Source organism: Yeguia hominis (assembly GCF_014384705.1).
GTDB classification, from domain to species: domain Bacteria; phylum Bacillota; class Clostridia; order Oscillospirales; family Acutalibacteraceae; genus Yeguia; species Yeguia hominis.
Window position 1 is genome coordinate 1 of sequence record NZ_JACRSN010000018.1, and the last position, 57,671, is coordinate 57,671.

Below are 57,671 nucleotides of genomic sequence, written 5' to 3' on the forward strand. Positions count from 1 at the left end.
TCGTGGTCCTTTTCGGGCTTATAGGGGACGGCCTTGATTTCCCCGCCGACCCGAAAGAAGCGCTCCGGATTCTGGAACTGCTTCGTGTAGCGTTCCAGCTGCTCCTTGTTGAGGGAGCCGAAGTACGGCGTGCTGCAATCGCAGATGAAAAAGGGGCCGAAGATAATGTCCATCATCTCCCTGTCTTCTCCGTAGATGGCGCGGCAGGGCCGCATGCCGTTGTACTTGCCCTCGTCGTTGCAGACGATGCAGACCTGCTCTTCAAAGGGATAATAGGGCTCAATCAGCCCGCCGACCACCCTCTGCAAATCGGAAAGCTCCGTCCCGATCTCTGCCACTCTGGCAACCTTGCCCGGCTCACAGAGCACCACTTTGATTTTCTTCTCTTTCAGGGGCTCGGTCATATCCGGGTCAAAATCCACTTCCCGAAAGCCGATACTGTCGCAGAAATGGAAGGTGGATTTTTCCTCACCTACGACCTCAACCACATCCGAAACGGAAAGGGACCTGCCCCGGTATCCGTCCGGATGGTCAAGGTTGAACATCTGGTACACCTCCTCCAGTGTGCCGCAGTCCACCTTGCCCTCGAACACCTTGTCGTAGACCTCGCTGCGAAGCGCGGCAGAGCCCTGAAAGCGCTCCAGATTTTCGTAGTTCAAGAAGGCCACATTGTTCTCGTCCCGGTCCGGGTTGATCTGATAAATTGCAATGTTCATGTGCGTTCCCGCTCCTTTCTTTCTCTCATAAGTCCTACACGGATTTTCAGCTCGTCATTCACATCTTTCCCACGGGAGGGCGGCTCGTCATAGACCTGATACCTTCCTTGCAGTCCGCCAACAATTCCTTTCACAGCGCCTCGACCGACGGCATCGTTATCCAGATGCAGATGGATTTTGCGGACGGATGGGTGCTCGTCAAGAAATCTGCTCAAGGCCACCGGCACAACATTCTCTCGTTTAGTCTGAAACACACCGGCTAAAGACAAATAGGTTTCACTTTTCCAGTCGCGCCCGGCCAGCAGCGTCAAGGTTGCAAAGCTCAGCAGGTCAATGGCGGATTCAAATACATGAATGTGCTCCGCATTCGGCTTTCCCTCCAAGAAAAAAGAGAAGTGCTTATCGCTGCCGGTCAGTTCCCCTTTGTAGCTGCTGACAGTGCTGCGCAGAGCGCCATATCTCGCTTTGCCGTCCTTGTCGTACCCTACGAACATCGCATTGTGGTAATCTGCAGACTCAAAGAGCAACTTGTTATCCAGGCAATAACGGATAATAACCGGGTGAATTCCTCGGCCTTGCAGGTATTTCTCCACGCGGTCCGTTGTTTCGGACAGCTCCGGCATCAGCAGTTCCGTGTGTTTTCGTTCCTTCTGGCGATAGAAAACGGGAGGCTTTTCTGCCTCCCGTCCGAGAATGATCTCTGCTGCCTGCGTGAAAGGGATGCCCTTCACCTTGATGAGATAGTCCAGCGCCGATCTGCCGCCAATGCCCTGTGAGAACCAGCACCACTTGCCATTGCTGATTCGCAGGGAGTCGTGCTCTCTGGTGCAGTAAGTGTTTCCGGATACATGGACGAGCTCTTGGGGTTCATAATTGCGGAGGTAAGTCAAAAGATCCATTTCCTTGGCCTTGGCAACATCCTCCGCAGCAATATAGCTCATAGGGCATCACCTCGCTTCACGCCGGTCTCTCAGGAAATCGGCCCGGATGACCGCATTGGCTCGGCACTCGATGGTGTCACGGATGTTGTCCATGTGGTCGGTCTCCCGCTTTTCGAAGTCCTTGAACACATCCGCAAGGGGACTGGGCGACTTCAGGAGTGCCTTGCACTGCTTATTGGATAGGTCGTATTCCTCCAGTGCCAGCACGATGTCCTCCCGTACCGTGTACTCGTAGCAGTGGTTCAGGATTTCATTGGGCGGCTGGGAAAGCAGCCACTCCTGATACTTCTCCTGTTCTGCGAACACCTTCTTATATAAAGCGGTGTTCAGTTCTTCGTTTGTCATTTTGCTTTCCTCCTATTATGTTTTATGAACAACACGCTTGAATTTCAGCGGACTGTTTTCGATATATTCCGTGATCAGGCGTGATTGTGCTTTGGTTTCCGGGTATGCAGTTATGGAGATGGTTTTCTTGCTCCAGTCCAAGGTATAGGTATCGGCAGCCACATTTGTTATGTGATGGGTGGCCAGAAAGTCCCGGAAATTTTGCATAGCTCTGAGATTGTCCGACATGATCACATTTACATAGGTTCTGTCCTTTGACAACTTCTCGCTGAACAGGCAGGCCAGTGCACAGCCCACGCCGCCAGCAAGAGAGACGATGAGAATCGCCCAATTGTTGTCACCTGAAACAATTCTCTTTGTCAGCCAGAAATAGATAAAGTCGGACAGTACCACCGCAATCCCGGCAAGTAGCCACCGACTTCTTTGAATCAGTATTGTCTTTGTTGTGCTGAGTGCATTGTCAAGCACCTTTGCAATGAATAGTGCACCATAGTAGATTAGGCTTCCCATATCATAAAATCACCCCTTCAATAGAAAAAGCCGCCTGATTTCTCTTGGAAACCATGCGGCTGCGTAAAGATTATTTGGTTTTGGGTCGAAATCAGATCATCCACACGGAGACAATGTATGTATCAAATACCCGCTCAAAGAGCGTCGGGATTTTCTTCATGATACCTTGCATCTCCTTCTATAATCTCATCCAGTGTTCTCGGCGTATAGTCCATATACGGCATCATGCAACCGACATTGATGAAGTTCCCGTTCGGTGTGCCGTAACCGGTAGCGTTTGCCTTTACCTCACGCCGGAGCTTTGCGATATACTCGTATTCAATCGTCTGATGGACATGACCGTAGAGCATGAACGCAGTTGGGGCAAAACCTGCACGGAAGAATGGGATTGGATAATGACACATCACAACATGCTTGCCGCTGTCCTTGATTTCCTTCAAATCCGTGATTTCCTGAAACATGCGCCTTGTGGCGGCGCTGAATTGCTTGGGATCGTGATTGCCCCGTATCAGCACCTTATTGCCAGCAAGTGAACCGACAATGGATGGCCACTCACTTTCCTTTGCCCAGATGAAATCGCCAAGGATGTATACTGTGTCATCGCTGCGTACTCTGGCGTTCCAATTCTCTATGAGCTTGTTATTCATCTCATTGACATCCGCAAAGGGGCGGTTATCAAACCGCAGAATATTTTCATGCCCGATATGCAGATCGGAAATATAAAAGTTTGCCAAACGCGCTCCTCCTCATTTCATCACCTTGATAATCAACTCGTTCACATCCTCTGTTGGCTTTCCGGCAGAAAGTAGCTTGTTGCGAAAAGCAAGAAGCGCTTCCCGCAACAGCCGCGCCTCGTCAGGGGACAGCTCAACAATTCGTTTCTCAGCTTTACGGCGAAGCATTTGCAGCACCTCCATTCCTTTCTGCCCCCATTGTATCCGCAAATGCGCATCATGGCAAATGTGCGAATGAAAATCTTCTGAAAAGCGAATACGGCAGCCTGTTGAAAGGCTGCCGTGGATCGACAAACAGGAAGTTAACGATTTCTTTTTCCTGTATTTTCTGTCCCTCGGATTTCCTCATGATAGAAATAATCCACGATCACCGGATGTCCCTGCGGGACTCTTCCATAAGGCATTTCATTATCCGCAAAGGGACAATCATACTTCTTAGCCATTTCCTCAGCTTTTACTTCAAGTGCTTCAAAGTAGCTGCGGTTATGCTTGTTATAGATCTCATCGTAAAGCGGTACAAGGTCAGGATATTTTCCGGCGATATACTCCATGATCGTCTTTTTGAAGCCGCCCCGAAGATTGAGGTTTTCGAGCCAGAACAGATCGCACTGATCCTTTACCCGCTCAAAGATGGCTTCAAAGTCCGTGATCCCAGGGAATACCGGAGATACGAAACAGACTGTACGGATACCTGCATCATATACTTGCTTCATAGCAGCGATGCGCCGCTCAATGCTCGAAGCAGAGTCCATATCGTTCTTGAAATTTTCATCCAGTGTGTTGATCGACCATGAAACGGTCACTCGTCCAAGCTTCTTCAGCAGATCAATATCCCTTACCACAAGATCAGACTTTGTGCAGATCAGAATATCTGCGTCACTGCCGATCAGCTGCTCCAGAAGTTTTCTGGTATTCCCGAATTGCTCCTCCTGTGGATTGTAGCCATCCGTCACAGAACCAATGACCACCCGCTGTCCGGAATATTTCTTCGGATTTTTAATTTCCGGCCAATGCTTCACATCAAGGAAAGTACCCCATTCCTCCGTGTGTCCGGTAAAGCGCTTCATAAAAGAAGCATAGCAATACTTGCAGGCATGTGTACAGCCTACATAGGGATTGACCGAGTAACCACCTACCGGCAGACTGGACTTGGTCATGATGTTCTTTGTTTCCACCTCACGAATGAGGATTCCGTCGATTACTTCTGCCATGATCTCTGTACCTCTAACACTTTATTAAATTCTTCCGGCATTTCTTGAATCATATTTTCATCCCCTATGATAGGGACAAGGTCTTCCTTCATAAACACCGGAATGCCGAGTGCGTGTGCCTGATCCGTCAGAGACCATGCCCACTCTGGCTCCGTATGAACCTTCCTGCTCTGAACCCCGGTCATAGTGCCGACAACAATCCAGTTGATTCCGGAAAGGTCAACTGTACCGGGATCGTCGAATAACGGTTCAAAGGTAACATGGTAATGCTTTGCTCTGATGTTTTTCCGAAGGGCGTCGATACGCCACAGTTCGGCTTTCCTCGTCACCGTAACGCCAAACCATGCGTTTTCCAGATCGGTATCAAAATCCAGCAGATCGGGGCGCTTGGTAAGGAACAGGAACTGATGCTGTGGATTTTCACGGATCTTTGCAAATACCTCGCCTCTCCATTCCGGCTTCCATCCGGAGAGATCGCTCATGCCGGTAAGAAGAAAGTTCTGCGGACGTTTCTTTTCCATCATCCTGAGCTTGCCCGGAAAGAACTCAGGATCAGCAAAGTCATCGATCATATGCCAGCGTTTCACGTTGTTGCGGGCATAGCAATATGTACACCCCACTGTGCAGCCGATGACGAGATTCATGTTCTGAATCTGATCTTTGATACAAATACTCATGACTTCTGCCACTCCTCAAGATTCTTTCTGATGCGGTTGAGGCATTCCTCAAACCGGGTAATTTCTTCCTCTGAAAAACCCTTGTAGTAAATGCTGCCCATCTCATCAGATACAGAATCGTACTCGCCCTTTAAGGCATGTGCTTTCTCAGTCAGAAACAGGAGTGTTTTCCTTTTGTCCGTTTCAGACTGAACACGGCTTATCAGTCCTTGATTTTCCATTCTTTCCAGCATCGTCGTAAGAGATGTTATCGCTAATCCGCATTTGACCGAGAGTGACCTGATCGAGATTCCATCCTCCTGCCACAGCACATAAAGAATACGCCCCTGGGCTCCATTAAACGCATCGATATTTTTTTCGCTGAGAATCTTCTCAAAAATCCGGTCACCAAGCTGTTTTATTTTGGTGACAAGAAATCCACCATTTGTTTTCATGCAAAAGCTCCTATATAGTAGTTTGTAAAATCATACTATATAGGAGCTTTATTGTCAAGAGCTTGTATGATTGAATAGAGGTAAATTCCGATTTGTCAGCCTCATTCTATCGCATACTCGGTACATTTCCCGGCTTGCGTATCACAGCGGTAATGCAGGTATTCCACATTGCCGCTGTGATTTTCTTTTTAGCGTTCTCTGTCTGCGGATGATTTTTGCGGCTCCTCCTCGCCACGCTCACCGTCCACGATCTCGTTCTCTCTTTTGTCGAGATTGAGCATCGCATTCAGTTCATTTAGCCGTGCCGATTTGGTTTTCAGTTCTTCCTCCTGGGGGAATGGCTTCTGTACCTCGGCCTTTGCGTTTTCAAGCTGAACCCGTGTATTCTCCAGCTGCTCGGCACACGCCGCCATTCGTTCCTCAAAAGCGCCGAGGGTGTTATCCAGTCGCTGAATGTTGCCGAAGATGTCCGTTCCCAGCGTGACCGTATGCCGCAGCTGATGAATCAGCGTGATCTTATATTCCCGGCTGAAGGTATCGAAGGACAGCTCCATGTCAAAGCCACGGTACTGACCGATGGAAATCGGCTCTGGGCTTGTCATGGACTTGCAAAGGCCGAGGATGGCATCACCGGCGGCCTTCTTTTCTCTTACCGTGCCACCCGGCATAATCATGGGAGAGAAACCGTCCTCGTTGGGCTCGGTATTTCTTTTTCGCTGGTCAATATCCGCCTGATAGCCCTCAATGCGCTGCTCCAACGACCGAATTCTCTGGGGGAACTCCTTCAGGATTTGATCCTCCAGAGCATAGCGCTGGCTCAGATGGTTGGCCTTGAGCAGCTTCAGGCGAGAAACATCAATATCTAAATCCATCTTCTCCTTGATGTGGGGATTGCCGGCGCACAGCGCCTTGATTTCCGCATAGCTCAGGGCGGTTTCGTCAATGTCCTCCGCAGAGCGCACCGGGGATTTGCTGGTCATGATCTGCCCAATGAACTTCTGCTTGGATTCCACCAACTGATACAGGTAGCTGTCGAAGGTGTTCTCCGTGACATAGGTGTAAATATCGACCTCCTTGTTTTCGTTGCCCTGGCGGATGATTCGTCCTTCCCGCTGCTGCAGGTCAGACGGTCGCCACGGACAATCCAAATGATGAAGTGCCGCAAGCTTCGTCTGCACATTGGTACCGGCTCCCATTTTCTGCGTGGAGCCGATGAGCACACGCACTTGACCGGAGCGCACCTTGCCAAACAGCTCTTTCTTTTGCGCCTCAGAGTTTGCCGTGTGGATATAGGCGATTTCCTCTGCCGGAACGCCCTTGGCAATCAGCTTGTTCCGGAGATCATCGTACACATTGAACTTGCCGTCGCCGTGGGGCGTAGACAGGTCGCAGAATACCATCTGTGTCGATTTCCGGTCGGCGGTGCGCTGCCAGATGTCAAAAACATTCTCCGCACACGCACCCACCTTGCTTGTCTCGCTGTCGGGGAGCATATCGTTCATGAGCCGCTGATCCAAGGCGAGCTTTCTGCCGTCATTGGTGATGAGGAGCATGTTATCCACGCTGGAATCCACCATCTTATTGCGGACACGCTCGGCTCGTTCTGAAAGAGAGGCCACCATTTCCTTTTGCGTTTCCGATGGCTTCAAAACAACGCTGTGGTAATGGGCCTCCGGCACAGGGAGCTTGAGCATATCCGCCGTTTGAATATCTGCGGTCTCCTTGAACATTGCCATGAGCTCCGGCAGATTGTAGAACTTGGCAAACCTCGTTTTGGCGCGGTAGCCCGTGCCCTCCGGGGAGAGCTCGATAGCCGTCACCGTCTCGCCGAAGGTGGAGGCCCAGGCATCGAAGTGGAGAAGGTCATTCCTGCGCAGCGCTCCGTACTGGAGATACTTCTGCATGGTGTACATCTCGACCATGCTGTTGGAGATGGGTGTGCCGGTGGCAAACACAACGCCTCTGCCGCCGCTCAACTCGTCCAGATACCGGCACTTCATATACAGGTCGCTGGACTTCATGGCCTCGGTTTGGCTGATGTTGCCCACATTCCGCATTTTTGTAAATGCGGCGAGGTTTTTATAGTAATGCGCCTCATCGATGAAGATACGGTCAACGCCCAACTCCTCAAAGGTCACAACATCATCCTTGCGGGACTGATCGTTGAGCTTGTCCAGCTTCTGCTTGACCGTTTTCTTGGTTCGCTCCAGCTGCTTGATGGAGAAATTATCCCCACGGTTTTTCTTCAATTCAGAAATGCCGTCCAGCACTTCATCCAGCTGTTGCTGCAGGATGGCACGCTGTCGTTCCAGGGACATGGGGATCTTTTCAAATTGGCTGTGCCCAATGATGACCGCATCGTAGTCGCCGGTGGCAATGCGCCCGCAGAACTTCTTGCGGTTCTTGGTCTCGAAGTCTTTCTTGGTGGCGACAAGAATATTGGCGGAGGGATAGAGCTGGAGGTATTCGCTCGCCCATTGCTCCGTCAGGTGATTGGGAACCACGAACAGGCTTTTCTGGCACAAGCCCAGCCGTTTGCTCTCTTGGGCCGCCGCTACCATCTCGAAGGTCTTCCCAGCCCCAACTACATGCGCAAGCAGGGTGTTGCCGCCGTAGAGGATATGGGCAATGGCGTTGACTTGATGCGGCCTCAGCGTGATCTCCGGATTGATTCCCACGAAATTCAGGTGGCTGCCGTCATACTCACGGGGGCGAATGCTGTTGAACTTCTCGTTATACAGCTTGGTTAGCTGCTCCCGGCGTTCCGGATCGCTCCATATCCAGTCTGCAAAGGCCTGCTTAATAAGCTCCTGCTTGCCCTGTGCGATGGCGGTTTCTTTCTTATTGAGCACAGCCGTTTTCCTGCCGTTTTCGTCCTCGATGTAGTCGAAGATTCTTACATCGCGGAGGTTCAGGGTTTCCTCCATAATCTTATAACCGTTGACTCTACCGGTACCGTAGGTATTGTGAGCTTTCACATTGCTGCGGTCGTAGGATTTTCCCTCCACATTCCATTCACCGGTGTACTGCGCGTAGTGAACATGGATGTTCCACTGGCAGTAGCGAGGGGTGCTGAAAAGCTCAAACATAAACTGCTCCACAATTTCCGGAGGCAGCCATGTTGCGCCCAACCTTACGGAAATCTCACTTGCCGTCAGGTCAACCGGCTGCACCGCCTCAAGAGCACGGACATTCTCTCCGTAATCCTCGGGGTAGAGCTCCGCACTCTGCTTTGCCCAACGGAGCTTTTCACGGACATTGCCGGAGAGATATTCATCGGCAGGGAGATACTTCGGCTTGCCGTCCTCTTCGCTTATGTGCATGGGGTTGAGGAAAATAACACCCTTCAAATCCTCAAACAGCTCCTGCTCGGTTTTACCGGTAAGCTGCGACATATATGGCATGTCGATTCTTGCTTTTTCCGCAAGGGACAGAGCATAGGCCTCGGAAGCCGTGTCAACCGACTGCACCGTTACCTTCTGCTTGATGGTTCGTTTGGAGAACATATCTGCCTTGCGGAGGAAGTTGCCCTCATCATCCAGCACCTCCAGCGAGGCAAGTAGACAGTAGGAGCTGTCGGAATTGAAAGCCGAATTGTTGGCTCTTGCGCTGATAAGCCCATATTTTTTGCTGAAATCATCATAGAGGCGATTGAGTTTTTCCTGCTCTGCCTTGATATCGGCATCGGGATAGTCCTCCGTCTGATACTCGATCAGCGTCCGGACGCAGTCTCGGATGGCAATCATGCCCTTGATACGGCTTTCGGCAGTTGCGGAAACATCCACGGGGTTCATGCGGCTGTTTTCCCGGTAATAGATTTTGCCGTCCACCACCGTGAAGCTGAAATTGCGCACATCAGGGTCAGCAGGGATAGAAAGGTCCTCATCCTCCGCTTCAAGATAGTCGATTTCAAATTCGGTAATCTCGGCATGAATGTTCTGGATGGCATCCCGCAAGAGGTCCCCAAGCTCTGCATTTTCATAAGCAATACAGGCGGACTCCATGCCGTGAGGCCCGCTGACCATCTGCATGTCGCCCAACACCATTTCAGGGTTGTCCACAAAATAGGCGTTCATCCGGATGCCATTGGCGTCGGTGGCCAGATGCACCCAATCGGGCTCAATATCCACCAATCGGTCACGCTTTTGGAGGAAGATAATGTCCGATGTGACCTCTGTGCCGGCAGCGGCCTTGAAGGTATCATTCGGCAGCCGGATAGCGCCGAGGAGGTCCGCTCTCTGCGCGATATACTTTCGGACATTGGGGTTTTCCTTATCCAGCGTACCCTTTGAGGTGATGAAAGCAATCACGCCGCCGGGTCTTACCTTATCCAAAGTGCGAGCGAAGAAATAGTCGTGAATGAGAAAGTTGTGCTTGTCGTAGCGCTTGTCGGGCACCTTGAACTGCCCGAAGGGGACATTACCGATTGCAGCGTCAAAGAAGCTGTCGGGAAGGTTTGTATTCTCAAAGCCCTGCACCGCGATGCTGTTTTTCTGATAAAGCTGCTGCGCAATTCGCCCGGAAATACTGTCCAGCTCCACGCCGTAGAATTTTGCGTCATTCATGCTTTCGGGAACAAGCCCCATAAAGTTGCCGATGCCGCAGGAGGGCTCCAGCACATTGCCGGTCTGAAAGTGCATGTTCTCCAGGGCACTGTACACCGCCTTGATCACCACGGGCGGCGTATAGAAGGCCGTCAGCGTAGATTCTCTTGCCGACGCATATTCCTCATCGGAAAGCACATTCTTCAGCTCGGTATAATGGGGATTGTCCTCCTTGAAGAACTCGGATAGACCGCCCCAGCCCACATAGTCGGCAAGCACACGCTGCTCGGTGGGTGTCGCCAATCGGCTTTCCGCATCCAGCTTGTTCAGGAGCTGAATGGCACGGATATTGTGATAGAACCGTTCCAGCGGCGTGCCAACGCCGATATCATCGCTCTCGATTTGGAAGTTGGTTCGGTACTCGGTGTTGATTTCCGGGTGCAGCACATGAGGCGCGATCTTGGAAGGCCTTTTCACTTGTAGAGGCGGGGCGAGCGCTTCTTCCTGGTCATCCAGCAAGGCCTCCGCATTGGGGTAGGTCACGACCTCGCCGTCTTTGACGGTGCTGATGGGCAGAGCATCCAATTCTTCGTCCGTTAGGCTCTCAATTTCGGAATCGTCTTCTGCCAAATCTTCCGTTCCTCTGAATACCCGTGTGCCGTCCGCACCAAACTCCGCCTCATATCGGTCAGTCTCTCGCGCTGCTTCCCGGTCTGCCTCTAAAGACAGAATATCCTCGTGAATCTTCAGGAGGTTTTCCGGCGTGAACTCGATATAATCGCAGTCCATCTCATAGTCATTTTCAGCTTCCATGAAGAACGGAGTATTGATGTCCGCAAGGAACTGATCCGACATTTCTTCAAGGTCATTTCGGAAGTCGGCGGCGTTTTCCGGATGGCTGGCAATGTCATACTGCTCGACAAGCTCTTCAAAAACGGAGAAATCAAGGTCACCGGAAACATACTGTCCGCCTGCATCTGCATCGGGATTGAAGTAAATCCAGTGAACCTTGTTGCTGCCGGTGTCAAGGGATATTCTCGCCTTCGTATTGTCTGCAACAGGGGGTTCTTCCACGGCTTGCAGCAGCTTGTCATTCAGCGGATTTTCTTTGAGCCGGTTATCGAACTCCTCACGAGACAGCTCTTTGTTAAACAGCGGGAACTGTGTATCAAAGAGGACGACCTTCTTCTCGTCAAAAGACAGCAGCTCGTATTCCTGCGTGCCGATATAGACCGTATCACCGAGATGATAGCGGTATTCCTTCTGGGGCTCCGGCGGAGGGTTCAGCTCATCGAAGGTCGGCTCAAGCGGCTTTGCCACATCACTGTTCAACGCTTCCAGCATGGCTTCGCATCTTGCGGTCAGGTGGGTGTTGTCCGCAATGATCGAATTCATTGCCTCGCGCATCATGGGGAGGATGAAGTCACCCTCCGCAGTCCTGGCGTGCATTTTCTTATCGCCCACGCTGAACGCACTCCAACAGCTCGACAAATAATACAGATTCAGCGCTTTGCTTTCCTCGCCAAGCTGCGCGACAAAGTCATTGTAATCATAGACAATCGACCGGAACTCATCAGAGATTTCACCTCGTTTCCTCCGAGCTTCTGCCTGCTCCCGGTAGGCAGGATAGTTGTCCTTTTCTGCTTGGCTCAGATAGCGGTCGGTGCGAATCAGCTCCCCGATCCGCTTCTCGACCTTGTTCCACCGCAAAAGCAGTTCCGCATCGGGCCGAGAGATTCTGCCTCTGCTGATTTTGATTCCCTTGGCGTCGTGGCTTTCATCGAGATTTCTGCCGGAAACGGCAGGATACGCGCCGCCGATGCCGTATTCGTTTTTCAAAAAGGCGATATTGTTCTCAGAAGAATCCTGTTTGAGAAACTGCTCATAGATGCGGAATTTGCCCTGATGGATGCCGCTGCCCCGTGTCAGAATGGCGTCGATGTCCTCCTGAGAAATAGAAAAAGCGGAGGATTTTTCTTCCTCCGCTTCTGCGATAATTTCCTGCTGCTGTTCAACTGTGGGGAGCGTTACGCGTAGATCAGGTCGTTCAGAATCACTTCCTCCGCCGAGTGGCGAATGGAGTTCATCATCTGCACCCACTGCATCTGATCTTCCGCTTTCAGGCGCTCCGTCACGCCCTGCTTCTCTGCCATCTGTCGGGTCAGGCGTTCCATCATCTCGTTGGCTTGCCGGTCCACTTCCTCCAGATGACTGTTCAGTGTTCCGTTCAGCAGCATCCCGGTGTAGATCCCATCCCGGTGTTTGCGGAGGAATGTCCGCCGCAGCATTCCATACTTCCCAAGCTTCGGGCTCTCCGGCACGGTCAGATCGGGAATCAGATAGTCCCCCTGCATCGTATAGGTCAGTTCCATGTTCGTTGCTCCTTTCCTTGTTTTCTGTTCGGTTCTTATGATACGCAGAAGAACCGGTCTGCGCAAATGTGCGAATCTTCCGCTTTTCCTCCGTCTCCATCTCCTTGACGGTTTCGCCCATTTCCCGGATGACCATCTCAGAAATATCGCTGACTGCGGCACCGAGCACGGAGATTACCTCCACGGTGTTGAAATCAAAGAGATGGCTGAAATCCTCTCGGTCAAAATACCGCCTCGGCTCATAACCTGCACGGGAGAGTGCAATAAAAGCGACGCTGCTTTTCAGCGTGGTTTTCAGCCACGCCTCAAGGCTTGTGTCATCCAGCTCCTCCAGAAAGCTGCCGGCTTTGACAGCGTTCAGCTCCATGAGATAATCTGAAAGATTATCCTCCACGGCATAACCGGAAATATCCATGAGAAGGTGCGGGAAATCTCGCGGCTCCTCCACATCGCCGAAGCTGGCCTGAAGGCTTTCCGATACCGCATATTCGTACTCCGGCTTCATCTGCCAAAGGGTGATGTTCCTTCCGGCACGGCTGTTGGTGTCGGAGATATCAAAGACATGTCTCAGCTTGTAGGGAACATCTCTGTCGATCAGCAGCGCGATGCCTTTCGTGCCCTTGTTTACCCATCTGCCGAGTTTATTCCATGTGTCGATTTCCGCACACGCCGTTGCATCCGGCTTCTGCGCATGGATAAGCAGCTGCTCCTTAAAGCTGTACTTGTAGTTGTTTGCCGCCGTAATCAGAAAATCGGTATATCGGTCGGCATTGGAGGCGATATCCCTGGCAGTCTGGGACGCCATCTCCAAAATGATTCTGTATTTGCTCGGCATGGGAACTCCCTCCTTATCTTACTTTGATCGTGACCTCAACGGTCTGCGCATTCTCTCCGAGGATCGACGCAAATAAAAGCCCGGTCCTGGCGTTGGACACCTTCGTCACAAGCTCATTCAGCCGGCAGACGGTGGTATTGATCTCTTTCTGGTTATCTGCGTAATAGTAGCCCGTTTCATCGCTGCAAACAGGAAAGCCATCCTGTCGTAAGGCGCTGATCTTGCGGCGAATATTTCGTCCGTCAAGCAGAAACAGCTTTTCAAGCTCCTTGCTGTGGATGGCATTTTCTTTGCCAATATGATTTTTACGGAGATACTCGCAGATGGCTTTCTTCTTATCCATAGCTTCTCCTTATCTCTCAGGTTCGTGTTCTTTTTTCTTTGGAGCCATTGCCGGAAGCTTTCTGTAAGGATTGTCCTCAACAGAAAGTCCCTTTGGCAGTGTATCCAGGTCGTTCAGAAACGCACGGGAAATGGTCTTGCCGTTCCGGTCTCGGTAGAGAACGATGCACAGCGGCTCTCCGTGATAGAGCGACTCCTTCAGGTCTTCCAGGAAGCGCTGCTCATCGCTGTACTCAACGCTGCTGCATACTTTTCCGTTGAAAGCCAAATAGTCCAGTCTGGCAATATAACTTTCGCTCGGCAGTGCGTGGTTCATCGTGCCTCACCTCGCTCTCTCTGCCTGGTTGGAAAGCTCCAACCGTACACTTTTCCGATCTCATCGCCAAGCCTGCGGGTGACATAGACAATGTCTGCCCTGGTGGCTGTGCCGTTGTAGATTTTTTCTTTGAGCCGGTCTTTCTGCGCCTTGGAAACATTGTCCTTATATACCCGATAGAGATAATGGTTTGTGCCGTCATGGTGGGTGTCATCGCACCGGAAGTCTCCGTTTCGGTCCACATACCATGTGGTGTAGTCGTAATCAGAGTAAAGGCAGTCACGGATATTGCCGCTGGGAATTTCTTTGTATCCCGTGCGCCTGCCATTCCAAAGCCCCAGATCGGCAACAACCAGTATCGGCTGCGAAAGCTGGATGTCCAAATTCAGGCGTTCGTCCTCAAGATAATGCCCATTTTCCTCATACATCATGGCGACGCGCTCGTCCTCGGAAAGCGTCGGATATTCTTCCTCCATCCAGTCTTTCCACTCCTCATAGTCAAGGTCAGCATTGGACCAGATACGATAATCGTCCTTACTCATCGTGCATCACCTCTGTCCTTCGGCATCATGGGCTTTCCGTCTGCGTCATAATTTCTCGGGTCTGCGGCGGGCACCTGAAAGCCGAACATGGAGCCGGCCTTCATCGCTTCTTCCTGCGCCTTGCTGACGCCGAGCTTTGTGTTGTACTCATTCACGATGCTCCGGGCTTCGTCCTTGTCGGTGACGGGAATGTCCGTTTTGAAGTAGCCTTTTTCGCCGCGCTTGATGATAATGATTTCGTCGCTGCCGGAAAGAACGCTGTAGCACTGCTCGGGCAGGTTGTCCCGAACCGGCTCGCAGGTATGGCCGCCATATTCCATGCGCTCGGCAAACTCACAGATGTGATAGAGGTTGCTCCCGATCTCCACATGGTAGTCGTCGATATAGCGGCAGGTGCGGATCTGATCTTCATTCCACGAATAGTGGATTTTTACCTTGCCGCCATCCGGAATGCGAAACAGCTCCTTGTAATGGCTGTCAATAAAACGGATTCCTTTCTCTGCGTCCTTCAGGTGCTGATCGAGCCAATCCCGGCGATAGCAATAGCAGTACAGGTTGTATTCGCCTCTGTCCGGATTCAGGCGCAGAAGATAGGCATATTTTTCGGTATCCACACGAACGCCATAGTAGCCCGGTTCCTCCTGCATACGGCTTTGGGGTGTGCAATAGCAGTACTTGGCAAGCGCCCTGCGGTTATGAAGAATGTCGCCTTCCTCACGCAGAGAGTTGATGACTTCGTCAAACTCCGCCTTGAACTCATCGGTTTTCAGCTCCTCCCGGAAATCAAACCAGCTGCTGAAAAAGCCGTTGCCGTCTGTATCCATATCTGCCCGGAGGTGGCCGATCAGTCCGGTTTGCATGGAAATTTGCGTGCTCTGACGGAAGGTATATTTGTCCTCCGCCTCGATCATTGCTCTTTTTTCATACTCGATCATCTTGCGTCACCTCTTTCTTTAGCCGGTTTCTTTTCCTGCGCGTGCATCTCTTTCGCTTTCTCCAAGCCCTTCTGCGCCCATTCGGGAAGGCGCTTTTCCTCCATGACACCGAGAAAATCCGTGCGATAAAAGGAGGTCTTTCTCCCGTCGTACAGAGAAATGCAGTAGCAGGTACGGCCTCGCGCATTTGCCTGCGCACCGAAGCCGCCGGTACACAGCATAAGCTGATGATTGGCGTGGCGAAACTCAGGCCGGAGAATGCTGCCCTTGATGACAACCACCTTGTTCTCAATGGAATCTTTGTAGGAAACCGGCGCGCAGCTTTCTGCCATGAGTTCCTCATTTATGCCGACCTCCTGACAGGCTCTCTCGTTTTCCTGAATAATCTCCTCGGCTGCATCCGCTACGCGCTGGCCGAACACCTTTGCAATCTCTGCAAAATCGTCGCTGACCAGCACTCCGGAATAGCGCTCGAAAATGGCGTTGGTCTCTACGAAGCAACACATATACCGTTCATCCTTGTCGGCGTCGGGATTCTCGCCCAGAGCAATATCCTTGTGCCCGATATACATGGAATACTTTACGGAGTAATCTCCGATTTTTCTTGTCTCTTCCATAGCGTCTCCTTTTATAAGCGGGGCGGCATCTGTAAAAAGATGCCGCCCCTTGCCGTTTTACTTCCTGTTCTTCAGGCGAAGAACGATCAGCCCTGCGATAATAAACACCACAAGACCGATGCCGATAATGACCTTAGCGTTCATGCTTGCCTACCTCCTTCTTTTTGCGGAAAGTAAAGAAGGCCGCTGCACCTGCGCCGATTGCAGAGATACCGGCAAGTGCCGCCCAAAGAGGCATATTGGTGGTATCTCCGGTTTTGGGAATATCCGTAACAGGCTTGAGCTTGTTATGGAACTTGGCAACGACCGTCTTTCCTTCGTGAACGGTTACGGTGACATTTGCGGGAAGCTCATACTTCTCGTTGGCTTTGTTGGACACCTCGGAGATCACATAATCGCCGATGCGCAGCCCCTCGATGCGGATCTGACCCTTCTCATCGGTCACAAAGTCCTTGCTGAAGGCATTGCCGGTGATATCCGAGCCCTCCACACGGAAGGTAAAGCCCTTCAGCACGCCGTCATCCGAAGTCTTTTCAATGCGAATGCCTCCGGTCTGTGCCTGGTTGACAAAGCCCTTTCCGGCCTCATTTTCCACGACGACGGTTTTACCATCTTCCTTAATGGAGAAGCTATAGCTTTTCTCATCAAGGAAGAAGCCCTTAGGGGCCTCGGTTTCCTTCAGCGTGTAATCGCCATAGGGCAGATCATCCAGCTTGTAGACGCCGTCGGACAGCTCCTCCATCTGGCCAACGAGCTTTCCGTCACGGTACACCTCAAAGACAGCGCCGTTCAGGTGATGATCGGGATAGTCTTTATCCACCTTGGTCAGCTGAACGCTGCCGCGAATGAGCTTGTTGGTGATCTCGATCTCGATCACAGCGCCGTTCTGATCCACCTTTACAGCATAGTGGGCCTCATCCATCACATAGCCCTCCGGCGCGGCGATTTCACGGACCACATACTCGCCATAGGGGATACCTGTAAAGGAGAAGCTACCGTCCTCTGCGGAAACAGTGGTCAGAATAGGCTCTGTGCCGTCTGTGAGGAACAGGCCGATGGTAGCGCCGGCCAGCGCCTTGCCGTCCTCATCCTTCTTCATGCCGTGGATCTCTCCGTAGATCATCTCGTTGGTAATGCTCTTTCCGTCATTGATGGCAAGCTCCACCACGGGAATTTCCTGGCCGGCATAAGCGAAGGTCACAGGGTACTTCTCATCAGAGAGCATATAGTGGCTGTCGGTGCTGATTTCCTTGACATAGTAGCTGCCGAAGGGAACATCGCTCTTGAGCACAGCCTTTCCGTTTTCATCAAGGGACATGATCTCGATGAGACCGTCCACAGGAATGACGGAGCCGTCTGCTGCGGTAAGCTCCTCGGCGGCATAGAAGCCGAAGGTCACGGCGGAAAGCTCGTTATTCATACCGATACCGAACTGCTTGTTCTGCTCCAGCACCTTGGAAAGAGAAATCCGCGCCTTCTGTCTGTCATTGCAGAAGCTGGCAGCGGTTTCGGTGATCTCAATCTCCTGCCCGGCATAGACAAGCTCTGCGGTATGGGAATCCTTGTTTACGACCATGCCATCGGGGGCTTTCATCTCGGTGATTTCGTATTTTCCCAGATACAGCGGCTTGCTTTCCGCCGTGCCGTCTGCGCCGGTAGTCACCGTATCTACCACCTCGCCGGCGCTGCAGCGCAGCGTACCATCCGGGGTGTAGATGTCCGCCGCTGCCTCGATCTCATAGGTTGCTCCCGCAAGACCCTGCACCGTATAGACCGGCTGATAGACCCCGTCCGCCGCCGTAACAGAGGCAAACACCTCGCCGGTTTTGGAAATCTTGATGATGCCCTTCTGCGCGTAGTTGCCCAGCTTCACCGCAACGACCGTCACGCCGCTTTCCTCGGTGGAATTCTCTTCGGTCACATCAAACTTGACCGCCTCATGACTGAGGATGTAGCCGTAAGGGGCAGAGACCTCCTTGAGGGAGTAGCCCTTGCCAAACTCCAGCTTCTCCGGCGTGATGAGCATGCCGGCGTCATTGGTGTAGAAGGTGTCGATGGTGGTAACCTCCGGATAGGTAAAGGTCATTTCCACCTTGGAGCCATCCGGACGAAAGATCTGGAAGCCCGCACCCGCATAGGGAATGGTATTGCCGGTCTCCGCATCCACCTTGATGACCTTAATGAAGGACTCGAAGTTAGCGTTGTTGATGAGGTAGCGATAGGTCTCGCCGTCCTTGGCAATGAACACATCAAAGTCGCTCATCAGCTCACGACCCTCCCAGCCGGAGACCTGATGCACGGTGTACACGCCGTAGGGCAGGTCCTTGCTCTGGGCAAAGCCGTTTTCATCGCAGGTCAGGTAGTCCCGCTCTGTATCCTTTGCCGCCTCATAGCTGCCTGCGGCTTTCAGATAGATAGCGAACACAGCACCTTCTTCGGGAGTTTCGATCTGCGTATCGCCGTTATCCGAGTGCTTGATGATGGCGATATTGCCCTTCTGCACCTGCTCGGCAACAGCCACAGCAGGCGCAGCGTTCAGCTCAACGGTGTAATTGGCCGCCTCTGCACCGACAGGATAAACGGTGCTGTCCAGAAGATAGCCCTCGGAGGGGCTGATCTCACAAATCGTCCAGTCGTCGCCGCAGACATAATAGCCGGTGGTGAACTGGCCGTTCTCGTCGGTGTAGTAGGTATCCACAAGCTGATCGCCCTTATAAATGCCGTAGGCGGCACCGGCAAGCGAAGCGTCGCCCTGCGCCGTTCCGACCTCACAGTCGCTCTTAGTGACGGTGACATTGAATTTCTTGAGGATGTTGGAAACGCTCTTATTGGTTACGCTGTTCCACTCCACTGCGGCGCTCTGGCTATCGGGAATTACATAGCGAATGGCGGTGTCCATCTCCTCCAGTGTGTAGCCGGTGCCGATGAGCACATCCTTGAAAGTCGCAACACCGTTTTCATCGGTAACAGCAAATTCATCCACGGGCAGACCGCTGAGGGAGGTTCCAAAAAGGTGGAACTTCACACCCTGGTTCAGTCCGTCCTCGGAGGTCTTGGTCACGGTCAGATCGCCGCGGCGGAGTACATTGTTGAAGGAAACCGTCGCCGTCTGCCCAGCGAGCACGGTAACACGGTGGCTTTCCTGGGGTACATACTTGTCGTAGCTCTGTTCAGTGACGGTATAGACACCGGGCATCAGATTGTCGATGCGAATTTCACCGTTCCGGTCGGTGGTAACGGTCTGATTGACGCCCTCGCCGGTGATGGTGAAGGTAATGCCGTCCACCCTGCCGTCCTCGCTGGTCTTGATGATTTTAGCGCCGCCATAGCTGACCTTCAGCTTGAGAAACGCTCTTACAGGGTCGCTGACGGAGGCCGTATAGGTGATGGTATCCTGAACGCCGCCGTTGGGGCCGTACTTATAGTCCGTCCAAACAAGAACGCCGCAGCGGGAAGCACTTCGACTTGCGGAGATCGTCACATTGCCGCTGGGAGCCGTATCGGTGGTGATAGTGAGCGTATTGCCCGACACGCTGAAATGGAAGCCTGTCTCACTGGCGGAGAAGGTAAACTGTGACAGCACGCGGTTGGTATCCGTGAGCTCGGCAATGTACTGACTGCCATCCCACGCAAGCTCAATGGTCTTTGCGCCGCCGCTGCTTCTGCTCATAAAGCTGGGGCAAACGGCATGGCTCTGCACACTGGACTCGATGCTGTCGTAATAATCCATGATTCGGCTATACAGCGGATGATTGGGGGAAACCAGCGACAGGATCTCGTCATAGCCGCCGGTGCTCACATGATCAAAGTCCGCATCGCGCTCGCCCACAACCGTTTCCCAAACAAGTAGCTGAGTCGCGAAGGCGTGGGCCAGCTTATCCGCATCGGAATCGTTCTGCGATCTCCACGAGGTGGAAAGGTTGCCCTGATAGCCATACTGCATGATACGCCCCAACAGCAGCTTAATATCGTCCGGCTCGATGGTGTTGTTGTACTGGCTGGGATAGTTATCCCAAAAATCCTCACCGAAGCCGTGATAGGTATCGCCGACATTTCGGGAAAGGCCGGGCTCGATGCAGTAGCACACCTTCCCGTCAAAGGAATCCATACAGTGCAGGGTGGTGTAGTTGCTGGAGCCTGTTGCCCAGCCGTTCATATAGTTTTTCGCGGAGTGACCCCATGCGTCCGCAGAGTAAATCTGAGCAGCGTCTCCGTCACGGGGGAAGGAAATCATATAGGACTCCGCTGTTTCGCTTGCGGCGAAGGCCGTGGTCGTGCCAAAGCCTGCAAGCACGGTGAATGCCATGAGGACTGCAAGCAGTCCCGACATTCCTCTTTTGAAAATCTTCTTCATTCGTTCTGTCCTCCTTCAAGGCATGAAAAAAGCACCGTGCTTCCACGATGCTCATTTCGGCGTATTGACTTGTTGATGCTTATGCGTACCCGATATAGATTAGGTAGCTGCTTGTGCCGATGCACTCGTACCAGATCCAGACAGCGGTTATCTCCTCGTCCTTCGCGTATCTGTTCAGGCGGGAGCTGATGTCTCTCTCCAGGTAGATGCAGGTCGGCTTTGCGATGATCGGATTGTCCCAGCAATCGGTTGCCGAGCTATCCAAGGTCAGCCCCAAGCTCACCGCCATGCTTTTTGCGTAAGAAATCCAGTGCTCGATATCAAATGTGGGCTCGGGCACCGAAGTCGGTTCCGGCTCGGTTATCGCAGGAACGGATGGTTCCTCTTTTGGACTTTCTATTTTCTCCGGCTTCTCCGGAAGCACGGGTGCCTGCCGGTCTTCCTCCGGTGTCGGCGCATTCGATTCTGTGGGCGCGCTTACCGGCTCAGAAGAAAAGCTCGGGCTGCTATCGTGCTTGTCCTCATTCAGCATGGAATCTGCGGGATCGACGGCTTCTGTGGGAGCGTTTGGTTCTGTGGATACCGGCTCAAAGGAAGCAGGCGTTCCTTCCTGTGGTGTTAGAGCTTTCGGTGTGTTTCCCACCGTTTGCCCTTGCAGGGGCTCTGCGGCGCATCCGGAAAGCAATACAGAAAGCAGGAGCGCGCACAACATGAGATTCTTTTTCATGGGATGACCTCCAATGACTGTTTTTTCTCATATTGTACGAATGCACTTGGTTTTCTTCAATTGTGCCGCCTGTATATTTTCCTTTTGAGCTGGTATTGCCGGTAAATGAGGGGGGAGAGTGTGAGAGGGGGAACGGCGCTGACGCAGCGTCAAAAGGGTAGACTGCTCCCTTGGCGAAGAGCCTATCTTGCGTCATTCCGACTTTTCTGCCTTTCCTGATACCGGTGATAATATTCCAGCGCTTTTAGAATATACTCACCGGTTTTTTCGTAAGGAACGCTGGCAGGGATAAACCTTCTGGCCTCGGCGTACTTGATGTTGATCTTCTCCCTCTGGTTCGGCTTTTCCTCGCTCATGATCGACTCGATGACCTCGTTGTTCAGCTTTCCCTCCTGAGAGAACCGCTTCAGCTTGATGGCCTGGGCAAGGGACGGAGTGGCATCCACATAGGCGATTTGCTCCAGCAAGGCACTCTGTTCCTCTTTTTGCAGGTAAGAGAGTTCCACCGCCGGTCTGAACGCAATGCGCCCTTCATCAACCAAATCCAGAAGCTCCGGAATGAGCTCTGTAAGACGAATATAGCGGAACACCTGTCTTTCACTGTCTGAACTCTGCTGTGCGATTTCTCCTGCGCTGTTTAACTTTGTGCCCACTGGGCAGAAAGTTAAATCTGTACGCTGTCCCTGTCGGTTCATAGCTTCCAGCCTCATCTTGTACGAAAAAGCTTTTTCACTCGGCAGTATCACAGAACGCTGCAGGTTCGATTCCACCATTAGAATGATGGCCTCGTCTCGGGTCATCTCCCGCACCTCGGCTTTCACGGTATCAAACCCGGCAAGCTCGCAGGCCTTCTTTCTGCGATGCCCCGATACGATTTCGTACCGCCCGTCCTCCTTCGGTCGGAGGGTGACAGGGGTGATGATCCCGCGCTCCTTGATGCTCTGAACAAGCTGATCCATGTCCTCATCCAGCTTCACCTTGAAGGGGTGATCGGGAAAATCGTCGATCTTCGAGAGGGGAATATCATAAATGCGCGGGAGCTTGTTTTCCTTTCGCTCCGCCTCATTCATGAAAAGCTCATCGTACCCGGTCAGGCCCAGATCGATTTTTTGCACGCTCTTCAATCTCTGTCACCTCCTTTGTCAGAGCCTCATACGCTGCTGCGACCTTGCCGTTCCTGTCGTGGGAGAAAATGCTCTCTCCGGAAAGACTGCACTCCGCAGCTCTTACCGAAAAGGGAATCTCGGAACGGAACACGCGGATGTTCTCTCCCACGGTGGAACGGAGCGAGGAAATAATCGCCTTGGCGTTGTTGGTGCGGTTATCCACCATCGTCAGCAAAATGCCGTCAATCTTCAGTCTTGGATTGATCTGCCGCTTGATCTTTGAAATGGAGCGCAGAAGCAGGTTAAGACCTTTGGTTGACAGGAAGTTCGGCTGAGACGGGATAATTACACTGTCTGCCGCAACCAGCGCATTGACCGTCATCATGCCCAGAGAGGGCATACAGTCAATCAGAATGTAGTCGTAGCTCTTTCTCATGCCGTCGATGGCGTTCTTCAGAACATACTCGCGGCTCATAACATTGAACAGGCCCGTTTCCATACCGGAGAGCTCAATGTTCGAGGGAAGCAAATCCACACCCTCCTGGTGCCGGATAATTGCACCCTCCGCAAGCGGCTCATCATCAATGACCGACTGCATAAGGGAAGACAGCGATACATCCAGCTCGTCTGGGTTCTTTATGCCGAGGCTCACGGTTAAGCTGCCCTGCGGGTCAGCATCCACCAGCAGGACCCGTTTCCCGGAGCTTGCAAGTCCCACACCGAGATTGACTGCGGTCGTCGTCTTGCCGACGCCGCCCTTCTGATTCGTGATGGCGATCACCTTACAGTTTTCCATGGGGTTTTCCTCCTTTCTCTTTATTTGAATCATTTCTGATCCACGAAAGCCTCAAAATACCTTTTGGGGCTTTCGTCGCTGCATTTCATTTTTCCTCGAACCCAAAATGCAGAAAAGGAAATCAACAGGCGTTCGGCTGCTGACCGAACTCATAGGAATCTCACCTCTGCCGGGTACTCCGCCAGCCCCATAGGGAAGTATCATTGTCCCTGAATCGTTTCATCGCCTTATCCGTAGCAAGCGGATATTTCAGAATGGTTCGGAATCGCTACCAACCTTGCTTTCCGTGATAACCCTTACGGGCAGGAAGTTCGTGGCGCACCTTCATCCGGCTGGGGCCTTCGCCCCCGATCAGGAATGTACCTGTTGAATGTGTATTCGATTGTCAAGGAACAGGTGAGAGGTTTTTGCCCCTCAAGTGGTAGATCACGGGAAAGGGCAAAAATTAAGTCTCCGGAGAAATTTCTAAAAAATTTTTTCATGGGCTCCTCCTTCGAGCATTCATCATTGGAATATCTGAAAACAAAAAAGGCCCAGCTACCGCAATGGGTAACTGGGCCTCAACCATCCGTATATGGTATAAACGGGAATAAACTTCGCCAAAAGAATTCAAAGCAAAACAAAGATGCCGGGAGGGATAAATCGCCTCTATAGATGTGCCTCGCAGGGCTCGGAATGGAGGGGGATTTTCCCCTATTTTTTAACCCATTCATCGCTCCAAACTCGGTTTTCCCCTATGGTTAACCCATTAAAAACGGGATAGAGAGCATCAAATTTCCTCAAAAGGAAACAGCAGAATCAAAAAAGAAAAACCCCGGAAACCGTTGAGTTTCCAGGGCTTTTGGGCATTTTGAAGTCTCGATCAGCGCTTGCTGAACTGCGGAGCGCGACGAGCGGCTTTGAGACCGTATTTCTTACGCTCTTTCATTCTCGGGTCACGGGTCAGGAACCCGGCCTTTTTCAGCGCAGAGCGAAGGTTTTCAGAATCATACTGCAGAAGCGCACGGGAAATACCGTGACGGATCGCACCGGCCTGGCCGGTAACGCCGCCGCCTGCAACGCGGCATACGACGTCAAACTTCTCGTCTGTCTCTGTGAGAACCAGCGGCTGGCGAACGATCAGCTTCAAGGTCTCAAGACCAAAATACTCATCGATATCGCGGTCATTGATGGTGATTTTCCCGGAACCCTGATAAATTCTTACGCGGGCCACGGAGCTCTTTCTTCTGCCTGTTCCGTAGAAGTACGGTGCTTTATCATACATAACTGTCTATCCTCCTTAAAGCTCCCAGGTCTCGGGCTTCTGAGCGGCATGTTTATGCTCGCTGCCTGCAAATGCGCGCAGTCTGAGGAATTCATCGCGGCCGATCGAAGAATCGGGCAGCATTCTCTTTACTGCAAGCTGCATCACGAATTCCGGCTTTGTTTCCATCAGCTTATCATAGCGAACCGCCTTGAGATGGCCAATATAGCCAGTGTGGCGATAGTAATATTTCTCCTCTGCTTTTTTACCGGTCAGAACGGCCTGTGCGCAGTTGATGATGATGACGTGATCGCCGCAATCAACATGCGGTGCGAAGATCGGCTTATGCTTGCCGCGCAGCAAAGTCGCGGCCTGTGCTGCAACGCGCCCAACAGGCTTGCCCGCTGCATCAATGACATACCATTTCCGGTCGATCTGCCCGGCTTTTGGCATATACGTGGACATAAAGATTCCCTCCTGATTCATTTGAAATTCCATTGTTAATTTCTCTTCCTTCGCGAATAGGCAGTTCACCTTTGAAAGGAAGGGCAAGTATGATCTTATCATACCGTTTTGTTTCTGTCAACCCTTTTTTAATTTATTTCTGTGATATCTCTTGTTTCCTCCGTTTTATATCCATTTTTCTCTCCTATTCTCTCTTGCTATTTCACTTTTTGATCTTTTCAAAAACCAGCTTCCGGTTTATAATGAAAAAGAATGGTTCGGCGTTTCCTGAACCGAAACCTCTTTTATGAGAATGAGAACAGGTGTGATTCGGATGCAAAAGCTGGAGGGCCTTATGCGGGCCGCACTCGATAAATATGAAATGCTCTCACCAAATGACCGGATTGCTGTCGGCGTCTCCGGCGGCAAAGATTCTTTGGTGCTTCTTTGCGCACTGGCGCATTTGCGGGAATATCATCCCATTCCGTTCACTGTCACCGCAATTACCATCGATCCCTGCTTTGAGGGCATTCAGACGGATTATACCGGCATCGAAGCGTTGTGTGCATCGCTGAAGGTTCCCTTTCTTGTGCGGCGTTCCCGGCTCGGTACGATTGTTTTCGAAGAACGCAAAGAACCGAATCCCTGTAGTCTTTGCGCCAGAATGCGCCGCGGAATCCTGCATAATATGGCAAAAGAAGCTGGATGCAACAAGTTGGCGCTGGGCCATCACTTTGACGATGCCGTACAGACATTTATGATGAATCTCTTTTACGGCGGTAAAATCGGCTGTTTTGCGCCCAAAACCTATCTTTCCCGCAAGGATCTGACCATGATCCGCCCTATGCTTTTCTGCCCGGAACAGGACATCGCGCGCGCCGCCAAAAGGCTCTCGCTTCCGGTCGCAAAGAGCCGCTGTCCGGTTGATGGAAACACCTGCCGCGCACAGACCGCCGCGCTGCTTGCAGACCTCGAAAAACAGTTTCCGGATCTGCGGGCTAAAATTATGGGGGCAATGCAGCGGGCCGGTATTGATGGGTGGGGAATTCCTCCCGTGCTGCCTCGATCCTAAAAGATGCTATCAAAAAAGCGCTGAAAGCTTCGGCCTTCGGCGCTTTCCGTTTTATTCACGCGTTTCAAAAACCGGGACAATAAAAAACTGCGGCAAGTTAAAAAAACTTACCGCAGTGTGGTGGACGTTACAGGACTCGAACCTGTGAACCCTTCGCACGTCAAGCGAATGCTCTACCAGCTGAGCTAAACGTCCGGATTGCTTATCTATTATATCCGATCCGATTCAAAAAATCAACCTTTTTTTCGGAATTTTCTCTTTTTTATCAAAAAATCTTTCATTTCACCCTCTTGACAGTAGAATCCTCTTGGGATTATCATGGTAAATGCAAATAGTTTGCATTTGGAGGACTAAATAGCCTTGAAAAAAAATCGTCTTGCATGCTTCTTTCTTGCATGCATTCTTTTGTGTATCATCGGGATTCCCGGCTGCAAAACGCAGCCGGAACAGAAGCCCCATCTGCGAATTGTAACATCATTTTATCCGATGTACATCAGTACGATCAATCTCACAAAGGATATTCCCGGCATTCGGGTAGAAAATATGGCCGGACAGCAGGCTGGGTGTCTGCACGACTACCAGCTGCAGAGCAGCGATATGCAGGAACTGGAAGCCGCAGATGTTTTTGTGATCAACGGCGCCGGAATGGAATCTTTCCTTGATAAAGTCATTGAACAGCTGCCTTCCTTGCGCGTGATTGACGCCAGCGAAGGCATTCCCCTGCTTGAAGAAAACGCGCACGTCTGGGTCAGCCTTTCCGGATGCATGGAGCAGGTTCGCAACATTGCCGACGGTCTGAAAGCCGCCGACCCGGCGCATGCATCAGACTACGAAAGAAATGCGACCGTTTATCTAAAAAAGCTCTCTGCGCTTCAGAACAAAATGCATCAGGCGCTCGACCCGCTTCCAAACCGTGAAATCGTCACCATGCACGAGGCTTTCCCTTATTTTGCGGAAGAATTTCATCTGCACATCGCCGGTGTCGTCAATCGCGAACCGGACAGCCAGCCCAGTGCCAAAGAGCTTGCCGAAACCATTGATCTGATTCGTCAAACCGGTGTCACGGCCGTTTTTGCAGAACCGCAATATTCGGTCTCTGCCGCAGATATTATTGCAGCGGAAAGCGGTGTTTCGGTTTACACACTGGATCCCGCTTCCACCGGTGACGACGATCCGGACGCCTATCTTCACGCGATGGAATCCAATCTTGCCGTGCTAAAAACAGCGTTGCAGAAAACGAACCAGGAATCAGGAGCAATATCATGAGTGAAACATGCAAATGCAGTTTAAAAGTTCAAAATTTAGGAGTCCGAAAGGACGGCCGCGTTCTTCTGCATGACGTCGGGTTTACGGTTCACCACGGGGAAATTGCCGCTCTGATCGGCAGAAACGGCGCTGGAAAAACAACACTGCTGCGCGCGCTGCTCGGACGAATCCCCCACACCGGCTCCATTCAGTTTTTTGGCCCTACCGGAGCCGAAATTCGCAAGCCCAAAATTGGATATGTCCCACAGAACGTCACGTTTGATCGTTCGATTCCGGTCACTGCCGGCGATCTGCTCTGCGCAAATCTTTCCTCTTGTCCGGTTTGGCTTTTCCGCAAAAAGGCCGTTCGTGCGGAAGCCGAGTCCATTCTCCGGATAACCGGCGGAAAAAACCTCTTGGACAAACCGATTGGAACGCTCTCCGGCGGCGAGCTGCAGCGGGTTTTGCTTGCCTTTGCACTTCGTCCGACACCCGATTTGCTGCTGCTTGACGAGCCGGTTTCTGCAGTAGACAATCGGGGGATCGAGGCTTTTTACGAACTGGTTACCGGACTGCGGCGGGAATATCATATGCCGGTCATTCTTGTCTCGCACAATCTTGCGCATGTCCGGCGTTACACGACATCGGCCATTTTGCTGGATCAAACCGTTCTGCTCACAGGAAGCACCGAACAGGTTATGCATTCTGAAGAGGTCCGGCAGACCTTCGGGCTGCTGTAAATGGGAGGATCTTTTATGGATATTCTGTATGCAATTTTAGATGCCGTCTTCCCATTTCGGTGGGCGGAATACCAGTTCATGAAAAATGCGTTTCTAGCGGTGCTTCTCATCACGCCGCTTTTCGGTCTTGTCGGAACTATGATTGTCAACAACCGTATGGCTTTCTTTTCCGACGCACTGGGGCATTCTGCGCTGACCGGCATCGCAATCGGCGTTCTGTTGGGCGTTCACCACTATTTGCTTTCCATGATCGGGTTTGCTTTGCTCTTCGCGGTTGCAATTTCTGCGGTTATGGAATCCGGAACCTCCTCTGCCGATACGATCATCAGCGTTTTCTCTTCTGCCGGACTGGCGCTTGGCATTGTACTGCTCTCTGCAAACGGCGGTTTTGCAAAATATTCCGGTTATCTCATCGGCGATATTCTAACCGTTCAACCGGAAGAAATTGCGCTTCTGGCCATCTTGTTACTCGTCATTGTTCTGATCTGGGGCCGGTTTTACAACAAGCTCCTTCTAACCAGCCTGAATCCGGATATGGCTTCCGGAAAAGGCATTCGCGTCCGTTTGATTGAAAAATCATTTGTGATCATCGTCGCGGTTTTGGTGACGGTTTCTATTAAATGGATCGGCGTATTGATGATCAATTCCCTGCTGGTTCTTCCCGCTGCAACTGCGCGCAACATAACCCACAGCGTTCGGGGAAGCCACGCCGCCAGTGTGGGACTTTCCCTGTTTTCCGGAATTTCCGGTCTCATTTTATCCTTCTATCTGGGCACCGCTGCCGGCGGCACTATTGTTCTCCTTGCAGCTCTGCTGTTTTTTCTTAGTTATGGAATCAACCGGGCGGCATCGCACCGGTAACCGGTCATCTTTTCTTTCGAGGGGATTTTATGTTAAAACAAAAAAAGCTGTTTCTATTTGATATTGATGGAACGCTGTCTCTGGGAGACACGCTGTTTGACGGTTCCCGGGCACTTTTGGAGTATATTGACGCAATCGGCGGGGCCTCCTATTTTATCACGAACAACTCCACAAAAAGCGGGGCTGACTACGTTGCAAAATTTGCGCGGTGGGGCCTCTCCGTCCGGGAGAGTCAGTTTATCACCGCCGGGTTTCTTACCATCCGGTTTCTCAAGGCCCATTTTCCGGCACAAAAAATCTTTGTCGTCGGAACCCGATCCTTTGTGTCAGAATTGCGTGCACAGGGGCTTTGGATTACCGAACAACCGGATTCTGACACCGCTTGTGTGCTGGTTGCCTTTGACAATGAACTGACTTACCAAAAATCTGCCGATGCCTGTCAGCTCTTGCAGCTGCATCCCGCGCTTCCCTATTTTGCCACAAGCCCTGATCTGCGCTGTCCGGTTCCGTTCGGATTTGTTCCGGATTGCGGTGCAATCTGCGAAATGATCGCCTGTGCGACCGATCGCCGGCCGCAGTATCTTGGAAAGCCTAGCCCGGAAGTGGTTGCGCTCTGTCTGGCAGCTTCGGGGTTTCGCCCGGAGGAAACGCTGGTAGTTGGAGATCGGCTTTATACGGATATTGCCTGCGGAATCGCCGGCGGTGTCGATACCTGCGTCCTCTTCACCGGAGAAGCGCAGCCCGAGGATCTCCCCTCGACCGAATTCCCGCCGACTTACGCCTTTGCCACGGTGCGGGATCTGCTCTTAAACTGTCAGTCTCCTACCGCTTAATCAGACTTCTGAAAAAAAGCGCAGTCCGAATGTTTTTCGGTGTGCTTATATGAGAAAAAGTAGACACCCACATTTTGTGCGTGTCTACTTTTCTTTTACAGGTCCAACAGCCGCAATAACAGGATGCGTATGGAGCTAGGCATGTCTCTTTCCGTTTGTTGCACGCACCAGGAAACGCAAAATCAGCGGCCGATGTCATAAACGGAGCGCACTTTTAATGTGCCTGGTTTTCCACGCAAAATCTTCACCGTTTTCGAATTCCCGTTTAAATCAAAATAATTGTCTGACAGCACCATGTCGCTATCCGGACTGTCAATCTCTACACAGCGGGCATAACCCTGAGACTCCACGGTAATCTCATCCGCACAGATACTACACTGCAGTTTCGGATTCTGGAACTGAAAATGCTTTGGCGCGCAGAACAGCACCGTGCCTTCAGATGCCTTTTTTCCATCCAAATCCAGCTCATAACTAAAATAATTCTGTCTTTCATCCGCTTCCGGGAAATTTAGCTTCTCAAGCCAAACGCTAGACAGCTCTGGAACGCACACATGTTCTTCCCCGCTTTGCAGCACTTTAGATGAAGCATCCCGCAACGCCCATCGAACCACCCCGGAGACCTCGTGACGCATCTCGTTGGCTACGCAAAGGCGGGCTGATTTTTCAATATCATGATATTCCGCCACACAGGAAGGACGCTGGGTCATTTCTCCCTCCTCACAGCAGGAAATCATCACAGGGGCAAAAAAGCGCCGCGCAAAATAATGCAATGCCTTCCATCGGCCGAAATAATCGAGACTTGCCCAGGAAGCCACCGGCCAGCAATCATTTATCTGCCAATAAATAGCCCCCATACATCTTCCACGATTTCTGCGCCAATGTTCAACACCGTATTTCACCGCTTCTGCCTGTAGCAATTGAGAGGCGTAAATCAGCGTATCCAGACCAAGTGGATACAGATACGTCTGGGAGAGATAATTCAAAATTTTCCCGTTTGCCTGACCATTGCGTTGATGCATTTCCATAATTCTGGAAAAAATATTTCTGTCCTCTGGCAGCGTAAAGCTTTCCACTGTTTTCAAACTTGGGAACGACTGAAAACCAAATTCTGACGCATATCGGAAGTAATAATTGCGATAGTCAGAAAAAGGCTTGTTCCGATGCCATACATCCCAGTAATGTACATCTCCGCGGTTTGGGTCATTCGGATTGTCGAATCCTCCCCCGCTAGACGGAGAGGAGGGCCAATAAAATGTTTGAGGATCATGTTCCTTCGCTAAGCGCCGGATGATATATTCAAACATTTGAATATAGTCCGATCGGGTTTTGGCATTCGCGTGATAATCTCCATTATTTTGCTGCCACTCCATCTCGTTATTTCCGCACCATAGGGCCAAGGAGGCATGGTGCCGCAGCCGACGCATATTCTGGGTAATTTCCAAACGAATCGATTCTTCAAATTCTTCCGTTAGGCTATGTCTTCTTTTATGCTATTTCCCTTTTGCGCAATTTATTGTACCTTATCCCTGATCCAATTCAGCTATGAATGTAATAAAAATGAAGGATTGAAGGATAACACAATTCACCAGAAGAGGCTAAAAGGAGTTGTCCGATGCGGGCAACTCCTTTTAGATGTTTACAGCATATCTGTGTCAGCATAAATATACTGTAACCACTCGTCTAAATAAGTGGAAGCGGGTCAATCCCAAATTCTGTGTAAACGCTGAATTTGGGATTGACCCGCCGGAGTCTGCAAACCTTTTTGCGCATAAATCTTGACAGTACCTGTTTTATCAAACATCATCAATGCACTTTTACCTTTCAAATATCCCATAAAACTTGATACGCTCGTTTTGGGCGGTATGCTTAAAAGTAAGTGCACATGGTCTGCATCATATGCCCTTCTATAATCTCTACGCCTTTGTATTTGCACAATGTCTTTATTATCTCCTGTCAATCTTTTCGGGTTTGGTTATATAGTATTTTCCTGCGGTATTTTGGAACAATTACAATGTGGTACCTGCATAACCATTTTGTGTGTGATAGATGATTTGTGTTATTAGCCGTTAAAATTCTCCTTTCGCAGTTCTCTAAGACCTGAACAGCCTTATTGTACTGCTTTGGAGAATTTTTTTGTATAACTCTTGACGCGCACCCGCATTGCGGGTGGTTGTTTGTTTCGGACCTTCCGTCCTCAACTGGCTAAAGTCATAAAAAGGAAATCGGCTCTTTTGCAGGATTCTCTTTACGATGGCTGCGCAGCCAGAAACCGCAAAATCGTCTCCGGCAAATCCGGTGTTCCAAAACTTCCTGCCTTGGAAATCACCGTGCCGTCAAAACCGCTCTCCAAATGTGAGGCCACCACGCCCGGACACACCTCGCACACCGGCTGCAGTTCCTTACAGCCGAGCGCCTCCATCACACCGAGCAGCGTGTCTCCTCCGAATACAACCAGCGTTCCTACGGCGCCGGTCCGGATCAACTTTCGGCAAAGCGTCCCGAGATTTGCCGAAACCGTTTGGGCCGTCTGCATACTGACCGCGCCCTTACATCCCGCTGTCCGCACTACGGCATTTTCTCCGTCTTGCAGCGCATGGAAAAGTTCTGTCTGTGTACGCATTCCCGCTTCGGTTTCCCAACAGTTCTGCAAAGCCGCCAAATCCGCAGGGATCGCACCGGAATAGAAACCCAGCTTCTGTTCTGCATATGCGGCCTGTTCGGCGCTTCTCGGATGTAAGCTGCCGCAGATCAGCAGGATTCCTCCCGACCGCCTGAAAATCGGCGCCTGATACGAAACCCAGGGAATCTGCGCCGCGAGAATCTCTCCGAATCCGGCGTTGCCCGCGGTCAGCTTTAGAAGGCCCGCCCGTGCAAGAAGCGCACCGGTCTTTTGAAGCGCTTCTCCGGTTTCCCCGTCAAAAATCCAAAACGGCGCCCGCTGTGCCGTTTCTGCACAAAACTGTTCCGCACGAACCGAAACGGCGCCCAAAGCCCCTTGTTCTGCAAGCAAACCGCACAAGTCACTTCGGGAAACCGGATTGAGCGGATCGTGGGCAAATGCGCTCTCCGCAACCGGAACGCCTGCAATGCGGAGCACGCCGTCCCGAACCGTCCGTCCAATTTTCGGAAAGGCCGGCACAACCATTACCGGCGCACCCTCATAGACCTCCGAAAGCGCAGCAAGTTCCGCGCCGGGATTGCCGCGCATGGCGGAATCCATCTTTTTGTAAAGATAAGGAATTTTCCGCTCTCTCGCAAATGAGAACAACGACCGTGCGCGTTCCCGCGCGGTGTCCGGTGTACAGTGACGCGTCTCGAGATCCACCGAAAGCACTTCGGTTTCTTCCGAAAACGCCGCTCTCCAGTCTCCGTATGTCATCCGCACATTGGCGCCTTTTGCAGAGAACTGCACAGCTGTATCCAGAGCGCCCGTAAAATCATCCGCGGCAATCAGCATTTTCAGCGGCATTCTGCGTTCCTTTCTGCGCGGACATGCGCCATCTGCACGGCAAGCCGAATCGCATCCGTCATGCTCTGCGGATTCGCCAAATTTTTTCCTGCACGGTCAAAGGCCGTTCCATGGTCAACCGAAGTCCGGATAATCGGCAGACCCACCGTTGAGTTGATGCCGCCCATCGCCGTATACGCGCCGGTCTTGGGATCGAGTCGAAAGCCTGTCAATTTCAGAGGAATATGTCCCTGGTCATGATACATGGCAACCACAATATCAAATTCCCCGGCAACTGCCCTGACAAAGACAGAATCCGGCGGAAGCGGTCCCTCTGCGCAGATTCCCTCCGCCTTTGCCGCCTGCACGGCCGGTTCGATGGACTCTGCTTCTTCATGCCCGAACAGCCCGTTTTCCGAACAATGCGGATTGAGCCCGGCAACCGCTATACGCGGCGAGGCAATTCCAAACAGTCTGCACGCCTCCTGCGCCAAACGGATCACTTCCAAAACCCGATCCCGAGTCAGACGGTCGCAGGCATCCCGCAGAGACACATGGGTCGTGACATGAATCACGCGCAGCGTGTCTGTGGAGAGCACCATCGCATAGTGTTTGCTGCCTGTCAGATCGGCAAAAATTTCTGTATGTCCGGAGTAATGGTGCCCGCTCCGGTTCAGTGCTTCCTTATTAATAGGGCCGGTCACAACGCCTGCAATTTCTTTCCGCATAGCCGCGTGGATTGCCCGCTCAATGTACTGGTAAGCCGCCTCTCCGCATGCGGCATCGACTTTTCCATACTGCCATCCGCCCGGAGCCAGCAACCCGGCGTCCACCAGATCAATGGTACCGTGCTCGCCCGGCGCTTCCCGTGCAGAAGCAACCGGCCTGATCCGCAGATGGCTGCCCGTAAAGGCAACGGCATCCGCAATGGCCGCCATGTCGCCGAACACCACAGGACGGCAACACACATACAGCGAAGCGTCCGCAAGCGCTTTGACTGTAATTTCCGGCCCGACACCGGCCGGATCTCCCATCGTAATCCCCAAAATCGGCCTCATTGAACAAACCCCTTTCTATCACGACTCTGCATCTGAAAGGCTGACGGTAAGCTTCACCGGATTGTGATCCGAATATTGAAACCCGAGGTCGATCGTTTCCACCGCTTCTACCGAGACATTGGCAGTGACAATAAATCCATCGATTCCATAAACCTGTGTTGTTCCCGGCTGATATGGCGCGTCTAAAAGTCGGCAGGTCGGCGTGCTGTCGTCATATGCGAGCGTTGCAAAGCCGGAAAACGCCTCTGCATCCAAAACACCGGGTTCCCAGTTTTCCGTCTGGGTAATGGGGTACTTTTCCAGAACATTCGGGAAGGTCTGATTAAAATCTCCGCCGGCAATCACATAATTGCCCTTTTCATATTCGGAAGAAAGAAATTCTGCAAGCTTTTTCGTCTGCGCCGCTTTGCCCTCACCATCATCGTACGCTTCGAGGTGCAGATTGACCAGCACCAGCTCCCGCCCGCTGTCCGCAATCGGGATTCGCTCCACCAAAAGGCAGCGCTTCAAATTTGCAATGCGCAGCGGCCAGGAAAACGGCACCGGAAGCGCAGCGCGCGACGCGTCGGATACCGAAAAATTTGTGAGCGTCAGGAGTCCGCTCTCGACTTTTCCAATGGTCGGCAGCGGATACGGCACATAATTGCATCGATAATTGCACCCGAACGCCGATGACATTCCCAGCGCATCCCGAAACATCGCCGTTTCATCAATTTTGTAAGAACGCTTGGAGCAGCGGTCGGTTTCCTGCAAAAAATACACATCCGCCGCCTGTTCCTGCAAGGCAGACTGGATTCCGGCGAGATTTCCCTCAACATCCGCCCGCTTTGGCCGCACCATCTCTCCGCCATCCATAAAGAAGTCCTGCGCCTGCCCCAATCCGCCGTAGCCGGTGTTGAAGGTTAAAACCGTCAGCTGGCTGCCCGGCGAAAGCGTTTGATCGCCCGCAGACAACACCTCTACCGGCTCTGTCTCTTCCGGACGATACTCCGTCGCCGTCAGATATCCGATCAACCCTGCCGCTGCCAGAATAACAAGTCCCAGCAACGCTGCGATGCCCTGCAAAATTTTCTTCCAGATTTTCAAACCCGCTTCCTCCTTTGTAAAAATTTAGAATCAGAAAGCCGTATTGCAGCTGGAACAATACGGCTTTTAAGGAATTCCTTTTTCTTATCCATTTTTATTTTTGCATATCCGAAATTCGGAAAAGCCGCTTCGCGTTTTCCTCACAGCAGCGCAGCAGTGTTTCCACGGAAATTTCTCTGCGCTGTGCGATCTCTTTGGCAACATAACGGATCATAGACGAATCACAGCGATTCCCCCGCAGCGGAACCGGTGCCATATACGGCGCATCCGTCTCCAGAAGAAGTCGGTCCAGCGGAACCATTTCCGCCACCGCTTTTGCTTTTTTGGCATTTTTAAAAGTTACCGCGCCGCCAAGGCCGAGATACATCCCAAGTGCAAGCGCCTCCTGCGCCGTTTCCGGACTGCCGGAAAAGCAGTGCAGAACGCCTTTTGGGCGATGCTTCCGCAAAATTTCCATCGTATCCCCATGCGCATCGCGATCGTGGACAATTACCGGAAGCGACAGCTGTTCGGCAAGCATCAGCTGTTCTTCAAACGCGCGCCGCTGCACCTCGCGCGACGGTGCCTCCTCATAATGGTAATCCAGACCGATTTCGCCAATCGCAACAACCTTCGGCTGTTTTGTCAGGGCTGCAATTTCCGACTTCGAGGCCTCTGTCCAATCCGAGGCAAACTCCGGATGGAGTCCTACGGCAGCGTAAAAATACGGATAGGCTTTCGCCAGCGCGACCGACGCCCGGCTGCCCGCAAGGCTGGCCCCGGCATTGACTACCCCGGAAACGCCTCTTTTCGGCAAATCTGCAAGCAGCGATTCCCGATCCGCATCAAACGCGTCATCGTCATAATGCGCGTGTGAATCAAAAATGCTCATCGAATTCGGCTCCCCGCCGGAACGCCGTCTACAAAGACCACTTTCACGCCGCCTTCTCCATCGTCAGCAGCAAGCAGCATCCCGTTGCTCTCGACACCGCAAAGTTTGGCCGGCTTGAGATTTGCAACCAAAATCACCTTATGCCCGATCAAATCTTCCGGCTGATACCACGGTGCAATTCCGGAAGCAATTGTCCGTTCGCCTTCTCCGTCAAACAGCGAGAGCTTCAGCAGCTTTTTCGCACGTTTGACCGGCTCGCAGGCACGAATCTCTGCCACGCGGAGCTCCACCTTCGCAAAATCTGCAATGTCAATTTGTGCAAGGCCCTCGATTTTGGGCTTTTCCTCGGTCTTCGGCGGCAAAAGCAACGCATTGAGCGCCTCAATTTCCTTGTCGACGTCGATTCGCGGGAACAGAGTCGCGCCCTTCTGCACCAGTGTGCCGTCCGGCGTTTTTCCCCAGAAAGCAGACTGTTCATAAGAGACGCAATCACCTGAAATCCCGAGTTGTTCCTGAATCTTCGGCGTGGTTTCAGGCATAAACGGAGCGATCAAAATCGAAACGATCCGCAGGCTCTCGCAGAGGTTGTACATCACTGCCGCCAGGCGCGGACGATTTTCTTCATCCTTGCACAGCACCCAGGGCATCGTTTCATCGATATATTTGTTCGTGCGCGCAATCAGTTTCCAAATCTCTGTCAGCGCTGCAGAGAACTGGAAAGCATCCATATTTTCATCGCATTTCGCGCGCAGCTGTGTCGCCATCGCGATCAGTTCATCATCGAGCGGGTCTGCCCGGCGCTCTGCCGGAATCACGCCGCCAAAATATTTCTGCACCATCGCCGTGGTACGGGAAAGCAGGTTGCCCAGATCGTTCGCCAAATCGGAGTTGATCCGGCCAATTAGCGCTTCGTTGGTAAAGAGCCCGTCTGCGCCGAACGGAATCTCCCGCAGCAGGAAATAGCGGATTGCATCCACGCCGTACCGGGAACAGAGGATCACCGGGTCGACAACGTTGCCTTTGCTCTTGCTCATTTTGGTGCCGTCTCCGAACAGAAGCCAGCCGTGCCCATAGACTTTTTTCGGCAGCGGAAGCCCCAGCGCCATCAGCATAGCAGGCCAGATAATCGTATGGAACCGCACAATTTCTTTGCCAACAAAATGGACGTCCGCCGGCCAGTATTTCCGATAGTCGGAATCGTCATCCGATCCATATCCCATCGCCGTGATATAGTTTGTCAGTGCATCCACCCAGACATAAATGACGTGTTTCGGGTCGAAGTCGACCGGAATTCCCCAGGAAAAGCTGGTTCTGGATACACACAGATCGTCAAGCCCCTGTTCAATGAACCGGATCATCTCATTTTTCCGGCTTTCCGGCTGGATAAAGTCCGGCTGATCCTCATAAAGCTGAAGCAATCTGTCGCCAAATGCGGAAAGCTTGAAGAAGTAGGCTTCCTCCGAGGCCATTTTGACTTCCCGTCCGCAGTCCGGGCATTTACCGTCCTTGAGCTGCGTCTCTGTCCAGAATGCTTCGCACGGCGTGCAGTACCAGCCTTCATACTTTCCTTTATAGATATAGCCCTTGTCATAAAGCGTACGGAAAATTTTCTGTACGGCACGGACGTGATAGTCGTCCGTTGTACGGATAAACCGGTCGTTGGAAACATTCAGGAGTTTCCACAAATCCTGGAATCCTGCAACAATTTTGTCGACGTACTCCTTCGGTGTTACACCCGCTTCCTTCGCTTTGATCTCAATTTTCTGACCGTGTTCATCCGTTCCCGTCAGGAACATGACATCATACCCCTGCATTCGCTTGTATCTGGCAATTGCGTCGGTTGCCACTGTGCAGTAGCTGTGGCCGATATGGGCCTTACCCGACGGATAGTAAATCGGGGTCGTAATGTAAAATGTCTTTTTGTCCATGACGTTTTCCCTCCATATTTTTTCGGGCCAAAACGGCCCGCGTAAATCGGTTTCCCCTTTTAGAAGCGCCACAAAGGCCGGCCCTTAAAAGCCAGCTGTGCGGTCATCCCCTATTATACCCGTATTTTAGCGGGTTTTCAAGGTTTCATTCCGTCTCGCCGTACAAGAATTCCCGCAATTGCGAGGCGTTTGCTTCGAAATCAACCCCAAGCACCATATTCCCCTCCATTCCGTTGATCGTTGCATATTCATCCCAGTAGGTTCCGTCCGCCGGAACCTGCATGGTTTCCGTATCATATTTGGAAAGCCCTGCACCGACGCCTGCAAGCTGCAGAATTTCCCCTTCGGAGAGATTATGCGTCACAAGCGGAAGGTACGCATAGGCAAGGGACACCATATCCGCAACATTCTGCTGTTTGAACGTATCGATCATTGCCAGCACAACCTGGCGCTGCCGGCCGGTCCGGCCGAAATCGCTGTCCAGTTTCCGCATCCGGGCAAAGAAGAGCGCATCCTCTCCGTCCAGGTGATTGACGCCTGCAGTCGCATCGAACGCGCCTTTGTCATTGATAAATTCGGCCTCATAATCCGAAATTTCCACATCGATTCCGCCCATTTTATCGATAATTTCCTCGAAGCCGTCAAAATCCACCTGCACATAGCGGTCAATATCAATCCGGAAGTAGTTTTCAATGGTCTGCATCGTCAGTGCCCCGCCGCCGTAAGCAAACGCAGCATTCAGACGTTCCCACCCGACTGTTGGGATATCCACGTAGATATCGCGCATAAACGAAACCAAACGAATTTTCTTGTTTTTCGTATCGATCGACATCAGCATCATCGTATCCGAGCGGCCATTGGTACCATCTTTATTCTTGTCTGCGCCGATCAGCAGCACGTTTACAATTTTTTTATCGCTGATCACATCCCACGCAGGCGCGTCGTCCGGCAGTACCGTATACTGTTCTGTGTCCGCCGGTTCATAGTGCATCCGGGAGGTCAGAAGCAAAAACGCCCCGCCGCCGACCAACGCCACCACCAACAGAACCGCTAAAAAAGAGAGAAATCCCTTTTTGACGCCGGATTTTCTTCTCCGCCTGCCGCGTCCGCTGGAAATTTCCCGGCTATTCTGTGACGCACGCCCGGAAGGCTGTCTGCGCATCGGCTGGTTTTGGTCTCCAGAAGAACTGCTGTAAATATCCCGGTCAACATAGTTGTAGCGATCAAAATTTTCATACGGGTTTGTTTTTCGATTTCTCGAATTTCCAGTATTTCGGCTTGCCATTTGATTCCTCCTGTATTCCACATATGAGTAAACATAATTTTTCTGAATATTGTTTCATTTTATTGCAAATCGGAAGGACTGTCAACCATTCCAGTGCGGACCGCACAGATTTTCCGCCTGACTCCGGCAAGCACATCTTAAAAAAGACAGTTTCCGACAAAATCCATTCTTTGGGGCATTCCTTTTCGCGGGTTCTGTGTTATAATAACCTTAAGCGTGTCATGCTTGCGCATGCCAAAGACGGCGCTGCCGTCTGCGCAAAGCTCCCGCTTTGCCGCTTAAGAACATTTTAGCTTCGCTATCATAACCTTTTGAGCGTGCCATGCTTGCGCATGCATGGCAAACACAAGGATCCGGTTTTCTACGCAGCAATTCTTTGTCTCCATCTTGTTTCCGGAGGGATTTCATTGAAACAACAACCATCCAAAACGCCTTACGACCGCAAGCGAACGCGATTTATCCGGATTGTCGCCATTATTTGCGCAGTGCTTTTATTCGGATCGGTTCTGCTCAGCGCGGTCTTTACCTAACCCACACCCCGGCGGATGTCTTCTCTTGCGAAACAGTTCGACGGGTTGTACAATAAACATATCGGCATTTTATCAGACTTTTCTTGAGGAAAGACTTGATATCTGCTTAGAAGGGATGTGCAGAATGCTATGAAGCAACTTTTACAGGGCAATGAAGCGGTTGTCCGCGGCCTGTATGAGGCCGGTGTTACGGTGGTTTCCAGTTACCCGGGTACCCCGAGTACCGAAATCACAGAAAACGCTGCGAAATATGAAGAGCTCTACTGCGAATGGGCGCCAAACGAAAAGGTGGCGGCCGAAGTAGCGGCTGGCGCCTCGTTCGGCGGTGCACGCTCATTTTGCGGAATGAAGCACGTCGGATTAAACGTCGCCGCGGATCCCGTATTCACCATGTCCTATATCGGGGTCAACGGCGGGATGGTCATCGGCGTAGCCGACGACCCGGGAATGCATTCCTCGCAAAACGAACAGGACTCCCGAAATTACGCCAAAGCCGCCAAACTTCCGATGCTCGAACCCGCGGACTCTGCAGAATGTCGGGACTTCACCAAGGCAGCCTATGCGCTCTCCGAAGAATATGACACACCGGTCATTCTCCGGCTGACCACACGCATTGCGCATTCGAGAAGCATCGTTGAACTCGGAGAGCGGGAAGCGCGCGAAAACGCGCCGTATGTCAAAAATCCTGCAAAGAACGTCATGCTTCCAGCCTTTGCCCGCCCGAAACATATCGCCGTCGAGGCGCGCACGGAAAAACTCACGGCACTCGCAGAAACCGATACCTTCAACCACATCGAAGATAATGGTTCTAAAATTGGAGTCATCGCTGCCGGAACCGTCTACCAATATGCAAAGGAAGCGCTGGGAGACAGCGTTTCTTACCTGAAACTCGGCCTGATCTGGCCGCTTCCGGTCAAGCTGATTCAAAAATTCGCCTCTCTCGTGGACACGCTTTACGTCATTGAGGAGCTCGACAGCTTCATCGAAACCCATTGCCGGTCGATCGGCGTTTCTGTGATCGGAAAGGATCTATTCCCGCGCTGCGGAGAATTTTCTCAAAAAACCATCCGTTCCCTCATCCAGAAAGAAACGGTTCCATCGGTTCAGCTGACGGAGTCCCTGCCCGCGCGTCCGCCGGTCATGTGCTGCGGATGTCCGCACAGAGGCGTGTTTTATGCGCTGAAACGGCTCAAGGTCTACGTCAGCGGAGATATCGGCTGCTATACGCTCGGCGCCTCGGCGCCGCTCAGCGCAATGGACACCTGCGTCTGTATGGGTGCTTCCGTTTCGGCGCTCCACGGCTACAATAAGGCCTGCGGCGCCGGTGATCGCGCCGTTGCAGTCATCGGCGACTCCACCTTCATCCACTCCGGAATCACCGGGCTGATTGACGTCGCCTACAACCAGAGCAATTCGGTTGTCATCATCCTTGACAATTCCATTACCGGCATGACCGGGCACCAGCAGAACCCAACGACCGGATACAATATCAAAGGTGATCCCGCACCCTATGTCAATCTGGAAGCGCTTTGCAAAGCAGTTGGAATCCAGCGGGTTCGGGTCTGCGATCCCTATGATCTCCCCGCCATGACCGCGGCCATTCAGGAAGAGCTCGCCGCGGATGCGCCGTCCGTCATCATTAGCCGCCGGCCCTGCGCGCTGCTCAAAAATGTCCGGCACGCACCCGCACTCACCGTACAGCCAGATGCCTGTGTCGGCTGTAAAGCCTGTCTTTCCATCGGCTGCCCGGCCATCAGCATCAAAGACGGAAAAGCCGTGATTGACCGGACACAGTGTGTCGGTTGCGGTGTCTGCACTTCGCTCTGCCGCAAAGGCGCGATTCAGTGACTAGGGGGGAAAGAAAATGGAAAACAAAGTAGTCAGTGTTATGATTGTCGGTGTCGGCGGTCAGGGAACACTTTTGGCCAGCCGTCTGCTCGGCGCCGCCATGATGCAGCTCGGGCATGACGTCAAAGTATCCGAAGTACACGGCATGAGTCAGCGCGGCGGATCCGTTGTCACGTACGTCCGTTATGGCGAGCATGTGTATTCCCCGATTATTGATGAGGGCGGCGCGGATCTCATTCTCGCTTTTGAACAGCTCGAAGCCGCAAGATTTTTGCCCTATCTCAAAAAAGGCGGCACCGTAATCGTCAACACCCAGAAAATTGATCCCATGCCGGTTGTCACCGGTGCGGCGCAGTATCCGGACGGACTTCTCGATCAGATCCGGGCACTCGGTGAAGACGTCCTCGCGATGGATGCACTTTCTCTTGCAGAGGAAGCCGGTTCCGTCAAGGCAGTCAATGTTGTGCTGATCGGTGCAATGGCCAAAAAGCTCGGCTACGACCGGTCGCTCTGGCTGGACGCTATCCGGACAACTGTCCCGCAAAAATTCCTCGCCCTCAACGAAAAGGCGTTTGAGCTCGGCTATACAAACGCATAAACTCATCTTTCAAAATGCCTGCAGCAACCGGCGGTTGCCTATAAAGCCCAAGAAGCCACAGTGGTTTGCTCCGCTGTGGCTGTTCTTTTGGTTTTTATTGTGATAGAATCATAGGGAGCAAAGCAGAATGATCCCTTGAATCTGCGGAGGTGACTTCAAATATGGCAGGACCCAATCCAAACAATATTTATCCTAATGAAGCGCTGAAACAAATCGTGTATATCAAAAACGTCATTACCCGTCCCAATATCCTTGTTGGCGACTATACCTACTATGATGACGTAAATGGCGCAGAAAAATTCGAGGAGCACGTCACACATCATTATGCGTTTTTGGGTGATAAACTGATCATTGGAAAATTTTGCGCCATTGCAAAAGGAATTGAATTTGTGATGAACGGCGCAAACCACAGAATGAAAAGCGTATCGACCTATCCGTTCAACATCATGGGCGGCGGATGGGAAGCCTTCGCCCCGGCACTGGACGACTTGCCGCTTAAGGGAGATACGGTTGTCGGGAACGACGTGTGGATCGGGCAGAACGTAACGGTGATGCCAGGGGTACACATTGGCGACGGCGCGATTATTGCCGCCGATTCCGTTGTAACGAAAGACATTCCGCCTTATTGCGTCGCAGGCGGAAATCCTTGCCGCGTAATCCGGAAGCGGTTTGATGAAGCACTTACCGCCTATCTGATCAATCTCAAATGGTGGGATTGGGATGCAGATAAAATTTTCCGTAACATGGAAGCATTATGCAGCGGCGATTTAACAAAAATCAGAAAAATTAGAGACTGATAACGTTCCGTTTCCTAAAACAGGATGAAATTGAGATTGATAGGGCAGAAGGATTTTGATGCTGCATGACAACCAAAAGAACACCCGGTTCTCGCAAGGCCTGCTGAAAAAGCTGGTGATCATCGTAGTGGGATCCACGGTTGCTGCTTATGGTATTACACTTGCACTATATGCAGGATTTGGCGGTGCAACGCTTGCGGTACTGTGGCAAGGCATATCTGAAACGGTTTCTATAAGCATCGGTGCGGCTTCTTTTGTTGTGGCGTTGGGAATGATTTTATTCGCGTTCATTTACGATAAAAGGCAGATTCATATGGGAACCGTGCTCTACCAGATTGTGTACAGCACTTGTGTGGATTTATTCGCAACTTGCCATATATACAGCAAGCACATATGGATCAATTTCTGTATCATGTTGCTTGGTGTGATTCTGTTCGCAGCCGGAACAGGGCTATATGCTTCGGCCTCTCTCGGCAGAGGCTCTTATGAGGCCGTAACTTTCGCATTGGCAGAAAAAAAACAACTGACCAGTTAAAATTGTCCGATAAGGTAAGATAAGCTGCGCAAATTGAAACGAGCAAAAAAGAAGACATCGTTTGCAGACTCTGATCGAATGAAGTTACCACACACCCATCCTGAAAGAATACAGCAAACGATGTCCGAGAAAATTGTACCGTTGAACGAGGAACTAATCAAGGGGCAGATCAGGGAATTGGTCCGAAGCAGCGTGGAAGAAACCCTGAACGAGCTGCTGGAAAAGGAGGCGGAGTCTCTGACGCAGGCGGCCCGCTGCGAGCGCAGCGGGGCCCGTCAGGGTTATCGCAGCGGCCACTATGACCGGAACCTCACCACGACCTCCGGCGATGTCACGCTCCATATGCCGCGACTCAAGGGCGTGTCCTTCGAGACGGCCATCATCGAGCGGTATCGCCGCCGGGAGAGCAGCGTGGAGGAGGCCCTCATTGAAATGGACCCGGCAGGCGTTTCCGTGCGCCGTGTGGAAGACATCACCGAAGCCCTGTGGGACAGCAAGGTCTCGCCCGCTACCATCAGCGAGCTGAACAAGAAAGCCTACGTCCACATTGAGGACTGGCGGAACCGGCCTTTGCAGGGCGGACGATATCCGTATGTCTACGTGGACGGCATCTACCTGCGCCGCAACTGGGGCGGAGAATACGAAAATGTCGCCATTCCGGCGGCAATTGCCGTGAATGAGGACGGGTTTCGTGAGGTTCCGGGCGCTGCCCCGAGGGGATGAAAGAGGACAAGGCCAGCTGGGTCAGCTTCTTGCAGCGGCTGCGCGGGCGCGGCCTGAACGGCGTGAAGCTCCTCGTCGGCGACAAGTGCATGGAGATGCTGGAGGCCGTGGGCGAAGTATTCCCAGATGCCAAATACCAGCGCTGCACCGTGCATTTCTGCCGCAATGTTTTCTCCGTTGTGCCAAAATCAAAGGTCAAAATTGCAGCGAAACTGCGCAAGGCGATCCGCGCGCAGGAGAGCAAGAAAGCCTCCCGCGAGAAGGCAAAGGCTGTTGTTGCCGAGCTGAGAGCGATGAAGCTGAAGGAAGCCGCCAAGAAGGTCGGGGACGGCATCGAGGAGACGCTGACCTGCTGTGATTTTCCCAGCGAGCACTGGACGCGTATCCGCACCAACAATGTGATCGAACGGCTGAACCGTGAGATCCGCCGCAGGACGTGTGTGGTGGGAACGTTCCCCGATGGGAACTCTGCGCTGATGCTGGTCTGTGCAAGGCTGCGTCATGTGGCGGGAACGCAGCGGGGCAACAAGAAGCACATGAATATGAACCATCTGAAGACGGCTTTGAACGACGTCCCTATTGCCGGCTGACTTCATTCAGCCGGAGTCTGCAAACCTTTTTGCGCATAATTCTTGACAGTACCAAATCGATTCACGGTTCATGACCTCTCTGCGGAGGTTATTCCGTATGCGTACGTCGCGCCCGAATAACAATCGCGCTTTGTACCGATCTCGAATTCGCTGTCCATACAAAAAGCCCGGAAGCATCGCTGCGCTTCCGGGCTTTTGTGTTTCGTGTAAAGTTCTGTCCTGATTAAGGGCGCCTACAAAACGCGGCCCGCGAACGGATTTTTTCGCCGCCAATTTGCCCGCCTTTCCAAACGCGTCATCGTCGCAAGACTCAGAGTTTGTAAAGTTCTTCCTGCGCCGCCATCTGGATGCCATGCTGCGCAAAAACCTGTTCCGCCTTGGCGTCATCCGCTGTCCGGACAATCACATAGGCAAGCGAAGCCTTGCGGGTGATAAAGGCATACGAGTACGCAAGGCCAATTCCGTTTTCTCCCAAAATGTGCAGAATCCGTGCAAGGCTGCCCGGTTCATCCGGAATTGCCACTGCGAGAACCTCCCGGATGGAAAACACACATCCGGCATCCTTCAGCACCGCCGCTGTCCGCTCCGGATCATCCACAATAATCCGCAGGATCCCAAAATCGCGGGTCTCCGCGATTGACATTGCCCGCATATCAATCTTGTTTTGGGCAAGGATTTCCATAAACTCCGCCAACTGACCGGTCTTGTTTTCCACAAAAACAGAGATTTGTTTGACTGCCATGGTATTCGCTCCTTTCCTTAGTACAGCTTGCGCTTATCAATCACGCGAACCGCTTTGCCTTCACTGCGGACGATCGACTTCGGTTCCACCAGGCGGACCGAAGCATGAATTCCAAGCATCGCCTTGAGCGCGCCGACCAGTTCTTTTTCCGTTGCAGAAACCTGGGAAAGCGTATCGGAGAAGAGTTCGGGCGTCATCTCCACCTGAACTTCCAGCGTATCGCTGTTATTGACGCGATCCACCAGAATCTGATAGTTGGCTGAAAATCCCTTGTTCAAAAGGACCGTCTCAATCTGGGACGGGAACACATTGACCCCGCGGATAATCAGCATGTCATCGCTGCGCCCCATCGGCTTCGACATTTTGATATGCGTCCGGCCGCAGGAACACTTTTTCCGTGACAGCACGCAGATATCTCTGGTGCGGTAGCGCAGAAGCGGGAACGCTTCTTTGGTAATGCAGGTAAAGACCAGTTCTCCCTTTTCGCCTTCCGGCAGCACTTCTTCGGTCTCCGGGTCAATCACTTCTACGATAAAATGATCCTCGTTGATATGCATTCCAGTCTGTTCGCTGCACTCAAACGCAACGCCCGGTCCGGAAATTTCCGTCAGCCCATAGATATCATATGCTTTGATTCCCAATGATTTTTCAATATCATGGCGCATTTCTTCTGTCCAGGCCTCCGCACCGAAGATGCCCGCCTTGAGCTGGATCTGATCCTGCACCCCCATCTCATGAATGCACTCTCCGAGATAAGCTGCATACGACGGCGTACAGCAGAGAATCCGAGAGCCCAGATCGCACATAAACTGAATCTGCCGCTGGGTATTTCCGGAGGACATCGGAAGCGTCATGGCGCCAAGGCGATGCGCACCGCCATGCAGCCCCATGCCGCCGGTAAACAGCCCATAGCCATAGCTGACATGTACAACATCCTCGCTGGAACCGCCAGCTGCAACAATGGCACGCGCACAGCAATCTTCCCAGAGGTCGATATCATGCTGTGTATAAAATGCAACCACACGTTTTCCGGTCGTCCCGCTTGTAGAGTGAATCCGCAACACCTCTTTGCGCGGCACAGCCAACAGCCCGTATGGATACGCTTCCCGCAGATCGTTTTTTGTCAAAAACGGCAGTTTGTGCAAATCTTCTACCGAGTGAATATCATCTGGCGTGACGCCTTTCTGATCCATTAAATTCTTGTAATACGGAACATGTGCATAGACATGCCGAACCTGTTTGACGAGACGCTCGTCCTGCCAGGCACGGATCTGCTCCTGCGAAGCGCATTCAATTTCGGGCTGGAAATACTGCCCCATGATTACCAAGTCCTTTCTTTCCGCCGTCCAACGGACCCAAAATGTTTCTATGTATGCTCCGTCCGGATCTTCCATGTGCCCTTGCTGGGCGCACAGCGGCTTACTTATCTTTTTATCATCATAGCACCAATTCGCCCGTCTTGTAAATAAGCCGGACGGAAATTTGCAAAAGCAGCCGAATGCTCACCCGTTTTCTGCCTTTTTCAGCGCTTCAAGCGCATCCATCACATCTCCGTAAGCATAGAGAGACCCGAGAATCAGCAGCGGACAGTTTTGCTCCTTTGCCGCACGGTATGCAGCCGCTACGCCGGTTTCAACCGAATCAAACGCCTGTGCCGGGACATGAAGGTTCCGAAATACTGCCGCATAAGCCTCTGCATCCAGCGCACGTGGATTGCCGGGCGTTACCGTATAGACTGACCGGGCGATCTGTGCGATTTCTTCGGCCATCGTCTGGTAGGCCTTGTCCTGCATCACGCCGGAGAGAATGCAAACTTTCTCATCAGGAAAATACCGGCGCATACTCCGAATACAGGCGGCCACGCCCTGCGCATTGTGTCCGCCGTCAAAAATCACCGTCGGCGTTTCCGAAACCAGCTCAAAGCGTGCCGGCCACACAACCTGCGCCATGCCGCGCCGCACCGCGTCGTCGGAAATCGTCACATTATGTGCCCGGAGCACCTCGACTGCCGTCAACGCAATCGCCGCATTTTCCGGTTGATAAATGCCCAAAAGGGCGAGGTGCAGCCGCTGCCAGGGGATAAAATCAAAGGTAATTCCAGAAAGGCCGGCGTCAATCGCCTGCAGTCTTGCACGATCCGCAACCCAAAGCGGAGCCTGCTTTTTCTCGGCTTCCTGTCGAATCACGACTTCGGCCTCCGGCGCGCCTCCGCCAAAAACGGCCGGACAGCCCTTTTTGAAAATTCCGGCCTTCTCAAACGCAATTTGGGAGAGTGTGTTTCCCAAAAACGCCATATGATCAAAATCAACCCCGGTAACAACCGATAATACCGGCGAGGAAATTACATTTGTGGAGTCCAGGCGTCCGCCCATTCCCGCTTCAAGAATCACAAAATCACAGTTCTCCTGCGCAAAGTACAGAAATCCAATCGCCGTAATCAGTTCAAATTCTGTCGGCGGATCCTCCATCGTCTCTGCCAAAGGGCGAACCTGTGCTGTGATTTCCGCAAACCGCGCCGCTGGAATCGGCTGTCCGTTAAACTGGATGCGTTCCTTAAAATCGCGGAGGAAAGGCGAGACAAACAGCCCGACGCGGTATCCTTCCGCCCGAAGAATCGAAGAAAGCATCGCGCAGACCGAGCCCTTGCCGTTTGTTCCTGCGACATGAATGCAGCGCAGGCTCTCTTGCGGATTCTGCAGCCGGTGCAGAAGTTCCGTGATCCGGGAAAGCCCCGGACGGCTTCCGCGCCAACAAATGGAATGGACGTATGCAAGCGCTTCCTGATAAGTCATGTTCGATAAACTCCTTTTACGTACCGGTCAAGCGCCCGGCTTTGGAATAAAAGCAAGATAAGGTACGCTTCCGCCGTACCGGTCACAAGATAGATCGGAATCCGCAGCCACAAGACGCTCAACGGCGTCCCGTACCAAAGATAGATCCCGAGTGACTTTACGAGGATCGATCCCACCAGATGCGCCGCTGCAACAGAAACCAGAATGGATTTCTGATTCTTTTCCGTCAGCCAAAAATGGGAAACCAGACCGGAAACCAGACCGACACAGGCTGCTCCAAGCGTAATGATGGGATTCACTGCAAATCCGACGGCAACACAGCCGATCAAATCCGCAATCATTCCGGTAACCGCCCCAACCCAGGGACCAAAAGCAATCCCGGCAAACAGGATCGGCAGATTTTCAAAGCTGATCCGAAAAGATTGGGTAATGTTCACGGCAAGCAGTTTCCCGAACGTCACACTCAGTGCAACCAGCAGGGATGTGATCGCCAGCACCTGCAGATTTCCAAAGAGCCGGGCTTCCTTTACGAGTGATTTTCCTGATTTGTTCATAAAAAAACCTCCTTTGAAATACAGAATTGCGCAAGGCCGCGCGCTGCATAACATCGAAGGTTTTCGTTTGCCGGTTCCGCAGAACAGGTTATGAAATTTTTCCGTATGCAACAGCGGGATGCGAACCCCACACCGCAAGCTTCTGCTTTTCGTCCATCCGACAACTCCCCGTTCGGAGGGCACTTAACGCGCGGGATTCTACTCTGTTTGAGACGGAGCGTTTTTTGCGGCAAGTCCGCCGCAAAATTCGGCTCCTTTCAGGAACGGAACTATTATAGCACCATCCCCGCCTGTTGTAAAATCAAAATTAAAATTTTTCAGCAATTTCCCCTTGCCGTTTGTAAATGCTTTCCGGCGGAACGGTTCCGCGAACCATCGACAGCGGATAGACGTGGCTTCCGCGCCCGACCACCGTACCGGGGTTGAGCACCGTATTGCATCCGATCTCCACGTGGTCCCCCAGCATGGCGCCAAACTTTTTCAGGCCGGTCTCGATGCTTGCTTCGCCGGAACGAACTTTCACGAGCGTTTTGTCCTGCTTCACATTGGAAGTGATCGCGCCGGCGCCCATATGGGAATAATAACCGAGAATCGAATCCCCGACATAGTTGTAGTGCGGCACCTGGACGTGATCAAAAAGGATCACATTTTTCAGTTCTGTCGAATTGCCGACGACGCAGTTCGCCCCTACCAGAATTTTTCCGCGCAGAAACGCGCCCGGGCGCACCTCTGTCTCCGGGCCGATCACTGCCGGGCCTGCGATATAGGCCGTGTCATACACTTTGGCGCTCTTGGCAATCCAGATATTCTCGCCGCGCTGATCGTATTCCTCCGAACTGAGGGTTCTGCCGTATGCTTCGACAAACGCGCCGATTTCCGGAAGCACCTCCCACGGAAATTGGAATTTTTCAAACAGCGGCCGTGCCGCCGTATGCGAAAGATCATACATCTCTCGGATTTCATAAGATAAAAATGCTGTATTCACGAAAAAGGAACCCCTTTCTACCAAAAATTCGGGTCTCCGCCCGTTTTGATTCTCCTGGCAAAGTCTCGCCTTTTTGCCACAGCAGCATCGTCCTTTTGCTTTTGTTCGCTTGTTGCGCAATTCGGCTGCCCTTGGCAAAACGTTCTCAGGCTGGGGAAGTGCAGCTTTCCCGCGGACGGTGGAACCGGACGCTGCGCATATGCGCTGGCCCTGAGGTTGTTATAGATCCCCGCGCTTCCTCAACACTACATTGTACGGATATTGTACGGCAAAATGCCGTACAATGCAAGTTATGATCGGCACCCACGCGCTTGCGGCCAATCGCGACTTTGCGTCCGGTAGGAAAATTGCTCCCAAAAAGGTTACAAAAGCTTTAAGGATTCATAAAAAATTGCTTTTCCGCTTTATTTTTTTTTCAGATCCTTTATAATAATAGAAGAAAGACTGTAGGAAAGCGTTGGAAAGGAGGGTATCGCTTGGATCTTTTACCGAAGATCGCCGATGCCGTGCAAATTTTATTCCCAGGACTTCAATATATGATTTCAATTTTATTGTTTCTTCTTCGAATTTTGGTTCCTATTCTGTTCATCTGCGTCGTCTGGCGATGTTTTTCGTCCATGCAAAAGGGCCGGCGTCGGGAAGATCCCGTCGTCATGCTCGAAGACGTCTACACGCACACAAAAATCCCTGTCCTATATTGGGAAAACTCCATCGGCCGGGAAAAAACCTGTGACATTACCCTTCCGGATCCGACCATTTCGCGCGATCACGCAGTGCTCATGCGCCGGGAAAACGGATGGATCATTACCGACACGGACTCCAAGGCCGGCACCTTTTTAAATCATCACCAGATTGAAGGCGACACAGAAGTTCTTCCGGGCGACACCATCTCTGTCGGAAGCGCTTCCTTCAAGCTGACCCGCGCTACGGATTCTTCTCCCAAGAAGCAGGTTCGCAGACCGGTGCGGGCAACCGCCCCGTCAAAACTCATGTGGATGACCACGTTCATTTTGTTTCTGCTGACCCTGCAGTGCTGCCTTAAGGGCGGTGAAGTCGCTTATGAGCCGCTGATCCCCTTCGCCGCGCTGATGGTGATCGGATGGGGGTTTTATCTCTATTCCCGTAAGGCGCTCGGCCGCGTCAGCTTTGAGCTGGAAACGCTCGGGCTTCTGCTCAGCGGAACCGGCGTGATTCTTCTGTGCGGCGTCGACCAAAAAACGGCCTATACACAGCTTGCCGGCATGCTGCTCGGCATCCTTGTTTTTTGCTTTTTGATTTGGTTTATGGGAAATCTGGACCGCGTCACGGCCTGGCGCGTCCCGATTGGAATTGCCGCCATCGGCCTTTTCGCCTTGACGCTTGTACTCGGCACTTCCATCAACGGCGCCAAAAACTGGATCATCCTTGGGCCGCTCTCCATTCAGCCCTCAGAGCTCATTAAGATTGCTTTTATCTTCGCCGGCGCATCTACGCTCAACAAGCTGCAGACCGCCAAGAACCTGACGGAGTTCATCGTCTTTGCTGCGGTTTGCATCGGCTTTCTATTTTTCATGCATGACTTCGGAAGCGCCGTGATTTTCTTTGTCGCCTTCCTGATTATCGCATTCATGCGGTCCGGAAGCGTCCGCACCATTGCGCTGGTCTGCTCCGCGGCGGTCATCGGGCTGTTTATCATTCTGAAGTTCAAGCCCTATGTCGCGCAGCGTTTTGCCGGCTGGGGACATGTCTGGGAACATATCAACGACAATCTCGGCTATCAGCAAACCCGGGTTTTAACGTATTCTGCAAGCGGCGGACTCTTTGGAATGGGGCTCGGAAACGGATACCTCAAAAATGTTTTTGCCGGAGACAGCGACCTCGTATTCGGAATGCTCTGTGAAGAACTCGGCCTTCTGCTCGCGCTTACCGTTGTGGTTTCCATTGTTTTGCTCGTTGTTTACTCGCTCTCGGACGTCACCCGCAGCCGTTCGACCTTCTATTCTATTTCCGCCTGTGCATCTGCCGGCATGCTGCTGTTCCAGGCGTGCGTCAACATCTTCGGCGCAACGGACGTTCTCCCGCTGACCGGCGTCACCCTACCCTTTATCAGTGCCGGCGGTTCCAGCATGATCTGCGTCTGGGGACTGCTTGCCTTTATCAAGGCATCTGATGAACGAACCTATGCGGCAAGGAGGAAAAAAGCATGAAAACAGTTGGAAAACGCTCTCTTTTCCTCTACCTGATCGCCGCTGGATTTCTGGTCGGAATGATGTGGTTTCTCATCCGGCTCATTTTAAATGGAAGCGACTGGGTCTCCCAGCCTTACAACGGATACCTGATGTCCGGTGAATCCTACACGGTTGCCGGGGATATCCTAGACCGTAACGGGGAAACGCTTGCGACCAGCAAAGAAGGCGCGCGCACCTATGCGCTTGACGATCTGACCCGCAAGGCGGTCCTGCATACTGTCGGCGACACAGACGGCTACATTTCCACCAGCATTCAGCAGCTTTACCGTTCTGAGCTTTCCGGTTATAATTTCTTTACCGGGCTTGCCTCTCCTACCGGAACAAGCAGCGGAAACACCGTTACGCTCACGATTGACAGCACGCTCTGCCAGACCGCTTATGAACTTTTGGGCGGCAAAAAGGGCGCGGTTTTTCTGTACAACTACACAACCGGAGAAACGCTTTGCAAGGTCAGCGCACCGTCCTTCGACCCTGAAAACGTGCCGGAAGATCTCGAATCGAATGACTATTACGACGGCGCCTATCTCGACCGGACGCTTTCCAGCGCCTTTACGCCGGGGTCCATTTTCAAGGTTGTCACAACAGCCTGTGCCATTGAAAATCTTCCCGATTGGGAAACCGAAGAATATACCTGTTCCGGTTCTGTCGTCATCGGCGACAATGAAATTACCTGTCTCGGAGAGCACGGAACCATTGGCATTGCGGAAGGGCTCAAAGTCTCCTGCAATGTGGTCTTTGCGGAACTTGCCGTGCAATTGGGCGCGGAAAAGATGTCTGAAACAGCAAAAGAGCTGGGCTTTAACAGCGCGCTGACCTTTGATGGTATTGATCTCGCCGAAAGCGTTTATCAGGTTGAACGTGCCAAAAGCAACGAGCTCGCCTGGTCCGGAATCGGGCAATACACCGATCTGGTGAACCCCTGCCATATGGCAATGCTGATGGGCGCAATCGCCAACGATGGGACGCCGGTTGAACCTTATGTGGTCAAAAAAATCACCAACGCGATTGGAATCCCGGTCAAATCCGGAGCCACGAAAAAGCTCTCACCGTTTTTGGATCGGCAGACTGCCCGCACGCTCCAGACGCTTCTGCGGGCAAATGTCGAAGAATATTATGGCGACGATCTGTTTCCCGGCATGGAGGTTTGCGCAAAAACCGGAACCGCACAGGTCGGCGAGGGTCGGGAGGACACGGCCTGGATGATCGGTTTTTCTGAAAATAACGATACGCCCTATGCATTCGCGGTCGTTGTAGAGGAAGGCGGGTTTGGAATCTCCGCAGCCGCACCGATTGCAAGCGCGCTGATGCAGGCGCTCGCAGAAGCCGCCGCTTCTTAACACAAAAAACCATAAATCAAAAATGAAAGAACCGCTGGCCTGCAACGAAATTGCAGAACCGGCGGTTCTTTTTTGTTTTTTATGCTGGAAGAAGACAGCGCTTCCCGGATTATTCCGCGTTTCGGCCGGCAATTCCGATCCGGTCTGCAATTTTGAGGATTTCCGATGCTTCCGAAACAATCTCCGCCGCATGGCTCTCTTCCAGTTCTTTCCGGTCGCGGAAGCCCCAAAGAACCCCAATCGTGTGCATTCCCGCAGCATTTCCCGTCTGCATATCCACATTGGTGTCGCCGATATACAGGCATTCCTCCGGTAAGACGCCCAAGCGTTCTGCCGTCAGCAGTGCGCCGTCCGGCGCCGGTTTTTTCGGAATCGCATCTTTTTGCCCAAGCACAGAGGCAAACGACCCCTCCGGGAACAACGCCTGGATCACAAGCTGCGTCATGGCATCCGGTTTATTGGAAAGCACCGCGCACAAAATTCCGCGTTCTCCCAGCGCCTTAACCAGTTCCGGAATTCCGGGATACGAAACAGTGCGGTAAAGCGGTGTCGCCGCATACAAGTCATCGTAGGTTTTCCGGACGCGTAAAACCGTTTCTTCGTCGAAGGAGCCTACAGAGCGCGTAAGCATCCGCCGGATCAGTCGATCCGCGCCGTTTCCGACCATCTGTTTATACGCCTCGGTTTCGACCGGCGCAAATCCGTTGCGCTCCAAGGCCGTATTTCCAAACCAAGCCAGTGATTGTAGGGTATCGGCAAGTGTGCCGTCCAAATCAAAAATGCACGCACGAATCATTTGCGCCACCTCTGCCTTCTTCCTGTGTTCTGAAAATTCAATTTCTCCCATACAGGCGGGATATCCCGGCTGCATACGGCTTATACTTTACCATACCCCTTTTGAAAAAGCAACGTTTCCGTTTTAAAATTTCGTCATAATTCGGGCAAAATTTGTTATCAAAAGAATCAGGAAACCATAAACTGATTTTCACACTCTTTTCACATTGTCCCCGTATCATAGGAACCAATGAAAAAGATTTCAGGATCCGCTCCTTTTCGGGAACGGATGAACCATCAGACTTTACTTCGAGAAAGGAATGACATATATGATGAACACAGATCCGAACCTCAATCAAACCAACACACCGAACACCCAGAACACACCATCCAATCCGACTTCCAATCCCTCGTATCAGTCGGAATATCACTGGCAGGGAAGCTCTTATTCCTATCATCCGCAGCAGTCAGCTCCCTACTATGCCAGCATTTCCAAACCGGTAAAAACACCGGAGCAGAAAAAGAAAAGCCGGAAAGCGGGAAAAATTGTCGCCGCAATCGCCGCAGTTCTGGTATGCTGCGCAATTGTTTCGGGCGGAACGTTAGCTGCTTTTATCGGACTGATTAACCACGGTACCATCACCCTGCAGAACACCGGCACTGAAGCAAATCCTGCCTATACCATTACGAAACTGATCGACAACAGCAACAAAGAGACCATGGGCGCTGCGTCGGGAAGTGTTTCGGAGCTGACAACACAGGAAATAGCAGCAAAAATTTTGCCTTCGATTGTCTGCATCCAGAACTACCAGATCACCAATAATACCCAAAACGGCATCTTCGGCGCATTTGGAAACAACGGGCAGCAAAACGGCGATTCCTCCAGCGACACGGGCAACGTCTCTCCGGCCGGGGAAGGCTCCGGAATTATTGCATCCTCTGACGGCTATATCATCACAAACCATCACGTCGTGGAAAACGCAACGTCGCTCAAGGTCATTACCTATGACGGAAAAACCTATGAAGCCAAACTCATCGGCAGCGACAGCGTCACCGATCTTGCCGTGATTAAAATTGAAGCCGAAAACCTTACAGCAGCAGAGTTTGGTTCTTCCTCCGATCTGAAGATCGGCGATACCGTTGTCGCAGCGGGCAATCCGGGCGGCATGGAATTCAGCTTCAGCACCACTGTCGGCTATGTTTCCGCACTGAACCGTTCCGTGACAAACAGTACGACCGGATACACGATGGACTGCATCCAGACAGACGCGGCGGTAAACCCCGGTAACTCCGGCGGTGCGCTGGTAAATGTTTACGGCCAGGTGGTCGGCATTGTCTCTTCGAAGATCGTCTCGGAAGCCTATGAAGGGTTGAGTTTTGCGATTCCGATTGACTCTGCACAAAGCGTCATCAGCGATCTGAAAGCCTACGGATACGTCAAGGACCGCGCAGTTCTCGGGATCACCGGCGGCTATGTGGACAGCATGACCGCACGCTTCTATGGTATTTCTTCCGGCTGGTACGTCAACAGTGTGACAAATGACTCTGTGAATGAGGCCGGAATCCGCCAGGGAGATGTCATCACCGAAATTGACGGAACGGAAGTAACCTCTTCCACCGTACTTTCCGCTGCAATTGCTGCGAAAAAACCGGGTGATACGGTTACGCTTACCATTTCCAGAGCGCTGACCGGCGACACCTTTACCGCAGAGGTCACTTTGATGGAATCCAACGGCCAGTAATTCTGACAAACCCATTCAATTAAAAACGATCCGGAAAGACCCAAACGTTCTTTCCGGATCGTTTTTTGCGAAGTTTTTGGGATTAGTTCTCCATTAGGAGGACCAAACTGCGAGGCATTATAGTCACCGCAGAATCTGCCGGTACGGCGTCCGGCGCTTCCGGCGTCGCCATCAGGAACTGCTCGACGCCTTTCTCCAGCCGTGCTTTTACAGAAATCGGCTCATCTGTCAGGTTGGCCATCACAATTCCCTGTTTCCCGTCCGACCGATTGTAGACAGCATACGGATAGTGCACCGCGCCGTCCGCTGTCGTTACGCTGCCTTCCTGCGTATCCCGGAATTCTCCGTCCCAAAGATACGACCGATACCGCAGCCGCAGCGCATCCGCCAGTTTTCCGTAGGACAACGTCAGGGGGAAATCCCCCACATTTCCTTTGAACTGATATGGTTCATAGCTTGTAATAAGGCGCAGAACCACATTCATATTAATGGCATCCCGGTCATTGTGTCCCCATGCGCTTGCCATAATCGGAAAATACGGATCGACATACCGCTGCACCGGCACATACGGCCAGTTTTTGTTCACAATATTGTGCGTACTGATCCGGAAATACGAAAATCCATAATACTGGTGCTGCAGATCCCAGCCGTCCTCGCACAAAAGCAGGAAATCCTCATTTCCGGCTGCGTCGCAGACTTCCCGCAGATCTTTGGCAAGCTTCAGATCTCCATGATAGTTGTTCGCCGGCGTCTCGTGCCCGTGCGTATCCGAAAAACAATACGGCATATCGTAGTGCGACTGCGGCTCGTCGTAAATGACACCAGACGCTCCGACATCCAGACAGTACTGCATCTGCTTTTTGCAGATTTCCCGATACGCCTTGCTTTGCAGGCACATTATCGCCAGCCGATGCGTATTGATTCCCGACAGGTTGGAGATATTCTCATAATAGTAGCCCGAAAAGCTATGGATATCTCCGTAAATATCCCGGCTTGCGTAGTCCTTCAGTTCATTTCGGAACCAGTCCGTTCTCGTATCGGCGAACAGGTATTTGGTATACAGAACCACCTTGACCCCCATCGCTTCCACTTCTGCGACTGCCGTCTTTAAATCTTCCAGCGACCCCAAACGCGGCTCAATGCTGTGATCCGGCAGGCATCCGTCCTGCCCTTCCCGTGTCCAGCCGACAATCTGCAACGCGCGGATCCCATTTTCTGCGCATTCCCGGCCGACGCGCACCAGATCCCGATAATTAAATCGGTATCCTTCGCCGTAATTGCACATCTGAATTTCAAACCAGGCGTGCGGCTCCAGCGCCCATTTAGGCACTTTCGGCATCCGGAACTAGGTTTTTCGCCACGCTTTATAGAGATCCATTCCTTTATGCCAGCTGCCCGCAAACGGACATACGGCAATCGGCGGAAGCGTTTCGGTATGTCCCGGCTTTGTGTACAGCAGGTGCGTCGCAAAAAAGTTCAGCCAGCTTCTGTATGCTCCATGGTCTGCGGCATTCTCCAAATTACAGACAAAGGATCCCGCCACTGCCGGACGCGCTTCATAACAGAATACGGTCATCTTTTTCGCTTCTGTATCGTGGCACCCGAAGTAGATGCCCTCCCGCTCTGCACAAAACAGCGAAAAATTGCTTTTGGGCGTTTCCACTTGCTGCAATGGATAAACCCGTCCCCAATATCCCCGGGTATAGTCAAAATTCGGATACAGCTCTT

General features: G+C 52.1%; 49 protein-coding genes, 1 tRNA gene, 3 pseudogenes and 1 riboswitch (1 of these 54 running past the window's edge). Of the genes and pseudogenes, 14 read left to right on the top strand and 39 right to left on the bottom strand.

Annotated elements, in window-relative coordinates; translation table 11 throughout:
- The 22 genes and pseudogenes from IAG03_RS10925 to rplM all read right to left on the bottom strand — a co-directional run.
- The coding region (locus IAG03_RS10925; RefSeq protein ID WP_249320067.1) for a DUF3846 domain-containing protein at positions 1 to 716 on the bottom strand (716 nt) is incomplete at its 3' end.
- Positions 713 to 1,657, bottom strand: a complete 945-nt coding sequence (locus IAG03_RS10930; protein WP_249320068.1) for a DUF3991 and TOPRIM domain-containing protein — start codon at positions 1,655 to 1,657, stop codon at positions 713 to 715. The genes IAG03_RS10925 and IAG03_RS10930, both read right to left, overlap by 4 nt.
- Positions 1,658 to 1,696: 39 nt before the next feature.
- A pseudogene (locus IAG03_RS10935) lies at positions 1,697 to 2,002 on the bottom strand (DUF3848 domain-containing protein); the annotation flags it as partial.
- Positions 2,003 to 2,017: 15 nt separating this feature from the next.
- The gene (locus IAG03_RS10940) at positions 2,018 to 2,512 is read right to left on the bottom strand and encodes a hypothetical protein (RefSeq protein ID WP_249320069.1); all 495 of its coding nucleotides are present in this window, start codon (positions 2,510 to 2,512) and stop codon (positions 2,018 to 2,020) included.
- 134 nt (positions 2,513 to 2,646) lie between these two features.
- Entirely contained in the window at positions 2,647 to 3,246 is a 600-nt protein-coding gene (locus IAG03_RS10945) for a metallophosphoesterase family protein (protein ID WP_249320070.1), read from the bottom strand.
- Positions 3,247 to 3,258: 12 nt separating this feature from the next.
- A complete protein-coding gene (locus IAG03_RS10950) occupies positions 3,259 to 3,429 on the bottom strand; it encodes a hypothetical protein (RefSeq protein ID WP_178845313.1) in 171 nt (56 codons plus the stop codon).
- 119 nt (positions 3,430 to 3,548) lie between these two features.
- Positions 3,549 to 4,457 (bottom strand): radical SAM mobile pair protein B, encoded by a 909-nt coding sequence (locus tag IAG03_RS10955; protein ID WP_249320071.1) that lies wholly within the window; start codon positions 4,455 to 4,457, stop codon positions 3,549 to 3,551.
- The gene (locus IAG03_RS10960) at positions 4,445 to 5,134 is read right to left on the bottom strand and encodes a radical SAM mobile pair protein A (protein ID WP_249320072.1); all 690 of its coding nucleotides are present in this window, start codon (positions 5,132 to 5,134) and stop codon (positions 4,445 to 4,447) included. Before IAG03_RS10960 ends, IAG03_RS10955 begins: the two co-directional genes overlap by 13 nt.
- Positions 5,131 to 5,568 carry a radical SAM mobile pair system MarR family transcriptional regulator gene (locus IAG03_RS10965; protein WP_249320073.1) on the bottom strand — a complete coding sequence of 146 codons (438 nt, stop codon included), beginning with the start codon at positions 5,566 to 5,568 and terminating at the stop codon, positions 5,131 to 5,133. Before IAG03_RS10965 ends, IAG03_RS10960 begins: the two co-directional genes overlap by 4 nt.
- A 188-nt stretch (positions 5,569 to 5,756) precedes the next feature.
- The gene (locus tag IAG03_RS10970) at positions 5,757 to 11,561 is read right to left on the bottom strand and encodes a DEAD/DEAH box helicase family protein (protein WP_346726137.1); all 5,805 of its coding nucleotides are present in this window, start codon (positions 11,559 to 11,561) and stop codon (positions 5,757 to 5,759) included.
- A 578-nt stretch (positions 11,562 to 12,139) separates the two neighbouring features.
- Positions 12,140 to 12,484 (bottom strand): TnpV protein, encoded by a 345-nt coding sequence (locus IAG03_RS10975; protein WP_249320074.1) that lies wholly within the window; start codon positions 12,482 to 12,484, stop codon positions 12,140 to 12,142.
- Positions 12,485 to 13,332: 848 nt separating this feature from the next.
- Entirely contained in the window at positions 13,333 to 13,662 is a 330-nt protein-coding gene (locus IAG03_RS10980; RefSeq protein WP_249320075.1) for a hypothetical protein, read from the bottom strand.
- Between the two features lie 9 nt (positions 13,663 to 13,671).
- Complete coding sequence (locus IAG03_RS10985) at positions 13,672 to 13,977, bottom strand: hypothetical protein (RefSeq protein ID WP_249320076.1); 306 nt, start codon at positions 13,975 to 13,977, stop codon at positions 13,672 to 13,674.
- The gene (locus tag IAG03_RS10990) at positions 13,974 to 14,519 is read right to left on the bottom strand and encodes a hypothetical protein (RefSeq protein ID WP_249320077.1); all 546 of its coding nucleotides are present in this window, start codon (positions 14,517 to 14,519) and stop codon (positions 13,974 to 13,976) included. Before IAG03_RS10990 ends, IAG03_RS10985 begins: the two co-directional genes overlap by 4 nt.
- On the bottom strand, positions 14,516 to 15,454 hold the full coding sequence (locus IAG03_RS10995) for a hypothetical protein (RefSeq protein WP_249320078.1): 939 nt from the start codon (positions 15,452 to 15,454) through the stop codon (positions 14,516 to 14,518). The genes IAG03_RS10990 and IAG03_RS10995 overlap by 4 nt, the downstream gene beginning before the upstream one ends.
- Positions 15,451 to 16,071: a hypothetical protein gene (locus tag IAG03_RS11000; RefSeq protein ID WP_249320079.1), complete on the bottom strand. Its 621-nt coding sequence runs from the start codon at positions 16,069 to 16,071 to the stop codon at positions 15,451 to 15,453. Before IAG03_RS11000 ends, IAG03_RS10995 begins: the two co-directional genes overlap by 4 nt.
- Positions 16,072 to 16,204: 133 nt before the next feature.
- Positions 16,205 to 20,425, bottom strand: coding sequence for a SpaA isopeptide-forming pilin-related protein (locus IAG03_RS11005; RefSeq protein WP_249320080.1), 4,221 nt, complete (start codon positions 20,423 to 20,425; stop codon positions 16,205 to 16,207).
- Between the two features lie 79 nt (positions 20,426 to 20,504).
- Positions 20,505 to 21,152, bottom strand: coding sequence for a hypothetical protein (locus IAG03_RS11010; RefSeq protein WP_249320081.1), 648 nt, complete (start codon positions 21,150 to 21,152; stop codon positions 20,505 to 20,507).
- A gap of 182 nt (positions 21,153 to 21,334) precedes the next feature.
- Positions 21,335 to 22,222 carry a ParB/RepB/Spo0J family partition protein gene (locus IAG03_RS11015; RefSeq protein ID WP_346726138.1) on the bottom strand — a complete coding sequence of 296 codons (888 nt, stop codon included), beginning with the start codon at positions 22,220 to 22,222 and terminating at the stop codon, positions 21,335 to 21,337.
- A gap of 7 nt (positions 22,223 to 22,229) precedes the next feature.
- The gene (locus IAG03_RS11020) at positions 22,230 to 23,054 is read right to left on the bottom strand and encodes a ParA family protein (RefSeq protein WP_249320083.1); all 825 of its coding nucleotides are present in this window, start codon (positions 23,052 to 23,054) and stop codon (positions 22,230 to 22,232) included.
- Between the two features lie 862 nt (positions 23,055 to 23,916).
- Positions 23,917 to 24,318 carry a 30S ribosomal protein S9 gene (rpsI, locus tag IAG03_RS11025; protein ID WP_249320084.1) on the bottom strand — a complete coding sequence of 134 codons (402 nt, stop codon included), beginning with the start codon at positions 24,316 to 24,318 and terminating at the stop codon, positions 23,917 to 23,919.
- A 15-nt stretch (positions 24,319 to 24,333) separates the two neighbouring features.
- On the bottom strand, positions 24,334 to 24,762 hold the full coding sequence (gene rplM / locus IAG03_RS11030; RefSeq protein ID WP_249320085.1) for a 50S ribosomal protein L13: 429 nt from the start codon (positions 24,760 to 24,762) through the stop codon (positions 24,334 to 24,336).
- A gap of 313 nt (positions 24,763 to 25,075) precedes the next feature.
- Between rplM and IAG03_RS11035 the strand changes: the two genes are divergently transcribed.
- Positions 25,076 to 25,813, top strand: a complete 738-nt coding sequence (locus IAG03_RS11035; RefSeq protein WP_249320086.1) for a tRNA 2-thiocytidine biosynthesis TtcA family protein — start codon at positions 25,076 to 25,078, stop codon at positions 25,811 to 25,813.
- Positions 25,814 to 25,931: 118 nt separating this feature from the next.
- Here the strand turns inward: IAG03_RS11035 and IAG03_RS11040 are convergent.
- Positions 25,932 to 26,008: transfer RNA gene (locus IAG03_RS11040), tRNA-Val, on the bottom strand.
- A 165-nt stretch (positions 26,009 to 26,173) separates the two neighbouring features.
- Here IAG03_RS11040 and IAG03_RS11045 point away from each other — a divergent pair.
- The 4 genes from IAG03_RS11045 to IAG03_RS11060 are packed head-to-tail and all read left to right on the top strand — an operon-like array spanning position 26,174 to position 29,492.
- On the top strand, positions 26,174 to 27,079 hold the full coding sequence (locus tag IAG03_RS11045; protein WP_249320087.1) for a metal ABC transporter substrate-binding protein: 906 nt from the start codon (positions 26,174 to 26,176) through the stop codon (positions 27,077 to 27,079).
- The gene (locus tag IAG03_RS11050) at positions 27,076 to 27,798 is read left to right on the top strand and encodes a metal ABC transporter ATP-binding protein (protein WP_249320088.1); all 723 of its coding nucleotides are present in this window, start codon (positions 27,076 to 27,078) and stop codon (positions 27,796 to 27,798) included. Before IAG03_RS11045 ends, IAG03_RS11050 begins: the two co-directional genes overlap by 4 nt.
- Before the next feature lie 15 nt (positions 27,799 to 27,813).
- Positions 27,814 to 28,659, top strand: a complete 846-nt coding sequence (locus IAG03_RS11055) for a metal ABC transporter permease (RefSeq protein ID WP_249320089.1) — start codon at positions 27,814 to 27,816, stop codon at positions 28,657 to 28,659.
- Between the two features lie 29 nt (positions 28,660 to 28,688).
- On the top strand, positions 28,689 to 29,492 hold the full coding sequence (locus IAG03_RS11060) for an HAD-IIA family hydrolase (protein ID WP_249320090.1): 804 nt from the start codon (positions 28,689 to 28,691) through the stop codon (positions 29,490 to 29,492).
- 182 nt (positions 29,493 to 29,674) lie between these two features.
- Here IAG03_RS11060 and IAG03_RS11065 read toward each other — a convergent pair whose 3' ends face one another.
- The 8 genes and pseudogenes from IAG03_RS11065 to IAG03_RS11100 form a co-directional block, all read right to left on the bottom strand.
- Positions 29,675 to 30,862: a glycoside hydrolase family 2 protein gene (locus IAG03_RS11065; RefSeq protein WP_249320091.1), complete on the bottom strand. Its 1,188-nt coding sequence runs from the start codon at positions 30,860 to 30,862 to the stop codon at positions 29,675 to 29,677.
- Positions 30,863 to 31,266: 404 nt separating this feature from the next.
- Positions 31,267 to 31,565: pseudogene (tnpA, locus tag IAG03_RS11070) on the bottom strand (IS200/IS605 family transposase); the annotation flags it as partial.
- A 172-nt stretch (positions 31,566 to 31,737) separates the two neighbouring features.
- Positions 31,738 to 32,961: a four-carbon acid sugar kinase family protein gene (locus IAG03_RS11075; RefSeq protein ID WP_249320092.1), complete on the bottom strand. Its 1,224-nt coding sequence runs from the start codon at positions 32,959 to 32,961 to the stop codon at positions 31,738 to 31,740.
- Positions 32,952 to 33,998 carry a 4-hydroxythreonine-4-phosphate dehydrogenase PdxA gene (gene pdxA / locus IAG03_RS11080; RefSeq protein ID WP_249320093.1) on the bottom strand — a complete coding sequence of 349 codons (1,047 nt, stop codon included), beginning with the start codon at positions 33,996 to 33,998 and terminating at the stop codon, positions 32,952 to 32,954. The genes IAG03_RS11075 and pdxA overlap by 10 nt, the downstream gene beginning before the upstream one ends.
- Before the next feature lie 18 nt (positions 33,999 to 34,016).
- A complete protein-coding gene (locus IAG03_RS11085; RefSeq protein WP_249320094.1) occupies positions 34,017 to 35,084 on the bottom strand; it encodes an endonuclease/exonuclease/phosphatase family protein in 1,068 nt (355 codons plus the stop codon).
- A gap of 94 nt (positions 35,085 to 35,178) precedes the next feature.
- Entirely contained in the window at positions 35,179 to 35,955 is a 777-nt protein-coding gene (locus IAG03_RS11090) for a TatD family hydrolase (protein ID WP_249320095.1), read from the bottom strand.
- Positions 35,952 to 37,883 (bottom strand): methionine--tRNA ligase, encoded by a 1,932-nt coding sequence (gene metG, locus IAG03_RS11095; RefSeq protein ID WP_249320096.1) that lies wholly within the window; start codon positions 37,881 to 37,883, stop codon positions 35,952 to 35,954. Before metG ends, IAG03_RS11090 begins: the two co-directional genes overlap by 4 nt.
- Positions 37,884 to 38,028: 145 nt before the next feature.
- Positions 38,029 to 39,168 carry an LCP family protein gene (locus IAG03_RS11100; RefSeq protein ID WP_249320097.1) on the bottom strand — a complete coding sequence of 380 codons (1,140 nt, stop codon included), beginning with the start codon at positions 39,166 to 39,168 and terminating at the stop codon, positions 38,029 to 38,031.
- A 407-nt stretch (positions 39,169 to 39,575) separates the two neighbouring features.
- Here IAG03_RS11100 and IAG03_RS14280 point away from each other — a divergent pair, with 407 nt between their 5' ends.
- The 6 genes and pseudogenes from IAG03_RS14280 (at position 39,576) to IAG03_RS11125 (ending at position 44,789) form a co-directional block, all read left to right on the top strand.
- Positions 39,576 to 39,698, top strand: a complete 123-nt coding sequence (locus IAG03_RS14280) for a hypothetical protein (RefSeq protein WP_283243134.1) — start codon at positions 39,576 to 39,578, stop codon at positions 39,696 to 39,698.
- A 129-nt stretch (positions 39,699 to 39,827) separates the two neighbouring features.
- Positions 39,828 to 41,546 carry an indolepyruvate ferredoxin oxidoreductase subunit alpha gene (gene iorA, locus IAG03_RS11105; RefSeq protein ID WP_249320098.1) on the top strand — a complete coding sequence of 573 codons (1,719 nt, stop codon included), beginning with the start codon at positions 39,828 to 39,830 and terminating at the stop codon, positions 41,544 to 41,546.
- Between the two features lie 16 nt (positions 41,547 to 41,562).
- Positions 41,563 to 42,144, top strand: coding sequence for an indolepyruvate oxidoreductase subunit beta (locus IAG03_RS11110; RefSeq protein WP_249320099.1), 582 nt, complete (start codon positions 41,563 to 41,565; stop codon positions 42,142 to 42,144).
- A 161-nt stretch (positions 42,145 to 42,305) separates the two neighbouring features.
- Positions 42,306 to 42,941, top strand: coding sequence for a Vat family streptogramin A O-acetyltransferase (locus IAG03_RS11115; protein ID WP_249320100.1), 636 nt, complete (start codon positions 42,306 to 42,308; stop codon positions 42,939 to 42,941).
- A 58-nt stretch (positions 42,942 to 42,999) separates the two neighbouring features.
- Complete coding sequence (locus tag IAG03_RS11120; protein WP_249320101.1) at positions 43,000 to 43,476, top strand: DUF6198 family protein; 477 nt, start codon at positions 43,000 to 43,002, stop codon at positions 43,474 to 43,476.
- Between the two features lie 120 nt (positions 43,477 to 43,596).
- Positions 43,597 to 44,789, top strand: a pseudogene (locus IAG03_RS11125) (IS256 family transposase).
- 310 nt (positions 44,790 to 45,099) lie between these two features.
- Here the strand turns inward: IAG03_RS11125 and IAG03_RS11130 are convergent.
- The 5 genes from IAG03_RS11130 to IAG03_RS11150 form a co-directional block, all read right to left on the bottom strand.
- The gene (locus IAG03_RS11130; RefSeq protein WP_249320102.1) at positions 45,100 to 45,531 is read right to left on the bottom strand and encodes an ACT domain-containing protein; all 432 of its coding nucleotides are present in this window, start codon (positions 45,529 to 45,531) and stop codon (positions 45,100 to 45,102) included.
- A 17-nt stretch (positions 45,532 to 45,548) separates the two neighbouring features.
- Positions 45,549 to 46,850: a phenylacetate--CoA ligase family protein gene (locus tag IAG03_RS11135; protein ID WP_249320103.1), complete on the bottom strand. Its 1,302-nt coding sequence runs from the start codon at positions 46,848 to 46,850 to the stop codon at positions 45,549 to 45,551.
- Between the two features lie 183 nt (positions 46,851 to 47,033).
- A complete protein-coding gene (locus IAG03_RS11140) occupies positions 47,034 to 48,323 on the bottom strand; it encodes a bifunctional folylpolyglutamate synthase/dihydrofolate synthase (RefSeq protein WP_249320104.1) in 1,290 nt (429 codons plus the stop codon).
- Positions 48,320 to 48,877 carry a folate family ECF transporter S component gene (locus IAG03_RS11145; protein WP_249320105.1) on the bottom strand — a complete coding sequence of 186 codons (558 nt, stop codon included), beginning with the start codon at positions 48,875 to 48,877 and terminating at the stop codon, positions 48,320 to 48,322. Before IAG03_RS11145 ends, IAG03_RS11140 begins: the two co-directional genes overlap by 4 nt.
- Positions 48,878 to 48,986: 109 nt before the next feature.
- A riboswitch (THF riboswitch) is annotated at positions 48,987 to 49,085 on the bottom strand.
- Between the two features lie 99 nt (positions 49,086 to 49,184).
- Positions 49,185 to 49,826 carry an acyltransferase gene (locus IAG03_RS11150; protein ID WP_249320125.1) on the bottom strand — a complete coding sequence of 214 codons (642 nt, stop codon included), beginning with the start codon at positions 49,824 to 49,826 and terminating at the stop codon, positions 49,185 to 49,187.
- Between the two features lie 689 nt (positions 49,827 to 50,515).
- On the opposite strand from IAG03_RS11150, the gene IAG03_RS11155 reads away from it, so the two are divergent.
- Both IAG03_RS11155 and IAG03_RS11160 read left to right on the top strand, forming a co-directional pair.
- Entirely contained in the window at positions 50,516 to 52,048 is a 1,533-nt protein-coding gene (locus IAG03_RS11155; protein WP_249320106.1) for an FtsW/RodA/SpoVE family cell cycle protein, read from the top strand.
- Complete coding sequence (locus IAG03_RS11160) at positions 52,045 to 53,427, top strand: penicillin-binding transpeptidase domain-containing protein (protein ID WP_249320107.1); 1,383 nt, start codon at positions 52,045 to 52,047, stop codon at positions 53,425 to 53,427. Before IAG03_RS11155 ends, IAG03_RS11160 begins: the two co-directional genes overlap by 4 nt.
- 109 nt (positions 53,428 to 53,536) lie before the next feature.
- Here the strand turns inward: IAG03_RS11160 and IAG03_RS11165 are convergent, their stop codons facing one another.
- A complete protein-coding gene (locus tag IAG03_RS11165; RefSeq protein WP_249320108.1) occupies positions 53,537 to 54,274 on the bottom strand; it encodes an HAD family hydrolase in 738 nt (245 codons plus the stop codon).
- Between the two features lie 256 nt (positions 54,275 to 54,530).
- On the opposite strand from IAG03_RS11165, the gene IAG03_RS11170 reads away from it, so the two are divergent.
- Positions 54,531 to 55,943 (top strand): S1C family serine protease, encoded by a 1,413-nt coding sequence (locus tag IAG03_RS11170; protein WP_249320109.1) that lies wholly within the window; start codon positions 54,531 to 54,533, stop codon positions 55,941 to 55,943.
- Positions 55,944 to 56,025: 82 nt separating this feature from the next.
- On the opposite strand, the gene IAG03_RS11175 is transcribed toward IAG03_RS11170, so the two are convergent.
- Positions 56,026 to 57,273 carry a DUF6259 domain-containing protein gene (locus tag IAG03_RS11175; RefSeq protein ID WP_249320110.1) on the bottom strand — a complete coding sequence of 416 codons (1,248 nt, stop codon included), beginning with the start codon at positions 57,271 to 57,273 and terminating at the stop codon, positions 56,026 to 56,028.
- A gap of 15 nt (positions 57,274 to 57,288) precedes the next feature.
- On the bottom strand, positions 57,289 to 57,671 hold the 3' portion of the coding sequence (locus tag IAG03_RS11180) for a hypothetical protein (RefSeq protein WP_249320111.1). The gene runs 451 nt beyond the window's last position; only the last 383 of its 834 coding nucleotides appear in the window; the start codon falls outside the window, past its right edge; it ends in the stop codon at positions 57,289 to 57,291.

Bases quoted from the DNA above. Each gene is read 5' to 3' on its own strand.
- IAG03_RS10930 (WP_249320068.1), bottom strand. From the start codon at position 1,657: ATGAGCTATATTGCTGCGGAGGATGTTGCCAAGGCCAAGGAAATGGAT.
- rpsI (WP_249320084.1), bottom strand. From the start codon at position 24,318: ATGTATGATAAAGCACCGTACTTCTACGGAACAGGCAGAAGAAAGAGC.
- IAG03_RS11150 (WP_249320125.1), bottom strand. From the start codon at position 49,826: ATGTATGATCTTTCGCATACGGCGGCACGGCCGCTGTTTGAAAAATTC.
- IAG03_RS10975 (WP_249320074.1), bottom strand. From the start codon at position 12,484: ATGGAACTGACCTATACGATGCAGGGGGACTATCTGATTCCCGATCTG.
- IAG03_RS11140 (WP_249320104.1), bottom strand. From the start codon at position 48,323: ATGACTTATCAGGAAGCGCTTGCATACGTCCATTCCATTTGTTGGCGC.
- iorA (WP_249320098.1), top strand. From the start codon at position 39,828: ATGAAGCAACTTTTACAGGGCAATGAAGCGGTTGTCCGCGGCCTGTAT.
- IAG03_RS10950 (WP_178845313.1), bottom strand. From the start codon at position 3,429: ATGGAGGTGCTGCAAATGCTTCGCCGTAAAGCTGAGAAACGAATTGTT.
- IAG03_RS11065 (WP_249320091.1), bottom strand. From the start codon at position 30,862: ATGGAGTGGCAGCAAAATAATGGAGATTATCACGCGAATGCCAAAACC.
- IAG03_RS11090 (WP_249320095.1), bottom strand. From the start codon at position 35,955: ATGAGCATTTTTGATTCACACGCGCATTATGACGATGACGCGTTTGAT.
- IAG03_RS10955 (WP_249320071.1), bottom strand. From the start codon at position 4,457: ATGGCAGAAGTAATCGACGGAATCCTCATTCGTGAGGTGGAAACAAAG.
- IAG03_RS11000 (WP_249320079.1), bottom strand. From the start codon at position 16,071: ATGGAAGAGACAAGAAAAATCGGAGATTACTCCGTAAAGTATTCCATG.
- IAG03_RS11020 (WP_249320083.1), bottom strand. From the start codon at position 23,054: ATGGAAAACTGTAAGGTGATCGCCATCACGAATCAGAAGGGCGGCGTC.
- IAG03_RS11010 (WP_249320081.1), bottom strand. From the start codon at position 21,152: ATGAAAAAGAATCTCATGTTGTGCGCGCTCCTGCTTTCTGTATTGCTT.
- IAG03_RS11060 (WP_249320090.1), top strand. From the start codon at position 28,689: ATGTTAAAACAAAAAAAGCTGTTTCTATTTGATATTGATGGAACGCTG.
- IAG03_RS11050 (WP_249320088.1), top strand. From the start codon at position 27,076: ATGAGTGAAACATGCAAATGCAGTTTAAAAGTTCAAAATTTAGGAGTC.
- IAG03_RS10965 (WP_249320073.1), bottom strand. From the start codon at position 5,568: ATGAAAACAAATGGTGGATTTCTTGTCACCAAAATAAAACAGCTTGGT.
- IAG03_RS10980 (WP_249320075.1), bottom strand. From the start codon at position 13,662: ATGGATAAGAAGAAAGCCATCTGCGAGTATCTCCGTAAAAATCATATT.
- IAG03_RS10990 (WP_249320077.1), bottom strand. From the start codon at position 14,519: ATGAGTAAGGACGATTATCGTATCTGGTCCAATGCTGACCTTGACTAT.
- IAG03_RS11100 (WP_249320097.1), bottom strand. From the start codon at position 39,168: ATGGCAAGCCGAAATACTGGAAATTCGAGAAATCGAAAAACAAACCCG.
- IAG03_RS11075 (WP_249320092.1), bottom strand. From the start codon at position 32,961: ATGCCGCTGAAAATGCTGATTGCCGCGGATGATTTTACGGGCGCTCTG.
- IAG03_RS10970 (WP_346726137.1), bottom strand. From the start codon at position 11,561: ATGCACGCCAGGACTGCGGAGGGTGACTTCATCCTCCCCATGATGCGC.
- IAG03_RS11155 (WP_249320106.1), top strand. From the start codon at position 50,516: ATGCTCGAAGACGTCTACACGCACACAAAAATCCCTGTCCTATATTGG.
- IAG03_RS11055 (WP_249320089.1), top strand. From the start codon at position 27,814: ATGGATATTCTGTATGCAATTTTAGATGCCGTCTTCCCATTTCGGTGG.
- IAG03_RS11110 (WP_249320099.1), top strand. From the start codon at position 41,563: ATGGAAAACAAAGTAGTCAGTGTTATGATTGTCGGTGTCGGCGGTCAG.
- pdxA (WP_249320093.1), bottom strand. From the start codon at position 33,998: ATGAGGCCGATTTTGGGGATTACGATGGGAGATCCGGCCGGTGTCGGG.
- IAG03_RS10960 (WP_249320072.1), bottom strand. From the start codon at position 5,134: ATGAGTATTTGTATCAAAGATCAGATTCAGAACATGAATCTCGTCATC.
- IAG03_RS11120 (WP_249320101.1), top strand. From the start codon at position 43,000: ATGCTGCATGACAACCAAAAGAACACCCGGTTCTCGCAAGGCCTGCTG.
- IAG03_RS10985 (WP_249320076.1), bottom strand. From the start codon at position 13,977: ATGAACCACGCACTGCCGAGCGAAAGTTATATTGCCAGACTGGACTAT.
- IAG03_RS11165 (WP_249320108.1), bottom strand. From the start codon at position 54,274: ATGGGAGAAATTGAATTTTCAGAACACAGGAAGAAGGCAGAGGTGGCG.
- IAG03_RS11005 (WP_249320080.1), bottom strand. From the start codon at position 20,425: ATGAAGAAGATTTTCAAAAGAGGAATGTCGGGACTGCTTGCAGTCCTC.
- IAG03_RS11170 (WP_249320109.1), top strand. From the start codon at position 54,531: ATGATGAACACAGATCCGAACCTCAATCAAACCAACACACCGAACACC.
- IAG03_RS11115 (WP_249320100.1), top strand. From the start codon at position 42,306: ATGGCAGGACCCAATCCAAACAATATTTATCCTAATGAAGCGCTGAAA.
- IAG03_RS11015 (WP_346726138.1), bottom strand. From the start codon at position 22,222: ATGAATGAGGCGGAGCGAAAGGAAAACAAGCTCCCGCGCATTTATGAT.
- IAG03_RS11160 (WP_249320107.1), top strand. From the start codon at position 52,045: ATGAAAACAGTTGGAAAACGCTCTCTTTTCCTCTACCTGATCGCCGCT.
- IAG03_RS11135 (WP_249320103.1), bottom strand. From the start codon at position 46,850: ATGGGGCAGTATTTCCAGCCCGAAATTGAATGCGCTTCGCAGGAGCAG.
- metG (WP_249320096.1), bottom strand. From the start codon at position 37,883: ATGGACAAAAAGACATTTTACATTACGACCCCGATTTACTATCCGTCG.
- IAG03_RS11145 (WP_249320105.1), bottom strand. From the start codon at position 48,877: ATGAACAAATCAGGAAAATCACTCGTAAAGGAAGCCCGGCTCTTTGGA.
- IAG03_RS10940 (WP_249320069.1), bottom strand. From the start codon at position 2,512: ATGGGAAGCCTAATCTACTATGGTGCACTATTCATTGCAAAGGTGCTT.
- rplM (WP_249320085.1), bottom strand. From the start codon at position 24,762: ATGTCCACGTATATGCCAAAAGCCGGGCAGATCGACCGGAAATGGTAT.
- IAG03_RS10995 (WP_249320078.1), bottom strand. From the start codon at position 15,454: ATGATCGAGTATGAAAAAAGAGCAATGATCGAGGCGGAGGACAAATAT.
- IAG03_RS11130 (WP_249320102.1), bottom strand. From the start codon at position 45,531: ATGGCAGTCAAACAAATCTCTGTTTTTGTGGAAAACAAGACCGGTCAG.
- IAG03_RS11035 (WP_249320086.1), top strand. From the start codon at position 25,076: ATGCAAAAGCTGGAGGGCCTTATGCGGGCCGCACTCGATAAATATGAA.